Origin of the sequence: Myxococcus sp. SDU36 (assembly GCF_030168875.1) — a bacterium.
GTDB classification, from domain to species: Bacteria; Myxococcota; Myxococcia; order Myxococcales; family Myxococcaceae; genus Myxococcus; species Myxococcus vastator.
In genome coordinates this window covers 343,221-399,331 of sequence record NZ_CP077414.1, presented here as the reverse complement: position 1 = coordinate 399,331, position 56,111 = coordinate 343,221, and the positions used below count along the sequence as shown (strand labels likewise).

The following is a 56,111-nucleotide window of genomic DNA, read 5'->3' as shown; positions in this document are numbered from 1 at the left end:
GGGGCTGCTGGCGTCCTTCGCGGCCACGCTCATCCTGCTGCTCATCGCGTTCGGCGTGGTGCGCAACTCGGTGCTGGCGCGGCGCGAGGCGCAGGTGGACGCGGTGCTGTGTGACACCACCCAGCGAATCCTGGGCCGGTGCGAGAAGGACTACAACCGCGCGCTCAACATGCTCGCGGGCGTGGAGAGCCCGGCGGCGGCGCTTCCCCGGCTGACGGCGGTCAACCTCCTGGCGGAGGTGACGGGGCGCGTGCCGGACGAATTGCCAGTGAAGTTCACCCGCATCCAGATTGATTTGGGCCGCGTCATCCTCGAGGGCGAGACGGACTCCTCGAAGCAGATCGACACGCTGTCCAACGCCATCAAGACGCACGACTGCTTCAAGGACGTCCGGCAGGGAAAGGTGGAGAAGACCCGGGACGGCAGCAAGATGTCCTTCCGCCTGGACGTGCAGGTGCAATGCCCTGGTGAGCAGGGAGGAGAGAGCTGACCATGGCCAAGCTTCAGGAAGCCTTCGCCCCCATCCAGACGTGGTTCGAGCGGCTCAGCGAGCGCGAGCGCCGCATGGTGTCCATCGCCGGCGCGGCGGCGCTGGTGTTCGTCCTGTTCGCCGTGGTGATGACGTTCACCAACAGCGCGTCCGGGTACCGCAAGCGCACCGAGGAGAAGCTGTCCAAGCTGCAGGAGGTGAACACGCTGGCCGCCAGCTTCCGCGAGGCGCAGGCCAACCGTCAGTCGGTGGAGCAGCAGCTCACGTCCAGCAACGTGCAGCTCATCAGCTACATCGAGGACAAGGCGACGCTGGCCGGCCTCCAGGTGCCCAACATGACGCCCAAGGGCGAGGTGGGCATCGGCGACGGAAAAATCGTGGAGAGCGCCGTGGAGCTGACCTTCACGGACGTGGACCTGCGCAAGCTGACCGACTTCCTGCAGACGGTGGAGAGCGGTCCGGGCGTGGTGAAGGTGAAGCTGTTGCGCATCGAGCCGCGGCCCGCGTCGGACACGCTGACGGCGTGGACCACTGTCGCCACCTACCGGATGAAGCCCTGACCCATGTCCTCTGACTCCAAAGCCGCCCGCTGGAAGATTCTCCTCGGCTACGCCGCCTTCGCGGTGGTGGCCTTCGTCGTGGGCCTGCTCATCACCTTCCCGTACGACGCCATCCGCAAGCGGCTGGTCAGCGAAGCGGCCCAGGCGGGGCTCGCGGTGCGCATCGGCTCGCTGCGGCCCGGCCTGGCGGGCATCACCGCCACCAACGTGCGCGTGAGCAAGCCGCCCCAGCCGCTGAGCGCGGACACGGTGGCGTCGCTCGCGCAGGGCGAAGGCATGCTGGGCGCCGCGGAGCTGGGCGAGCCGCTGGTGCTGGAGAGCGTGGCGCTGCGCCCCGCCCTCTTCCCGCCGGGCATCGCGATGCGCGCCAGCGTCATGGGCGGCACGCTGAGCGCCTCCGTGGGCCTGCTGGGCGACACGCGCGTCAAGGTGACGGCGGACGGGCTCCAGGCCTCCGGCGGCAACCTGCCGGGCTTCACCGGCCTGGACCTGGACGGCGAGCTGAACGCGACCCTGTCGCTGACGATGCCCAAGAGCGGCGCGCAGGCGGACCTGTCCCAGGCCGACGGCGAGCTGACGCTGGACACCCGGAACATGGTCATCAAGAGCGGCAAGGTGGCCATCCCCATGGGGGGTGGCACGGCGGTGCCCATGGACCTGCCGCAAATCGACCTGGGCGCGCTCACCGGACGCATCCAGTTCGTCAAGGGCCTGGGCACGGTGGAGTCGCTGCGCCTGAAGAGCAACGAGCTGGAGGCCCTGGCCACCGGCACGCTGAAGCTGGGCAAACGGCTGGAGTACAGCGAGCCCGGCATGGATGTGAATATCAAGCTGGACCCGGAGTTCCAGAAGCGGCTGGGCCTGGTGGGCGCGGGCGTCACCATCCTCCCGCCGGACAAGAAGGACCCCAGCTTCCGCGCCGCCCGGCTCGCCGGCTTCCTCAACCGACCGACGTTCCTCCCGCGGCGCTGACGACCGCCTCCTTGGCGTGCCTGCCGGGGCGCGGGGTTGAAAGCGGAACACCAGGGCGTGTAAAGCGCTCACGGGCTGGACTGCACAGAGGGCTGGGATGCCGGAGCTGGTGTTCTTTCGTCGTGGCGAGGAGGTCCTGCGGGTGGGGGTGGACCGGGCACGGTTGGTGCTCGGGCGCGGCGAGCAGAGCGACGTCGCCATTCCCGACCCCGAGGTGAGCCGCCTCCAGGTGGCCCTGCTGTGGGACGGCGAGCGCTGCCGGGTGGAGGACCTGTCCGGCAAGGGCACCACCGTTGCCGGCCAGTCCGTCACCCACGGCGAGCTGCCGGACGGCGCGGACCTGGCGCTGGGCCAGTGGCGCGCGGTCTTCCGCATCAGCGGCGGCAGCGAGGGCGCGGACGTCACCACCGAGGTGGGGCACACGACGTCCGTCCAGTCCCGCGACGCGCAGGCCCCCCGCTGGCAGCCCGCGCAGGTGCGGGTGAAGCAGGGCCTCAACGAGTCCGTCCACCGCTTCACGGGTGACGGCTTCACGGCGGGCAAGGACGCCGGCTGCGACCTGGTGCTCCAGGACCGCTTCGCCTCCAGTCGGCACCTGAAGGTGACCCGCCGCGACGGCGTCTTCCACGTCGTGGACCTGCGCTCCACCAACGGGACGTGGCTGGGCCCGGCGCGCATCTTCGAGGCGGAGGTCCCCCTGCCCACCGTGCTGCGCGTGGGTGAGACGGAGCTGGTGCTGGAGCCCGCCGCGCCCACCTCGCGCAAGGAGCCCACGGCCTTCCACGGCATCATCGGCGGCGACCCGTCGGTGCGGCAGCTGGCGGAGCTGATTGAGCGGGTGGCCCCGTCCTCCGCGGCGGTGACGATTCTGGGCGAGTCCGGCACCGGCAAGGAGCTGGTGGCGCGCGCCATTCACGCCTGCTCGCAGCGGGCGAACCGGCCGCTGGTGCCCGTCAACTGCGCGGCCATCTCCAAGGAGCTCATCGAGAGCGAGCTCTTCGGCCATGAGAAGGGCGCCTTCACCGGCGCCATGGGCGCGCGCAAGGGCGCCTTCGAAGAGGCCGACGGCGGCACCCTCTTCCTGGACGAGATTGGCGAGCTGCCGCTGGACTTGCAGGCCAAGCTGCTGCGCGCGCTGGAAGGCGGCGAAATCAAGCGCGTGGGCGCCAGCCGCCCGCAGACGGTGGACGTGCGCGTGGTGGCCGCCACCAACCGGGACTTGCTGGCGGCGGCGCGCGAGGGCCGCTTCCGCGAAGACTTGTACTACCGGCTCTGCGTCATCCCCCTGCACCTGCCGCCGCTGCGCAGCCGCAAGGTGGACCTGGGCTCGCTGGCGGAGCACTTCGTGCGCACCTACGCCCCGCGTGGCCAGTCCGTGCGCTTCACGCCCGCGGCCCTGGAGCGGCTCCAGCACCACGCGTGGCCGGGCAACATCCGCGAGCTGCGCAACGTGGTGCACCGCGCGTTGCTGCTGCGCAAGGGGCCCCTCATCGACGCGGGGGACATCTCCTTCGACCAGGAGCTGAACCGCGAGACGGGCATCGCCGTGCCGGAGCTGCCGCCGGGGATGACGCTGGAGCAGATGCTGGAGAAGCTGGAGCGTCAAATCGTCGAGGCGGCGCTGCGGCGGTACAACAACAACCGCGAGCGCGTGGCCCGCGAGCTGGGCGTGGCCCGCTCCACCCTCTTCAAGCGGCTGAAGGACTGGGGCCTCACGAAGCAGGACGAGCAGGAGTAGCCGCTGTCTTCCAGGGAGGTGGGGGTGTCCGCGGATGGACGCCCCCGCCCCGGAAGACTGTGTCCCACGGTGCATGGCCCCGGAGGGCGATAGACCCTTCTGACGGCTCGTTCGTTCCTTGTCCTGTTACGTCCATCCCGGCGTGTCAGGAGAGCACCCGTCATGCACGCATACGCGCTTCCGCCGCTGTCCGAGTTGTATACCGAGCACCGTCCGCGCGCGCTGGCCATTGCCCGACGCATCGTCGGTGACACCGCCGACGCGGAGGACGTGGTGCAGGACGTCTTCGCCCGGCTCGCCCGCCGCGCCCCCGGCTACGGCGGCCGCGCGGCGTGGAGCACCTGGCTGCACCGGGTCATGGTGAACAGCAGCATCAACTGGCTGCGGGCGCGCAAGCGCAGGGACAGGCTGAGCCACGAGGTCCAGGAGCCCCTGTCCCCGGAAGCCCTCGCAGTGGGCGCGGAGATGGAGCGCCACTTCGGTGAGGCGCTGGAGGACATCAACGAGCAGCAACGCCAGGTGCTCTACCTGCGCGAGGTGCGCGGCCTGAGCTACCCGGAAATCGCCCGGCTGCTGCGCATCCCCGAAGGCACGGTGAAGAGCACGCTCCACCGCGCCCGCCAGCGCACGCTCTGCCTGATGGAAGAGCGCGGCCAGCAGCCCTGAGCGGGGACGGCCTCAGTCCTCGCTCTTCGAGCCGACGAACTGGTCCGACTTCTCCTTGAAGAGGACGTTGAAGCTGGTGAGCGAGCCGTAGACGCGGGTGATGTAGCTCTGCAGCTCCACCTTCTCCGCGTCCGACAGCTTCGGGTGCGCGTTGAGCTTCTGCTCCAGCACCCGGAGCCTGTCTCGCACCATGACGACCTTGTGGAACAGGTTGTCGATGGGCAGGTCCTTGGGCTGCAGCTCGGTGTTGGCGGGCACCAGCCGCATCGTGCCGCCCTCCCACTTGTTGGCCAGGGGCGGCGAGTCCAGCAAGCCAGACGCCTCCCGGAAGATGTCCATCAGCTCTTCACGCGTCATGCTCAACCCTTCCAGGTCCACCACGTCGTTGAGGTCCGCGCGGCGCCGCACCATCACCGGCGCCACGCTGCGCGCGGTCCGCTCGCGCGCGGGTGCTGCCGCCAGGGGGGCCGCGCTTCCCCGTGGCGTGTACTTGTCGCAGATGGGCGCGGACGGGGGAAAGTCGCCCCGCCATGAGTGCAGCCGGCATGTGCCCACCCAGCCCCGGCGCTCATCCACCGACTGCGGGCTGAACAGCTTGCAGTTGCCACACACGCGCTCTTCCGGCTTGAAGACCGGAAAAGGAAGCGAGCCGTCCCCGGCGTCCGACATCAGCGCGTCTCCCTCGCCACCGGCGGGCCCTTGCGCACGCCCAGCTCGCGCAGCAGCACGTCCGCGTCCTCCACCTGGTCCAGCATCCAGAGGATGTAGCGCACGTCCACGTTGACGTTGCGAGCCACGTCCGGGTTGTAGCCGAAGTCGTTGGCCACGTTCTCCCAGACGCGGTCGAAGTTGACGCCCACCAGCTGGCCCTTGCCGTTGACGGTGGGGCTGCCGGAGTTGCCGCCGGTGGTGTCCGCGTCCGACAGGAAGTTCACCGGGATGTCCTTGAGCTTCTTGTCCTGCCACGCGCCGAAGCGCTTCGCCTCGGCGACCTTGGAGACCTTCTCCGGGACGTCGAAGGGCTCCTCGCCGGTGTGCTTGGCCAGCATCCCCGACAGCGTCGTCTGCGGCGTGTAGAGGGCGCCATCCCGCGGCGCGTAGCCCCGCACCTTGGCGAAGCTCACGCGCAGCGTGCTGTTGGCGTCGGGGGCCACCGGCTTGCCCGCGTGCGCCAGCACCGCCTTGCGCCACTCCGGCCGCAGCCGCAGCGCGGCGCCCTGGCGCTGGTCCTTCACTTCGTCGAGCGCGGCCTGCTCCTTCGCCAGGTCCAGGCCGAATGCGAGCAGCGCGTCCTTGCGCGCCTCGAGCTGGCCCACCGACTCGGTGGCCATCTTCAGGCGCTCGTCCAGCTTCAGCACCTGGGTGCCCGCGTACATGGCGTCAATCTTCGCCAGGACGGCCGTCTCCGAGAACGTCTTGCCGAAGTGCTTGTCCACGGCGGCGATGCGCTGGTCGGCGCCCAGCGCCTGCGCGCGGCGCACGAAGGCCCGCAGCAGCTGGCGCTCGGCGGGGAGGAACAGGTTCTTCTGCTCGCGCTCCAGCCGGTCCTTGATGCGGACGTGCTCGCGCTCCATGTACTCCGGGCGGCGCTCCAGGTCCGGCCTGGCGCGCTCCGCGGCCAGCCGCGACACCGACACCGCCAGGGCCGGGCCCCGCGCCAGCCGCGACGACGCGGCGAGGAGGAACTCACGCTCGAAGGACTTCGCGATGGCGGTCTGCTCCACGAGCAGCGCGGCCCGCGCGTCCAGCGCTGGCTGCCACTTCGCGCCCGCCTTCTTCGCCCACACCGCGACGGCGGCCTCCGCTTCGCGCTGCTTCTCCACGATGTGGCCGCGCTTCAGGCCCGCGAGCTGTCCGCCCGAGTTCTTGTAGACGTTGTGCAGGCCCTTGAGCTGCGAGGCGACGGCGATCTTGCCCGCGGGGTCCTTCTCCCCTTCCGCCTCCAGGATGCGGATGGCCTCGCCGAACACGTCGCGCATGCGCGGGTAGAGGCGGGACTGGCGCTCGGCCATCTCCTCCGCGAGCAGCGCGCGGTACGTCATGCCCGGGTAGCCCAGCACCATGACGAAGTCGTTGGGCTTCACGCCCTGGGTGGCCAGGGGGAAGAAGAACTCCGCCTTGTAGGGGACGTTCTTGTCGCTGTACGGGGCGGAGGTGCCGTCCGGCGCGGTGTACGCGCGGAGGATGGCGAAGTCACCGGTGTGGCGCGGCCACATCCAGTTGTCCTCCTCGCCGCCGTATTCGCCCACCGCGCGCGGCGGCGCGTAGACGAGCCGCACGTCGGTGAGCTCCACCGCGTCCACCAGCGTGTAGTTGACGCCGCCATCAAACGTCGCCACCTGGCAGCGGGTGGCGGGGCGCTTCTCGCACTCGGCGACCAGCTCCTTCTGCTTCCGCTCGATGGCCTTGTAGCGCGTGATGTCATCCGCGTTCTCGGGCACCGCGGCGAGCACCGTCTTCGTCACGTCGGTGAAGCTGCGGGGCACCTGGACGCGGGAGCCCTTGCCGGGCAGCTCGTCCTCTTGCTTGGAGGCGAGGAAGCCCTGGGTGATGAGGTCGCGCTGCGGCGTGCTGTGCTCCTGGATGACGCCGAAGGCACAGTGGTGGTTGGTGATGACCAGGCCCGAGGCGGCGATGAACGCGCCCGAGCACCCTCCGACGTTGACCGCGCCCGCGAGCAGGCCGGTGCCACGCTTCGGATCCCAGAGCTTCTTGGGGGAGACCTGGAGGCCCTGGGCGCGCAACCACGCCGGGTCCAGCTCCAGGACCTGCTGGGGAGTCCACTTGCCTTCCCCGGCCAGAGCGGGGGCAGCCACGAGCGACAGGAGGAGGAGCGTCTTCTTCATGGTATCCCTCCCTACTCCGTCCGGCGCCCGCAAGCGACTCCCTTTGCCGTGGCGCTTCGCGGCCTGGAGACCGGGCGTCTTCGGGGACGACGCACCCGGGTTGACGCCCTCACTGCGAAGGTGCCGCACGCGACAGCGGAGGCCCCCTGCGCGGCCGTGAGCTGTGCCGCGCATGCACCCAGGCATTGCGCGGCGCAGCACACCCACCGAGCGCCGCGTCAAAGACTCACAACTCAAACCCGCGCCGCAGCGCAACAAATCCACACAAACAAGTTACACAGTTGCTGAAGCAATGCGTACGCCACTGTTTCTCAATTGCCTACATTGACAGTATTTCATGCTTACCCGCAAATACCGGTCCGTGAGCGGGCAAGAGGCGTTCCGCCAGCTCACGGTCCCCCGCTGTTCGACGTCCCTCTCTTCCGAAGGGTGAAGCCTATGAAGCTCTCGTCGATGTCTGCTGCCGCGGCGCTGTTCGCAGGACTGGCTGTGGGTCACGCTGAGGCTGTTGGTTTGGATGAAGGTCCCTCCGTGGAGGTCGTGTCCGCGATGCAGCGCGAGTTCGGGCTCACCGCGGAGCAGGCCAAGGCGCGGATGGCGTTCGAGTCCGCGGTTCCGGCCATCGAGAAGTCCCTGAAGGCGGAGCTGAGTGACCGCTTTGCCGGCGCCTGGCTGAACGCGGAGGGCAACAAGCTCATCGTCGGCGTCACCAACGACGCGGATGCCGCCCTGGTGCGCAGCGCCGGCGCCGTGCCGCAGCGGGTGAAGTACACGTCGGAGCAGCTCGACACGGTGAAGGCCCTGCTGGACGGGCAGGCGCAGTTCGCCGGTTCGGACATCCACGCCTGGTACGTGGACCCGGCCACCAACAGCGTCGTCGTCGAGGTCGCCGAGGCGAGCGCCTCGCTGGCCAGCACCCGCGGCTTCGTCGCCGCGGCCGGTCAGGACACCGACGCGGTGCGCGTGGTCCCCTCGAAGGAGCGCCCCCAGCCGCTGTACAACATCGTCGGAGGCAACGCCTACTACATCGGAAGCGGGCGCTGCTCGGTGGGCTTCGCCGTCACCGTGGGCGGCTTCGTCACCGCGGGCCACTGCGGCCGGGCGGGCAGCGCCACCACCGGCTACAACCGGGTGAGCCAGGGCACCTTCCGGGGCTCGTCCTTCCCCGGCAATGACTACGCCTGGGTGAAGACCAACACCAACTGGACCTCGACCAATCAGGTCGCCGGCACCTCCGCGCGCGTGGCGGGCTCCACGGTGGCGGCGATTGGTTCCTCGGTGTGCCGCTCCGGCTCCACCACCGGCTGGCGCTGCGGCACGGTTGGGGCCTACAACGCGACCGTCAACTACGCCCAGGGTTCGGTCTCCGGCCTGACGCGGACCAGCGCCTGCGCTCAGCCGGGTGACTCGGGTGGCTCGTTCATCTCCGGCACCCAGGCGCAGGGCGTGACGTCTGGCGGCTCCGGCAACTGCTCCGTGGGCGGCACGACGTACTTCCAGCCGGTCAACGAGATCCTCAGCGCCTACGGCCTGTCGCTCCAGCGCTGAGCGCACCTGCTGGACCGGCGGGAGCCGTCACCGCGAGGTGGCTGCTCCCGCTGTGCGTCTTCGTTTCGCGCAACTTCCGGACGCCTCCCGGGTTCACAGGACATTTCCCAGGAGGAATCACCCCATGAAGCACGACAGAAGAATGACGCTCATCTCCGCGCGCGGGCTGCTGGCCCTGGGCCTCATCGGCTGTGGCACCGCCGAGGACGCCGTCGCCCCCCTCACCGATGCGCCCCCGGGCACCTCCCGTGCGGCCCTCACGGTGTACGAGCAGGCCGCGCTGGACACGGCCAACGCTTCCGCGAGCTGCGCGCCCCTTGGGAACTTCTACTGGGAGCTTGGTGATGGCGCGGGGCCGCTCTACGGATTCCCGCGAGGCAGCGGCGTGACGGCCACGACGGTGATGCCCATCGCGTCCGCGAGCAAGTGGCTGTACGCGGGTGCCTACGTGCAGTCGAAGGGGTACGCGAACCTCACCCCGGACGAGAAGAAGCGGCTCAACTTCACCAGCGGCTACATCGACGGGAACACCACCTTGTGTGGGGACGCCGGGACGCGCGTCTCGGATTGCTACGGCCCCGCCTACAAGGACGTCTCCTACCGCCCGCTTCAGGATGGCCGGTATTTCTACAACGGAGGCCACATGCAGAAGCTGGCCCTGGACGATATCGGCGCGAGAAGGGGCACGGGCGTGTTGAGCGTCATGGACTGGGTCAACGCCCGGCTGGGCACCACCCTGCCGGAGTCCGACAGCGACGTCGCCCCGGCCGGAGGCTTCTCGGGCAGCGCGGCACACTACCGCGTCTTCCTGATGAAGCTGCTCAACGGGCAGTACGCGCTGTCCTCCAAGCTGACCGCGGATGCCGTCCCTGCCTGGCAGGGGGGCCCCGGCGTGTCCTTCACGCCGTGGACAGCGGGCCCGGCGTATTACGGGCTGGGGCATTGGATTGAGGGAGAGACTGTCAATGGCGCGTGGACGGTGACGGGCCACTCCTCGGCGGGAGCGTTCGGCTTCTATCCCTGGGTGAACGCCGCCGGAAACCGGTACATGCTCCTGGCCCGCAGTCGCCAGCTCGGCGCGAATGGCGAGGGCGAGAAGTCACGCGCCTGTGCCCAGGCCATCCGCGAGGCCTACCAGTCGGGCGTGCCGCAGCCGTAGCCGCCGCGCGTCCGCGCATGCCCCAGCCTCCCCGTCCCCCTCTCGGGCCCCTGACGCGGTAGTGTCACGTGTTGGAGTGTTCCGGGAGGGAGCGACCGATGCGGACCGCCAGCGGTGCACAGCTCGATTTCGGCCGGTTGGCCCTGCTCGTCCTCATGCTGGGGGTGGGCTGGTACTTCTGGGATTCGCCCGCCCTGTGGCCCATGAAGGTGCTGGTGGTGATGATGCATGAGAGCGGGCACGCGCTGGCGTCCTTGCTCGTGGGGGGCTCTGTGGACCGCATCCACCTGGCGGCCAACGAGTCGGGCTCCTGCCTGTCCCGCCTGCCGCCGGGGCTGTTCGCCAGGGTGGCGGTCTACTCCGGGGGCTACCTGGGCAGCGCGGTGGCCGGCGCGGGGCTGCTGCTGGCCACCTTCCGCTTCCGGCTCCGCCGCTGGGTGCTGGGCGCCGCCAGCGTGTGGCTCACCGTCATGGGCGTGCTGTACGCGGGGGACGGCTTCACCCTGCTCTTCTGCCTGGGCACCGCCGTGGTGCTCGCGCTGGGCGCGAAGTTCCTGCCGGATGGGATGGTGGACGCGCTGAACCTGTTCATCGCGGCCTTCACGGCGCTGTATGCGCTGTTCGATTTGCGCTCGGACTTGTGGAACAGCGCGGTGCGCTCGCAAAGTGACGCGGCGCTCCTGGCGGACCTCACCTACGTGCCCGCGGTGGTGTGGGCGGCGCTGTGGTCGCTGCTCGCCATCGTCCTGCTGGCGGTGGCGGCGTACACGTCCCTGCACGCCAGGCCCAAGGGGCTCCAGATGCCCTCCGTCACGACGCGGGCGCGGTCTTGACGGCGGCGCGAAACTCGGAGCGGACGGTGGCCGCGTACATGGATACCCAACTCACGGCGCGGGCTGACGCCGCGTGCGGCAGGGTGGCGCCGCCGAGCCAGGGCACGGCGGCGGCGCCATCGTTCACGCTGGCGGGAGCCAGAACCAGCGCCCATTCGAGCAGAGCGCGCCAGCGAGGAATTCGGCGAACGAGGATGCAATCTGCTCGCAGTAGTCCGGGTCCGGGAATCCCTCTCGGTAGCCATCGCGCAGGGGATACCGGCCTGCCTCTTGGTGGCTCACATCAAGGAGGATGTAATTGCTGTCCCGCACTTCGCACAGCGCGTACCAGGACGCGGGCCCACCCTTGTCGGTGTCGTCCTGGCTCATGACGACCCGCGCGCGCTGAATCCGCGACAGGGGGAGGAACGAGAATGCCGGGTCTCTGAACGTGGGGGTTCGGGGATCGAAGAGGTCGGCACCGTCGCAATGCAGGTAGAAGGCGCGCAGGTCCGGGTCCAGCGGCCATCCGACCCGCTTCTCGAACGCTTCGATTTGCTCGGGCGTCGCTGGAGGGTTGGGGTGATGGAGGCGCGACACCTCGGCGAGTAGTTCGGTCATCTTCATGTGCTGCGCTCACGCTCCATAGGGGTAGTCAGGTCCAACCTGAGTCCATGGAGGGTTGTTCGCATAGCACTGGTTGTAGAGCCCGTTCAGTGTGTCGTGAATGTCCTTGGGGAATGGAAGGATGTTCTCCCAGGCTGTTGGGTTGCCACCGTGCTTCAGGTCGCGGATGTGGTGGCCCGGATAGGCCAGTCCGTTCCTGTCAGTCGGCCACACTCCAAAGCGGGCCGCCCACTGTTCGCGGAACCGGTCACGGATATTGTCCCACTGGTTGCGCGCCGACTGATTCGCACTGACGCTGATGGTTGAGTAGTTGCAGCAACAGTGGGTCATCCCATAGCGGCTGCCGGTGTCGATGACGGTCCCCTGGTAGTCCATCTTCACATCGGCCAGCCACATGCAGCCCTGCAAGGCATACCCGCTCCCAGCGCACTTCTCGCGGCAGTAGTTCATGAGCTGGCGGCTGCACTGCCACGGACCATAGAAGATGACCGTCCGGAACTGCCCGCCACCGGGCGCGATTACGACGGGCCCCACCCACTTCCGGACCGGCACGTCAGGCCGCGTGATGGGGCCCTCGGCACACGCTGTGAAGAGAAATGCCATCAGGACGGCGAGGCGGCGCATCCGCGAAGTGTTGGCATTCAACCTTGGCATGGTGTGCGGCGAAAGCACGGTAGGGCATGGGCTGTCTATCCCTCTGTAGCGCCCGAGGGCCAGACGGCGTCACACCGGACACAGCGGCCCCACCCACAATCGCACGCATGCGTCCCGTGGGTTGTCGCGCGAAGGCCGCCGCCTCATATCGAAGCCTCCAGCCCGCGAGCGGCCTTGGGCCGCGGCACGAGGAGAGACGATGAGAGTTCCTGGCACGTGGCGCGCGAGGCTTCGCGGCGGACTCCTACTGGCCGGCGTGTGCGCCGTGGGAGGCACGCTCGTCGCCCAGGTCGGCTGCGCGTCCACGCCCGACAGCGCGGTCCGCGCGGCCATCCCCTTGTCGCCCACCCCGCTCTACGGCAAGTTCGTCTGGCACGACCTCGTCACCGACAACCCCGCCGCCGCGAAGCGCTTCTACCGGGAGCTGTTCGGCTGGGAGTTCGTGGACATCCGAGGCGGCCGCCGCCCCTACTCCCTCATCCGCGCCCAGGGGCGCTGGATTGGCGGCATCGTCCATCCGGCGAACGCGGCCGAGCGACGCGAAGGCGCGCTGTGGCTCGGCTACCTCTCCGTGCCCGACGTGGACCGCGCCGTCACCGAGGTGAGCGCCCGCGGCGGCAAGGCGCTCGACGGCCCCATCGACGTGCGGAACATCGGCCGGGCCGCCGTGGTCTCCGACCCACAAGGCGCGGCGGTGGGCTTCGTGCGCTCCCAGCCCGGAGACCCGGCCGACACGGGCGTGCCCGATGAGGGCCAGTTCTTGTGGATGGAGTACCTGGCCCAGGACCCCGTCGCCGCGGCGGGCTTCTACAAGGATCTCCTGGGGTACGAGGTCCGCGAACGCCCACTCGGCGGCGGGCCGCACTACGTCCTCGCCCAGGGACAGCATCCCCGAGGCGGCGTGCTGGCCAACCCGGTGAAAGGCGCGCGGCCCAACTGGCTCACCTATATCCGCGTGAAGGACCCCGCGGCGCTCGCGTCACGGGCCCGGGCGCTGGGCGGACGTGTGTTGCTGGCCCCGTGCCCGGAAGCGCGGGGCGGCTCGCTCGCCCTCATCGCCGACCCGAGCGGCGCGGTGCTCGCGCTCCAGCGCTACCCCTTCGAAACGTCCACGTCCGCAACGGCGCCGTGATGCGCCACCTTCGAGGAGAACCTCACATGCGTCTGCTTCGACACGCGTCCCCCCGCTCGCTGTCCTGGGCCGTCCTGATGGCCGGAGCCCTCCTCACGTCCGGCTGCACGGAGCAGCCCGCGGGCGTCGGACTTGGATTCACCACGCCGTCGCCCTGGAACGCGGCGCCTCAAATGGAAATCACGACCACCTGGAACGGCGGTCCGATGTACTGGACGTCGCCCTGAAGACTGCCTCCCCGGAGGCGGGCGGCGGACCTCAACGCCGCGCCTCCGGGGAGACGACGCATCACGCCTGCGGGGCGTGCACGCCGTTGGACAGCTCGTTGCGGACGACCTCGGAGACGCGCTCGCGGACCATCTCGCCCACGCGCTCGCGGACGTCGGCGCTCACGCTCTCACGCACCGCGCTCGCGATGCGCTCGGGGTCGACGGCGCTACCGCCGCTGTGCTGCATCGGCGGCGTGGACGGACCGGCACGCATCGCCTCACCGAGCGCGGAGCGGACGGCCTCGGGGAGCTGCGAGCGGAGCGCCGAGTCCAGCTCCGAGCGCATGCTGCTGATGAGCCGCTCACGCAGCGGGTCCGCCAGCCGGCTGCGGATGGCGTCCGCCAGGCGCTCCACGTCGTGCCCGCCCTGCCCCATCATCCCGCCCTGGCCCATCGTGCCCCGGTGACGGGCCATGGCGCCGCGCAGCAGCTCGCCCATGCGCTCCCGCAGCACCTCGCGGACGCGCTCGCGGACCGCCGAGTTGATGCGCTCACGGAGCCCCTCGGACAGCCGGTCCTGGAGGGTCATCGCGATGCGCTCGGGGTCGAACGAACCGGCCGCCATGCCGCCCCACTGGCGCGTCATGACGCCGCGGAGCCCGTCGGCCAGGCGCTCGCGCAGGGACTCGCGCACGCGCTCACGCAGGCTGTACACCAGCCCCTCGTGGAGGGCCTCGGCCAGGCGCCCGCGGAGGGCGTCCGCCAGCCGCTCCGCGTCGTGGGGGTTGAAGCCGGGCACGCGCTCCGACATCACCGAGCGCAGCGTGTCCGCCAGCCGCTCGCGCAGGGCCTCGCGCACGCCGTCATGCGCGGCGGTGTTGATGCGCTCGCGCAGGGACTCCAGCAGCCGGGTGCGCACCGTCTCCGCCAGCCGCTCGGCATCCGGGCCGCCGAAGCCGTGGGAGGACATCTGCCACTGCTCGATCATCCCCGCGCGCACGCACTCGGCCAGCCGCTCGCGGATGCCGTCGCGGATGCGCTCGTGCACCACGGAGGCGATGCGCTCGCGCAGCGTCTCCGCCAGGCGGGAACAAAGCGCGTCCGCGATGCGCTCCGGCTCCGGCATCCCGTAGCCCTGCTGCATCATCCCGTACCCCTGCGGCATGCCGCCGCCGCGCTCGGACATCGCGTGGCGGATGGCCTCCCCCACGCGCTCACGCACCTCGCGGCCGAGCCGGTCCTCAATCGTGGAGACAATCTGCTCGCGAACGGCTTCGACGACCCGCTCCTTCAGCGACTCGCCGAACATCTGCTGCGACTGGGGGGAAAGCTGCTCCTGAAACATGAGAACGCTCCTGACTCGACGCCTGGACTGCGAGGAAACACGGCAGGCGAACACCCCTCTCCTGCCGGGCGCGATTCAATAGACAGGCACGCACTCGGGGTAAACGTGTCGTCGGTGTGAGAGCGCGTTGGGCGCCAGACACCGGAGGCGCGGGCGGCTACGTGCGCGGCCGCATGCGGAACGCGACGAAGGCGTCCACGCTGTCGAAGGCGAAGTACGGGTTCTTCCGCCGCACCGTCTCCATGGACGTCACTGGCACGTCCCCATAGTCGTGCCCTGGATACAGCTTCGCGCTGTCAGGCACCTTCGCCAGCACCTGGGACAGGGAGCGGTACATCTCCTCCGGGTCGCCGCCGCTCATGTCACACCGGCCGCATCCATTGATGAACACGGTGTCCCCGGACACGAGCGCGTCACCGGCCAGCAGGCAGTGCGAGCCCGGCGTGTGCCCGGGCGTGTGCAGCGCCTGGAACGTCTCCGTCCCCACGCGCACCTCGTCCCCCGGCCCCAGGGGCCGCAGCGCGCCGCCCAGCTCGCGCAGCTCCGGGGAGAACTGGACCTCTTCACGCTGCGCGAACACCGGCACGTCCCACTTCGACAAGAGGTCCGGCAGGCCGTTGATGTGGTCGAAGTGGCAGTGCGAGACGAACGCGCCCACCACGCGCTTGCCGTCCTGCTTCACCGCCTGCTCGATGGCCTCCACGTCCCACGCGGGGTCCACCACCACCACTTCGTCCGAGTGTCGGGGGCCCACCAGGTAGACGAAATTGTCCATGGGCCCGAGCTTGAGCTGCCGCACGTACGGTTCACGCATCGCGAAATCCTCCTCGTCGAAAGCCCCACTCTAACGTCCGGGACTTGAAGCGGCGGGCCCCTTCCCCCTTGAATAGGTCCTTTTTGCCTCTGGGGAGGTCTCCACGTGAAGCGCCCATTGCTCCTCTGCACCCTGCTCGCCGGCACCGCCTTCGCCGCCAAGGAGCGCGCCACCTTCCGCTACACCGCGCCTCCGGATGGGGAGCGTCCCGTCATCGTCAACGCCGTCATCGGCCCCCAGGGCAGTGACTTCGCCATGCGCCTGCGCTTCGACAAGGTGCCGTTTGGAGACGCGTGCAAGAACCGCTGCGCCAACACCACGCTGCTGCTGGACACCGACAACAGCAAGCAGACGGGCCTGCGCCTGGCCGCGAAGCAAGCGCCCGGCAACGGCGCCGACGTCGCCATCGTCATCCAGGGCGTGCGCGACTACGCGAGCCAGGACGGCGCCCCGGCCGCGAGCTGGCTGAGGGTGAAGGTCCGCCTGCTCGGCAGCGAGGCCTCCTCCGTGGATGACGGCGAGCTGCTGGCCGAGTTCAACCACCGCCAGGACCCCGAGCGGCTCCACGTGGACGGGGAGACCATCTACCTGCTGGTGGACGCCACCAGCGCCGCCCTGCCCTCCGCCCGGAAGGCCCGCGTCGTCTATCAGCCGCCCGGCGCCAAGCCGCTCCAGGCCACCATTCCCGGGATGATTGGCGGCGGGAGCGGCAAGGGCGTGCGCATCTTCAAGGACGGTTCGTGGGGGAAGGCCCGCGACGCGACCCCCTAGGGCGTCCGCCCGCCGCCGGAGGGACGAGCTGCCCTTGCCCCCCCGCACCCACCGTCCCGACCCATCCAGCAGCCAGGAGGCCTTCGACCTCGGAATTCCGCGGGGTTGAAGTGGGGTTCTGCTGGCGAACAGGCCTGGACAGGCGTATAGGTGGGCACTGTTGGAGAGTGCGCAACCCCCCGAATTCGTTCCCAATGTCAGGGTGGCATGGTAGTCCCGGCGCCCTGTTACATACCTCTGCCCCCCAACGCGAGGAGTGCGCGGGTCGCGCGCCGCGTTCGAGGTGCGGGGCGTTCTCACCTGTGGATTGACGACCATGCTCGGAGAAGCCGAAACGAAAACGCGGAAGAAGCAGGGGGCCGGGGGGGGCGGTAACGGAGGGGGTGGCTCCGCGGGCGGCAGTGGTGACGGTTCCGTGCCGGCCTCGCTCGCGGACGAGGCGCGCCGCCGGTACATCAACTACGCCCTGTCGGTCATCACCTCGCGCGCCCTGCCGGACGTACGTGACGGCCTCAAGCCGGTGCAGCGCCGCATCCTGTTCGGCATGTACCACGACCACCGGCTGACGCATGAAGCCAAGTACCAGAAGTCCGCCAAGGTGGTTGGCAGCGTCATGGGTCAGTACCACCCGCACGGTGACTCCTCCATCTACGAGGCGCTGGTGCGCATGGCGCAGGACTTCTCGCTGCGCTACCCGCTGGTGGACGGCCACGGAAACTTCGGCTCGCTCGACGGCGACGGCGCGGCGGCCATGCGCTACACCGAGTGCCGCCTGGCGATGCTGTCCAGCGAGCTGCTGACGGAGCTGGGCAAGAAGACGGTGGCCTACCGGCCGACCTACGACGGCACCTTGCAGGAGCCGGTGGTCATCCCCGCGCGGGTGCCGCAGCTGCTCATGAATGGCACCACGGGCATCGCCGTGGGCATGGCCACCAACATCCCGCCCCATCACCTGGGCGAGCTGGTGGACGCGCTGGTGGCGCTCATCGAGAACCCGCAGCTTGTGACGAAGGACCTGCTCAAGTGGGTGAAGGGTCCCGACTTCCCCACCGGCGGGCAGATCCTCAACGACAAGAAGGAGCTGCGCGACATCTACGAGTCGGGCCAGGGGAGCATCCGGATCCGCGGTGAGTACAAGCTGGAGGACCTCAAGCGAGGCGGCCAGCAGATCATCATCACCTCCATCCCCTACACGGTGAACAAGTCCACGCTGGTGGCCAAGTTCGGCGACCTGGTGCGCGAGCGGAAGCTGCCGCTCATCACCGACGTGCGCGACGAGTCCACCAAGGACGTGCGCATCGTCCTGGAGCTGAAGAAGGACGCCAACCCCGAGCTGGTGATGGCGTACCTGTACAAGCAGACGCCGCTGCAGACGAACTTCGGCGTCAACCTCACCTGCCTGGTCCCCATCAAGGACAAGCCCGAGCTGAGCGCGCCCGAGCGGCTCAACCTCAAGGACATCCTCTGGTACTTCCTCACCTTCCGCTTCGACGTGGTGACGAAGCGCTTCGAGCACGAGCTGGGCGAGCTGCTCCGGCGCGTCCACATCCTGGAGGGCTTCGAGAAGGTCTACGACGCGCTCGACGAGATGATCAAGATCATCCGCGCGTCGGAAGGAAAGCAGGACGCGGCCCGGAAGCTCATCGCCCGCTTCAAGCTGGATGAAGCCCAGGTGGACGCCATCCTGGAGATGAAGCTCTACAAGCTGGCCCGCCTGGAGATCCTGGTCGTGCAGAAGGAGCTCAAGGAGAAGCGCGCCGAAATCAAGCGCATCCAGGGCATCCTCAAGGACAAGAACAAGGTGTGGGGCACGGTCCGGGACGAGCTGGGCGAGATGAAGGCCCGCTACAACGACAAGCGCCGCACGCGCATTGGCGGCGCGGGCTCCGAGGAGATGGAGTTCAGCGCCGAGGCGTTCATCGCGGACGAGGACGCGCACGTGGTCATCACCCGCGACGGCTGGGTCAAGCGCGTGCGCGAGGTGAAGGACCCGTCCACCACCCGCCTGCGTGAAGGCGACGCGGTGATGGCGGTGCTGGCCGGCAGCCTGAAGGCGAACCTGGTGCTGTTCAGCAACTTCGGCACCGCGTACGTCACCCGCTTCAACGACGTGCCCGCCTCCACGGGCTACGGCGAGCCGGTGCAGAAGTTCTTCAAGTTCGACGACGGCGAGCGCGTGGTGTCCGCCCTGTCGCTGGACGCGCGGCTGCCGCGCCCGCAGAAGCTGGTGGGCGTGACGAAGCAGGGCCTGGGCATGCGCTTCCTGCTGGAGCCGCACCTGGAGGTCTCCACGCGCGCCGGCCGCCGCTACGCGAAGACGGGTGAAGGCGACGAAATCATCGGCGTGCAGCCGGTGACGGACCGCGACCTGCTGGCGGTGCTGACGGAGAAGACCAGCGCCCTGGTGTGCAAGGTGGCGGAGGTCAACGAGCTGGCGGGCCCGGGCAAGGGCGTCACCGTCATCAAGGTGGACGGCAATGACCGGGTGGTGGACTTCCTCGCCGCGGCGCCCTCGCAGAAGGACGCGAAGCTGGAGTTCGAGACGCAGAAGGGCCGCAAGCTGCACCTGTCCCCTGCGAAGTACGGGTTGACGGGCCGCGGCGGCAAGGGCCACGAGATGTCGAAGCGCGACGCCGTGAAGGAGGTGACGCGCCCCGTCACCTTCATCCCGTTGCCCGAGAAGAAGGACTAGGCAGAGGACGCCATGGCGACGAAGAAGGAAACCTATACAGGCGCGGACATCCAGGTCCTGGAAGGTCTGGAGCCGGTGCGCAAGCGCCCGGCGATGTACATCGGCGGCACCGACAGCACGGGGTATCACCACCTGCTGTGGGAGATCCTCGACAACTCGGTGGACGAGGTCATCAACGGCTTCGCCACCACGGTGGAGGTGACGCTCCACAAGGACTGCCGCAGCGTCACGGTGGTGGACAACGGGCGAGGCATCCCCGTGGACATCATGCCCAAGCACAAGAAGCCGGCCGTGGAGGTCATCCTCACGACGCTTCACGCGGGCGGCAAGTTCGAGCAGGGCAACTACATCCACTCCGGCGGTCTGCACGGCGTGGGCAGCTCGGTGGTGAACGCGCTGGCGCGCAAGCTCATCGTGGAGATCAAGCGCGATGGCAAGAAGCACGTCCAGACGTACGCGCGGGGCAAGGCCACCAGCACGCTGAAGGCGGAAGGCGCCACGCGGGGCACGGGCACCGCCGTCACCTTTGAACCGGACCCGGAGATCTTCGGCGACAAGCTGAAGTTCGACGCGGAGACGGTGCGCGAGCGGCTGGAGGCCAAGAGCTACCTGCACAAGGGCATGACGGTCGTCTGGAAGGACGAGACGTCCAGCCCGCCCACGTCGGTGACGTACAAGCACGACGGCGGCATCGCGGAGTACCTCACCAAGGTGGTGGCGGAGCGGAACAAGCCGCTGGTGCCCGCGGGCAGCGCGGCCTTCTACCACTCGCGTGACAACGGGGTGCGGCTGGAGGCGGCGCTGGCGTGGACGGAGGCCACCGACGAGCACATCCGCTCGTACGTCAACGGCATCCCCACCCCGCTGGGCGGCACGCACGAGGCGGGCCTGCGCGGCGCGGTGGTGAAGGCGGTGCGCAACTACATCGAGACGCACGGCATCGCGCCCAAGGGCGTGACGCTCACCGCGGAGGACATCCGCGAGGGCATCACCGCCATCCTGTCCACCTACGTGGTGGAGCCGCAGTTCCAGGGCCAGACGAAGGGGCGGCTCAACAACCCCGAGGTGTCCGGCCAGGTGGACGGCGTGCTGCGTCCGGCGCTGGAGAAGTGGCTCAACGACAACAAGTCCATCGCCGAATCGGTGGTGGCCCGCATCGTGCTGGCCGCCCGCGCGCGCGAGGCCAGCCGGGCCGCGTCCCAGGCGGTGAGCCGCAAGACGGCGGTCAGCCACCGGCTCAACCTGCCGGGCAAGCTGGCGGACTGCTCGTCCACGGACCCGGGCCAGAGCGAGCTGTTCATCGTGGAGGGTGACTCCGCAGGCGGCTCCGCCAAGCAGGGCCGCGACAGGCGCACCCAGGCCATCCTCCCGCTGCGCGGCAAGGTGCTCAACGCGGAGCAGGCGTCCACCGACAAGGTGACGACGAACAAGGAGCTCCAGGACATCGTGTCCGCGCTGGGCTGCGGCATCGGCTCCGACTTCGACATCAGCAAGCTACGCTACGGCCGCGTCTTCCTGCTGATGGACGCCGACAGCGACGGGCACCACATCGCCACGCTGCTGCTCACCTTCTTCTACCGGCACCTGCGCCCGCTGATTGAGAGCGGCGCCATCCACATCGCCCAGCCGCCGCTGTACCGCGTGGACATTGGCAAGGAGACGTACTGGGCGCTGGACGAGCCGGACCGCGACCGCATCATCAAGGAGAAGACGAAGGGCAACGCCAAGCCCAACATCATGCGCTTCAAGGGCCTGGGCGAGATGACGCCCGACGAGCTGAAGCAGACGACGCTCGACCCGAAGAACCGCATGAGCCTGCGCGTCACCATCGACAAGCCCCTGGAGACGGACCGGCTCATCAACGACTTGATGGGCAAGGACGTCAGCGCCCGCTTCCGGTTCATCATGGAGCGCGCCAGCGAGGTCCAGGACCTGGACGTCTAGTCAGGGCGGAATCACCCTCGCGGGTCCCTCCCACCCCGGAGGGGCCCGCGCGCAGCAGGGCTTTTGAGACGGAGCCCTGGCTCGGCTAGCATCCGCGCCGTGACTACGTTCCGCCGAACCTCCCTGCTGCTCGCGCTCCTGCTGGCCACCTCTCCCGCCTACGGGCAGTCCACGCGGAAGAAGAAGTCCAGCAAGAAGCCCCCCGCCACCACCCAGCCGGTGAAGACGACCAAGGCCCCCCCGGCGGATGACGCGGACAGCGATGAATCCGTCGAGCCCCGGATTTTCGGCGCTCCGAACGACAACGACGAGACATCCGTCACGCCGCTGGTGTCTCCGGACGCCCCGGCCGTGGCCACGCCCGCGGGTGCGCCGGGCGCCGCGGGTGAGCCGGCGTTGGCCAGCGCGGCGGTGACGGCCACGGGGCCGGTGGCGCTCTTCGCGGTGGCGCGGACGTCCGCGGTGGAAGAGGCCGCGGTGAAGCTGGAGGACGAACTGCTGAGCCGGCTGAAGGCGAGCGGCGTGGCGCTGGTGGACCTGGGCGCGGCCTTCCCGCCGTCCCCGCCGGCCTCGCTGGCGCGCGCGGACACGCTCTTCGAGCAGGGCCGCACCGACTACGACAACCTGGACCCCGAGGCCGCCGAGGCGAAGTTCCTGGCCGCGGCGGAGGCCTATACGAAGCAGCCGGCGGAGCTGAGCCCGGAGCGGCTGGCCAAGACGTACCTGTTCCTGGGCGCCTCGCGGATGCTCAACGGCGACTCCGCCGGCGGCCAGGAAGCGTTCAAGCGCGCGGTGGTGGCGGAGCCGTCGATGACGCCCGACACCTCGCTCTTCGGGCAGGACGTGCTGAAGGCCTTCGACCAGGCCCGCGCCGAGGTGACGGCGCGGCCGGCCGGCACGCTGGTGGTGGAGTCGAAGCCGGCGGGCGCCAGCGTCCTCGTACGTGGCCGGGAGCTGGGCGTCACGCCGCTCAAGGGCGTGGAGCTGCCCGCGGGCCAGCACCCGGTGGTGGTGGCCCTTCCCGGCTACGCGGCCTTCGCCCAGTACACCGACGTCGCGTCCGCCAAGCGCACCGAGGTGAAGGCGGCGCTGGAGCCCACCCCGGGCCTGTCCGCCGTGCGTGACGCGGCGGTCCATGCCAGCACCGAGCAGGCCTTCGAGCGTGACACGCCGCCGCCCGAGGCGCGCGCCATTGGTGAGCGGCTCAACGCCCGCTACGTGGTGCTGGCGGCAGTGGACCGCGGGGACAAGGGCTACCTCCAAGCCGAGCTCCAGGCGTGGGATTTGCGCTCCAACGCGCGGCTGCGCGGGGTGGAGATTTCCCTGGTGCCGGGCGCGAAGAAGAACGGCCCGGACGCGGCGGCGGACCAGGTGCGCGCCTTCGTCACCGGCGTCGCTGCGCCCCGGGTGGCGGACGGCGGCAACTCGTTCTCCACCCTCATCAAGCGCCCGTGGTTCTGGGCGGTGGTCGGCGGCGCGGCGGCGGTGACGGCCGGGGCCGTCTTCGTGGCGACGTCCCAGGACAAGGGTCGCCCGTTCAACCCCGTTTCTGGTGGCGTTGGATTCTGAGGCGGAGCCGCGTGTTGAATGCCCGGACCGCCTCCCGCGTCGCCTGTTTCAGAGGTCACCCCATGAAAGCCGCCCTCGCCCTTGTCCTCCTCCCCGCGCTGGCCCTCGCGGCCCCGCCCCAGGCGCGCCGCGTCAGCACCCTCCTGGTGCCCATGGACCCGGCCTCCGAGGCCTCCAGCGTGCAGATGGAGGGCTACATGAACGACGCCCTCACGCACTTCGCCGGCATGAAGGTCCGCAAGTCGGAGGAGCTGTTCGGCATGCCGGAGGACGCGGCGGCCCGGGCCTCGCTGGAGCGCGGGCGCAAGGGCTACTCGGAGAGCCTCTCCGCCTTCGACAAGAAGGAATACGAGGAGGCGGAGCGCAAGGTGCGCGCCACCCTGAAGGAGCTGCAGGGGGCCGCGGGCGCCATGCGCGGGTGCTCGCCGCTGTGTGACGCGCTGGCGCTGTACGCCGCCGTGCTGCACCTGCGCGGCGAGGTGGAGGAGGCGAAGCTGGCGCTCATCGACCTCATCGCGCTGTCCCCCACCCATGAGCTGTCCCCCAAGCGCTTCACGCGCGAGTTCCTCTCCCTGCGCGTGCAGGTGGCCACCAGCCGCACGTCCCAGCTGCGCGGCACCGCCACGGTGAACTCGCGGCCCGCGGGCGCGCGCGTGTACGTGGACGGCGAAGCCGTGGGCTACACGCCGGTGACGCTGCCCGCGCTGCCCATTGGCAAGCACCTGCTGCGCGTGGAGCGCCCGGGCTTCCAGCAGTACGGGCAGCTCATGGAGGTGGCCACCGACGACACCGAAGTCACCGCCAGGTTGGTGCCTACCTCTTCGTACAAGGCCTACGACGCGAAGCTGGACCGGGTGGCGGGCGAGGTGAACCGCGCCGGAGAGAAGGCGTCTGGCGTGGCGGCCATGGCACAGTCGCTGGGGCTGGACCGGGTGATGGTGGGCACCCTGCGCGCCAATGGCGAGGGCACCGAGCTGACGCTGGGCTACTACGACGCGCGCACCGGCCAGAGGATGGCGGGGCGGCGCATGGCCGTCCAGGGCGACGAGTTCGGCCAGCTGAAGCAGGAGATGGAGCGGGTGGTGAACCACCTGGTGAACAGCGTTGGTGAGCAGGTGACCCGGAGCAAGGACCCCTTGGACAGCCGCGGCGGCATGGAGGACTGGTCGTCGGAGGACCGGGGCGGCCGTGGCAAGGCCCAGGACAAGAGGAGCAAGCCCGGCGACGACCCGCTCGACGGTGTGTCCGGAACCGAGGACTGGTGACGCAGAGCGCTTGTCCCGGGACGGCGGACGCCTAGAGTCCCGGGGCGTATGCGCCTGCTCGCCCTCCTGCTCCTCCCCAGCCTCGCGCTCGCCCAGACGAGCGTCATCAGCCAGCCCGCTCTGCCCTCCCGGGGGCTGACGCTGCCGCCCACGGGCGCCGCGCTGGTGGATGAAGCCACCGCCCTGTCGCTCAACCCCGCGGGCCTGGGCTTCGTCGAAGGCAGCCAGCTCTTCTACCTGCACGAGCGAAACCTCGTGCATGACGGCCTGGGAGACGGCGTCTTCCTGGCCACGCGCCTGCTCGGCATGGGCCTGGGCGGCGCCATGGAGTGGATTCGCGGCCGGGCGGAGCCGGACTACCGCCGCACGTCGCTGGGCCTCTCCCTGGGCACGCGCACGCTGCAGTTGGGCGGCTCGTGGCACTCCTACGGTTCGTCCAACCGGGACATCGACGCGCTGGACACCTTCGACGTGGGCCTCACGGCGCGCCCCCTGCGGGCGCTGTCGCTGGGCGCGGTGGTGCGCGACGTCAACGCCCCCACCGAGGCCACGCTGGCGCTGAAGCGGCAGTACAACCTGGGCCTGGGCGTGCGCCCGCTGGATGAGCGCTACACGCTGGGCGTGGACTGGCTCTTCTCCGAAGGCGCGTTCCGCCAGGGCCAGGCGACGTACACCCTCAACGCGGAGGTGATTCCGGGCCTCCGCCTGGGCGCGGGCGTGTCCCACGGCTTCACCTCCGGGGTGCCCGTCGCGCTCCAGGTGGCGGCCACGGTGGACACCTCGCACCTGGGCCTCACCTACGCGGCGGGCGGGACGAACGCGGGGTTGGACCACCTGGTGGCGGTGCGCCTGTCGTCGGAGACGTACCGCTCCATCGCGCCGCGCGGCGGCGTGGTGACGCTGCTGGACTTGAATGATGCCTTGAGCGGCGGCACCAGCCCCGTCCTCTCCTGGCTGGGCGTCAGCGAGGCGGACCCGTACCTGCGGCTGACGCGGTGGTTGGACCTGGCCACCCAGGACGACCGGCTGGCCGGCGTGGTGGTGAAGCTGGAGAGCCTGCCCGGGGTGAGCTGGGGCAAGGCGGAGGAGCTGCGGCAGGCGCTGCTGCGGCTGCGCGCGTCCGGCAAGCGGGTGATGGCGGTGGTGCTGTCCACGGACGACCTGGGCTACTTCGTCGCGTCGGCGGCGGACCGCATCTACGCGCTGCAGGAGTCGATTCTCTACATCAACGGCCTGGCCGTGCACCTCCAGACGTACGGCGGGACGATGGAGAAGCTGGGCGTGCACTGGGACGTGGCGCGGGTGGGCCGCTTCAAGACGGCCCCGGAGCAGCTCTCCCGCACCGAGCCCAGCGACGCGGCCCTGGAGTCCACGAACGCCTACCTGGACACGGAGGTGGCCGTCTACGAGAAGGCCGTGCAGGAAGGCCGCAAGGTGCCCGTGGAGCGGCTGCGCGCGCTGTGGGCCCTGGGCCTGCCCCACCCGAAGCGCGCGGTGGAGCTGGGGTTGATGGACGGCATTATCTCCTCGACGGAGCTGGACAAGAAGGTGGCGGAGCTGGTGCCGGGCGGACGCTTCAGCACCACGTACGCGCCGCGCGACGAGCGCGATGGCCGCTGGGCCCGCCGGCGCCGCATCGCCGTGGTGCCGGTGCTGGGCGACATCATCGGCGGACGCAGCCGCGAGGACCCGCTGGGCTTCAGCCGCCTCGCGGGCGCGGAGACGGTGATGCGCGCGCTGGAGCAGGCGCAGTCGGACCCGAGCGTGGCGGCCATCGTCGTGCGCGTGGACTCGGGCGGCGGCGAGGTGCTGGCGTCACACCTGATGTACGAAGCCGTGCTGGAGGCGGCCAGACACAAGCCCGTCATCGCCTCCATGGGGGACATGGCCGCGTCCGGCGGCTACTACGCCGCCATTGGCGCGCACGAGGTGTTCGCCCTGCCCACCACCCTGACGGGCAGCATCGGCGTCTTCTACATCAAGCCCGCCTTTGAAGGACTGCTGGGCGGACTGTTGGGCGTGCACCAGGAGAGCCTGACCCGCGCGCCGCTGGCGGACATCCTGGACGTGTGGCGCCCCTGGACGCCGGAGGAGCAGGAGGCGGCCCAGGCGTGGGCGGACGCGTCCTACGACAGCTTCATCACCCAGGTGGCGCTGCGGCGGAAGATGGACAAGGCGAAGGTGGACGAGGTCGCCCGCGGCCGGGTGTGGAGCGGCCAGGACGCGCTCGCTCGCGGCCTCGTGGACAAGCTGGGCGGGCTGCTGGAGGCGGTGGACTCCGCGCGGCTGCGGGCCGGAGTCCCTCCGGACGAGGAGCTGGACCTGGTGGTGATGGGCGAGGCCCGGGGCTTCCTCTCCGCGCTGGGCGGTGAGCCCGGGGTGCGCGCGGCGCTGTCCCTGCTGCCCGCGCAAGAGCCCGCCCTGCCCGAGTCCCTGCGGGCGCTGGCCCGCTCGGCTGGGCTGAACCTGATGTTGCTCCAGCCGGGCGTGAAGGCGATGGTGCCCTTCCAGATAACCGTCCGCTGAGGTCCTGGCGGCGGCCGTGATTCGGCAGGGAGGGGTCGGGAGGACGACACCTCGCGAAAAAAGCGGCGGCGTCGTCCCCGGCCTCTGTTACTGTTACTCCTGCACCCCGGACGGCTTTGGGCCGCCAGGGTGCTCCAGGAACCGGCGGTTCGGCTTGCTTGTCACCAGGGCCCCGCGTCCGCTTCCTGTCCCACGGCCTGAGTCACCTTGCGTCCCCGCCCTCCTCCTGGAGCGGCCGCCCGGGGCGCACACAGTCTGGAACTTTCATGAGCGAAAACCCCGATAACCGCGACCCACGTGATGCCCCCCCTGTTCCCGCCGCCCGCGCCGTGGCGCCGCCCGAGCCGGACGACGACGGTGGCGACGAGGGCGACGACGAGGGGCCCGACGACGGTGATTCCAGCGCGAGTGGCGCACAGGGAGGTGCCCCCGGGCAGGCCACCGGCCGCCGCCGCCGCCGTCGGCGCCGTCGCCGTGGCGCGCAGGTCCTCTTCACCCCGGACGGCCAGGCCTACCGGATGCAGCCAGGAGCGGACGGCCAGCAGGTCCAGGTCTTCCTGACGCCGCAGGAGCTGGAGCAGCACCGCCAGCGGCAGGCGCAGCAGCAACAACAGCAACAGCAACAACCGCAGCCGGCGCACGGCGGCGGGGGCCAGCAGCACGCGCGCCACGCGCAGCACGGGGGCGGCGGCCAGCAGGCCTCGCAGCAGGCGAACCTGTCGCCGGTGGAGGGCGTGCTGGACACGGAGGCCAAGGGCCCCAACGCCTTCCTGCGTCAGCTCAAGCGCAGCCTGCTGGCGGCGCCGGACGACCCGGAGCTGCCCAAGAACCTGGTCCAGAAGCTGCGGCTGCGGCAGGGCCAGTACATCACCGCCTTCGCGCAGATGCGGGGCCACAAGGGCGTCATCCAGAAGGTGGACACGGTGGACGGCCGGCCACTCGAGGGCGCGCCGCGGCTGCCGCACTTCGCGGACCTGACGTCGGTGGACCCCACCGAGCGGCTCAAGCTGGAGAACGGGCACAAGGAGATGGTGACCCGGGTGCTGGACCTCATCTCGCCCATTGGCAAGGGTCAGCGCGCGCTCATCGTCGCCCCGCCCAAGACGGGGAAGACCATCATGCTCCAGCGCATCGCCCAGGCCGTCCTCTCCAACCACCCGGAGTGCCACGTCATGGTGGTGCTCATCGACGAGCGCCCGGAGGAAGTGACGGACATGCGGCGGAGCATCAAGGCGGAGGTGCTGGCCTCCAGCTCCGACCGCCCCACCGCGGACCACCTCAAGGTGGCGGAGCTGGCCCTGGAGCGCGCGCGCCGGCTGGTGGAGTCGGGCAAGGACGTGGTCATCCTCCTGGATTCGATTACGCGGCTGGCCCGCGCCTTCAACAAGGAGGTCGACAACTCCGGCCGCACCATGTCCGGCGGCGTGGACAGCCGCGCCCTGGAGCGCCCCAAGCGCATCTTCGGCGCCGCCCGCGCGACGGAGGAGGCCGGCTCGCTGACCATCATCGGCACGGCGCTCATCGACACCGGCAGCCGCATGGACGAGGTCATCTTCGAGGAGTTCAAGGGCACGGGTAACTCCGAAGTCACTTTGGACCGCCTCCTGGCGGAGAAGCGCGTCTTCCCCGCCGTCAACATCGCCCAGTCCGGCACGCGCAAGGAGGAGAAGCTCTTCACCCTGCGCGAGTACGAGAAGGTGAAGAAGCTGCGGCAGATGCTCTTCTCCGTGAAGCCGGTGGAGGCCATGGAGGCGCTCGTGAAGCGGCTGTCCCGCTACACGTACAACGACGAGTTCCTCGACGAGCTGTAGTCCCCGCTTCGGGAGTGGCACGGCGGGCCCGGGTGTGCGTTAAGGTGGCGGCATGATTCAAGGCTCGGGCCGCTGCCACTACCACCCGGAGCGCGCCGGCCTCGGCGTCTGCGTGGAGTGCCGGCGTGTCATCTGCCGGGAATGCACCACGCAGTTCGAGGGCATCAACCGCTGCGCCCACTGCCTGGCCCAGCGCCTCAAGGCGCTGGAGGGCCCGGGTGAGCGCCGCGAATGGTCGGCGGGCAACGTGGTGCTGGCCCTGTTGAGCCTGGCGCTCGTCTGGGGCGGCATCCTCCTGATGGCCCAAGTGGCGGCGAGCTGACCCATGGCCGTCTCCGCGCTCGAGCTCCGCCCGCGCAACGCGGTGGCCTTGATGGACGCCGCGCTGCGCCTGTGCACCCGCAACGCGGGCGTCTGGGCCCTCACCCTGCCCGGCGGCGCGGCCGTGGTGGCCGCCGTGTTGTACCTGGCGGAGTCGGTGCGCATGGGCTGGCCGCTCATGGTGCCGTCGCTGCTGCTGACGCTGGCGTGGTTCCTCCGGGGCCTGGGCCAGGGCGCGACGTGCCACTACGTGCAGGAGCTGCTGCTGGGCACCCAGGGCGAGCCTTCCGCGTGGGCGTCACTCAAGGCGGCGCTGGGCCGGATGCCCGCGCTCTTCATCGCCGTGGCGTACCTGCTGGGCCTCAACGCCCTGGTGGTGATGGTGACGGGAGGCTTCGGCTACCTCCTGCTGCAGGCCCACGGGGTGGGCTACGCGGCGGTGATGCAGGGACGCGGCAGTCCGCTGAAGCTCTACGGCACGTGCTCACGGCTGCTGGGCCCGGCGCGCGGCACCGCGATGTGGGTCCGCATCCTCATGTCCGTGCAGGTGCTGGCCTTCTTCAACCTGCACATCGCCTTCAACTTCCTGCTGCTGCTGGGCCGCAAGCTGGTGGGCGTGGACCTGACGTTCGCGGAGCGCTACGCCTCGCTGGACAACGGACAGTGGCTGCTCTTCCTCGCGGTGACGACGTTCGCCCTCTTCGAGCCGGTGCGCGCCGCGACGGCCACGTTGCTGCTGGTGGACGGGCGCGTGCGCCAGGAAGGGCTCGACCTGCTGGCCAGCGTCCAGCAGCTCCCGTCCCGGGATTTGGGGCGTCCCCTGCCGCCGCCGGGCGCGACGCGTGGCGCGGCGATGCTGGCGGTGGTGCTGGGCCTGGGCCTGCTGACGGCGGCGCCGGCGCAGGCCCAGGACACCGAGGACGCGAAGCCCCTGGCCCCCACCGAGGCGCTGCGGCGGCTGGGCGAGGTCGCGGAGGCGTGTGAGGCCGCGACGGCGGAGGACGCCGCGGGCCTGTACGCGCCCCTGGAGTCCCTGGGGCCCAGCGAGGCCGTGAAGCTGGACCGCTTCGTGCGCCGCGTGGAGCGGCAGGCCTTCGACGAAGAGGACTGCGACAAGGCCCGCGCCACGCTGACGCAGGGACTCACCACGCTGGGCGCCACCGTGGACGCCCAGGCCCAGGCGGACGCGCGCGCCGCCACCGCGCGGGCGAAGGACATCCTGTCCCGGCCCGAGTTCGCGGAGGCCGCGCCGAAGGCGGAGAAGGACGCCCCCGAGCCCACGGCCCCCAGCGAGCCGCCAGGCTGGTGGCGGCGCTTCATCGACTGGCTGGGGGAGCTGCTGAAGAAGTGGTTCGAGCGGGACCCCGCGGAGCCGCGACAGGAGACGGCCCCGCCTGTCCTCAGCGGCGTCAGCGTGGCCAACGTGCTGGTGGTGGTGCTGGTGACGCTCACCCTCGCGGTGCTGGGCGTGGTGCTGCTGCGGGCGCTCAACCGCGACAAGCGCCGCGCGGGCGCCGACGGCGTGCAGGTGTCCACGGTGGACGCGTCCACGCTGGCGGGGGACGCCCACCACGCGCTGTCCCGGCCTCCCGAGGGCTGGGCCCACCTGGCGGACGAGCTGGCCGCGCAAGGGGCCTACCGCGAGGCGGTGCGCAGCCTCTACCTGGCGCTGCTGTCCCGGCTCCACCGCGACGGCGCCATCCTCTATGACGAGACGCTGAGCAACTGGGACTACCTGTCCCAGTTCCGGGGCCGCGCGGAATGGAAGGCCCCCTTCCGCGAGCTGACGCGGCGCTTCGACTTCGCCTGGTACGGCAACCTGCCGGTGGGCGTGGACGGCTACCGCGAGTTCCGCGCCCTCACCGAGCCCCTGCTGGCCGCGCCGGCGCGCCCGGAGGTGGCTGGTGCGTGACCGTTTCCCATTGCTGGTGGTGGGGGGCCTGCTGCTCACCGCGGTGCTGACCACCTTCCTGGTCCGAGGCGCCCGGCGCAACGCGTTCGCGGACACGCTGTCCACGTACCGCGCGCAGGAGGACGGCGCGCGGGCCCTGTTCCTGTTGGCCCAGGAGAGCGGGCTGCCGGTGACGCGCCGCATGGCGGACCTGCGCATCGTGTCCGGACTGGGGACGCCGGTGCTGCTGGCGGTGGAGGTGTCCGGCGCCTACGAGGACGACCCGGACCAGACGGCGCTGGCCGCCGAGCCCGACGCGGGCCTGGCCGACGAGCACGTCCCCCGCACCGGCTTCAACGCCTTCCGCGCAGCCGCGCTGGACGACGATGAAACCGAGCAGCTGCTGACGCACGTGCGCGAGGGCGGCAGCGCCATCTACGTGCCGTGGGGCTCGCGGGAGAACCCGGTGCTGCGCGCATTGAGCGTGAAGCTCTTCAAGGCGGACACCACCCTGCCCATGCGCACGCTGGTGCCACCCCAGCCCACGCCGTACACGCTGGGCGTGGAGCGCGTGGAGGCGAAGGTCCAGGCCTACCTGGAGCTGCCCGAGACGGCCGTCCCCGTCCTGGAGGATGAGCGGCTGGGCATGTTCGTGGCGGCGGTGGTGCCGTACGGGCAGGGCCGCGTGCTGGTGGTGGGCGCCCCGGAGCTGGCCATGAACCAGGCGCTGGCGCGCGCGGACAACGCGCAGTTCTGGCTCAGCACCCTGGCGTCGATGGGCCCCGGCCCCATCGAGTTCGACGAGTTCCACCACGGCTTCACCAACGAGCGCTCGGTGGTGGACTTCGCGCGTCGCTACGGCCTGCACTTCGCCGTGCTGCAGTTGCTGCTCGGCGTGGCGCTGTGGTCGGTGTCGCTCAAGCGCTTCGGCCGCCCGCGGCCCCCGCCCGAGTCCTCGCGCGTGGGCGCCACCGACGCGCTCTTCGCCATGGGCCGGCTGTACCGCGAGGGCCGGCACCACGGCTTCTCCGCCCAGCTCATCCTCCGGGGCCTCACCCAGGACCTGGCCCTGCACGCGGGCCTTCCCGCGCACGCTTCCGCGGACGCGGTGGCGCACGGGCTGCGCGAGCGTGGCCGCGCGGACCTGGCCCAGGGGCTCGAGGCCCTCACCACCGACAGCCGCGCGGTGACGCGCGACACGGACCTCCAGCAGCTCGCCGAGCGCGCGGCGCGGCTGCGACAACGCCTTCATTCCGCCGGCGGCGCCCGGCCCAGCCCTCCCGAAACGACATGAACGACACCCTGTCCGTCCCCTCCCCCGCCCCGGCGGGTCACGCCGTGCAGGCCGCCCACGCCATCCGCGAGGCCGTGTTGTTTGAGGTGCGCAAGGCCGTGGTCGGCCAGGACGAGGCCCTGGAGCTGATGCTCTGTGGCCTCATCGCCGGAGGCCACATCCTGCTGGAAGGCGTGCCCGGCGTGGCCAAGACGCTGATGGCCAAGGCCCTGTCGCGCAGCATCGGCGCGGAGTTCAAGCGCATCCAGTTCACCCCGGACCTGATGCCCGCGGACATCCTGGGCACCAGCGTGTTTGATTTGAAGACGCAGGGCTTCGCGCTGGTGCGCGGCCCCATCTTCACGGACCTGCTGCTGGCGGACGAAATCAACCGCGCCCCGGCGAAGACGCAGTCCGCGCTGCTGGAGGCGATGCAGGAGCGCTCGGTGTCCATGGAGGGCCGCGTGCTGTCGCTCTCCCCGCTCTTCACCGTGTTCGCCACGCAGAACCCCGTGGAGTCCGAGGGCACCTATCCGCTGCCCGAGGCGCAGCTCGACCGCTTCCTGCTGAAAATCGAGGTGGGCTACCCCTCGCCGGAGGAGGAGGACGCGATTCTGGCCTCCGTGCACCGGGGCTTCGACTCGGGGGACCTGCAGCGCGCGGGCGTCAACGCCGCGGTGACGAAGGACGGGCTGCTGGCCGCGCGCGGCGCGCTGAATGAAGTAACGGTGGAGCCGCCGGTGCTGGCGTACGTCCGCAAGCTGGTGGCGGCCACGCGCGCCTCCAGCCGCATCCGCCTGGGGGCCGGGCCTCGCGCGGGCGTGCACCTGCTGCTGGCGGCCAAGGCCCTGGCGGCGCTGCGCGGGCGCGGCTTCGTCACCCCGGACGACGTGCGCTTCCTGGCGGCGCCCGTGCTGAAGCACCGCCTGCTGCTGTCGCCGGACGCGGAGCTGGACGGGGCCACGCCGACGGACGTGCTGCGCGAGGTGGTGCGCGGCGTCGAGGTCCCCCGGTGATTCCCACCCCGCGCCTCTGGGTGCTGCTGGCGCTGCTCGCGCTGCCGATGATGCTGGCGGGCTTCAGCCCCGGCATCGGCGGCGCCGTGCTCGCGCTGGACGCGCTGGTGCTGGCGCTGGCGGTGTTCGACGTGCTCACCGCGCGGAGGGCCCGGCTGGAGGTCCACCGCGTGCTGCCCGCGCGGCTCAACGTGGGCGTGGCCAACAAGGTGGTGGTGCGGCTGATTCACCGCAGCGGCGGCGCCGTCCAGGTGCGCGTCCGGGACGACGTGCCGGACGGCTTCGCCGCCACGCCGGAGGAGGCCCCGCTGCACCTGCCCGCGCGGAGCGAGTCGCGCTGGGTGTACCGGGTGACGCCCGTGAAGCGCGGCCGCTTCCAGTTCGGAGACGTGCACGTCCGCGTGCGCGGGCCGCTGGGGCTGGTGTCCCACGAGCGCGTGTTCCCCGCGGCGCAGGACATCGCCGTGTACCCGGACCTGCGCGGCGCCAACCGGCTGCTGCTGTCGGGCGCGGCGCTGGACCTGGTCAACCTGGGCCTGCGGCAGCTGCGGCGCGACGGGCGCGGCAGCGAGTTCGCCCGCCTGCGCGACTACGCCCAGGGCGACAGCGTGCGGGACGTGGACTGGAAGGCCACCGCGCGCCGGGGGCGGCCGGTGACGCGCGTGCTGGAGTCGGAGCGCTCGCAGTCCATCCTCATCTGCGTGGACGCGGGCCGCTCCATGGCCGCGCAGGTGGACGGCCTCACCAAGCTGGACCACGCGGTGAACGCGGCCCTCTTCCTGGCCTTCGTGGCCGTGCGCAACGGGGACCGCGTGGGGCTGGCCGTCTTCGCGGACGGCGTGAAGGCCTACCTGCCGCCCGCGGCCGGGCGCACGCAGTACCGGAAGATTGTCGACACGCTCTACGGCACCACGCCCAGCCTCACGTACGTGGACTACCTGGCGCTCTTCAAGGAGCTGAACCTCCGCCTCACGCGCCGCAGCCTGCTGTGTGTCTTCACCGACTTCCTGGACGAGGAGCAGGCCGCCACCATGGTGGCCCCGCTGCACCGACTGGCGCGGCGGCACGTCCCCTTGTGCCTGTCGGTGAAGGACACCGCGCTCCAGAAGCTGCTGCGCACGCCGCCGCCCAGCCCGGAGGAGGCCTTCCAGCACGCGGTGGCCTCCGAGCTGATCACCGACCGCGAGGTGCTCAAGGCGCGGGTGAGCCAGGGCGGCGTGCAGATGCTCGACGTGCAGCCGGATGAGCTGAGCCTGGCCGCCGTCAACCGCTACCTGGACATCAAGGCGCGCGGCGTGCTGTAGCGCCCGGGGCCACGTCAGACACCGGGGCGGGCAGCGGCAACCACCCCGTGAAGCGGGTGTCCGGGACGTTGCCCCGCACGCGGTGCAGCACCTGCTTGAAGAGGGCGTAGACGCGGAAGAAGCGCTCCAGGCCCGCGCGCTCGGCGTCCGTCAGGGGCGCGGCGGCGCACACCACCTTCGGGTCACCCCGCCCCGCGTCCACGAAGCCGATGACGCCCACCACCGGCACGTGCAGCCGCTGGCCTGGCGCCAGCCGGGGCCCCATCACCACGGCGTCCAGCGGGTCCCCGTCATCCGACGTGAGGCCCGGGATGCTGCCGTAGTTATACGGGCACGGCAGCGGCGACACGAAGTCCACCGCCCCGTCCGCGCGGCGCTTCACGAAGGAGAAGCGCGGGCACTCGATGAGGACCTCCGGCGCGCCAGGCAGCGGAGGCAACCACAGGCGCTCATCCATGCGCGGACTCAGCGCCCCCTTCGGGCGCCCCGCGGCCGCCCCGCAGCCAGTCCGACAGCAGGTATGCGTACACGCCCGCGCCCACCGTCAACGCGAAGGACACCTTGAACACCACCGACAGCTTGGGCGGATGAATCTGGGACACCGTGCCCTCGATGAAGCCCGCGAGCACGAACAGGACGAGCGTGCCGAACAGCAGCCGCACCGCCGTCACCGCCTCCTGTCGCACCGCCTGTCCTCGGGGCAGTCCTCGCGGGGCCACCATGCCTCGCGCAATCACCAGCCCCGCGGCGCCCGCGATGCAGATGGCGGTGATTTCCGGGATGCCGTGCGGAAGAATCCACGCCCAGAACCAGCCCGCCATGCCCTTGGCCGCATAGACTTGCGCGAGCGCGCCCAGGAACAGGCCGTTGACGAAGAGCATGATGGCCGTGCCCAGGCCCACGGTGATGCCCAGCGCGAAGGCCAGGAAGGCCACCTGGATGTTGTGGGTGAAGAGGTAGGTGGTGAACTGGGCCTGGTCTCCCACCGACATGCCGTCCCCCGCGGCCTCGTTGGCCGCGCGTTCGACGGGGTCCAGGTTCAGGTGCTCGGCGGGCACCAGGTAGTGCGCCGCGTCGGGGTCCACCATCATCCCCGCGTAGCCGAAGCCGACTCCCGCCAGCAGCATCAGCAGCGACGCCACGTACATCCGCCACTCGCGCCGCATCAGCGCGGGGAAGCCCCGCGCCACGAAGCCCCACACGTCCGCCAGGCGCGGGCGCCGGCCCGGGTACGTCAACGCGTACGCCCGGCCCACCAAATCGTTGAGGTAGGCATTCACGTCCGCCGAGCCACTGCGCGCGCGCACCCACAGCAAGTCACTGGAGACGGCGCGGTACAGCCGGCCCAGCGTCCTGGCGTCCTCCAGGCTCAGCGCGCGCAGGCCGTGGGATTCGGACCTGTCCAGCAGCGACTCCAACTGCTCCCAGCGCGGCTTGCGGGACTCAATGAACTCCGCCATCTCCATAGGCCGGCACTCTACCCCAGTGACGCGGCGGGCCACCCTGCCCTCCGATGACGCTTTGTGGGAAAACGCGGGACCATGACGTGTCGGATGGCGTTCCTGGGATGGTTGTTCGCCCTGCTGTCGGGATGCACGAGCATGCGCGCCCTGTGTCCCCTGGAGGGAGGCCGCGCCTGGGTGGAGGTGCGCAGCCCCCACTTCACCGTCCGCACCAACCTGGACACGGAGACGGCCGAGGAAGCGGCCCAGGAGCTGGAGCTGCTCCGCGAAGGACTGCTGCAGGCCTGGGGCGGCAGCTTCGACCCGCCGGGCACCGTGGACATCATCGTCCTCCACAACCGCAGCGCCCTGGAGGAGTTCACCAACATCCGCATCGAGGGCTTCTCCACCCACACCGAGGACGGCCCGCTGCTGGTGCTGGCCGGGCACGCCTACGCGCTCAGCGAGGCCACCGCGGACATCACCACCCAGGCCCATGAGCTGACGCACTACCTCTCCGAGCTCGCGCTCGTCCGCCAGCCGCGCTGGCTGTCGGAGGGACTGGCCAGCTACCTGGAGACCATCGCCCTCAGTCCGGAGCGGCGCGAGGTCATCCTCGGGCGCATCCACGGGGCCTTCTACAACCAGGTGCAGCGGCACGGCTGGCGCACGCTCGACGAGCTCTGGGAGTGGGACAGCAAGGGGCTGCTCGGCACCGCCGAGTCGCGGCAGTACTACGCCTCCTCGTGGCTGTGGGTGCACTTCTTCATCAGCCGGCACGGCGCGCGCTTCGAGGACTTCCAGAAGCGCCTCATGCAGGGCGAGGCGCCCCAGCAAGCCTTCGACGCCGCCTTCCGCGGCGCGGAGGACCTGGCCGGCGAGCTGAACGGCTACGTGCGCCGCTCGGGCCACATGAACTACCGCACCATCACCGCGCCGCTGGCGCCCGTGACGAGCCCGCTCAAGACGCGCCCCATGCGCGCAGCCGAGGTCCACGCCATCCGCGCGCAGCTCTTCCTAATGACGCCGGGCGCGTCCCCCATGGAGGAGCGGCTGCCCCACATCGAACGGGAGATGGCGGAGGCCACGCGCGAGGAGCCCGGCAACGTGGACGCCATGCTGCTGCGCATCCGCTCCACGGAGGACCCCTTCCGCAGGCTCGCCCTGGCGCGCGAGCTGGTGGAGCGCCACCCCGGCAGCGGGCACGCGTGGAACGCCCTGGCGCAGGCGCTGGACGCCGCGGGCAACACGTCCGACGAACAGGAGGCCGCGAGGCTCCGCGCGGTGGAACTGCTGCCCGGCAGCGTGAGCGCCCAGAATGGGCTCGCCGGCTACTACGCGCGCACGGCCCAGCCGGAGAAAGGCCTGACGGCGGCCCAGCGGGCCCTGTCGCTGGCGCCGGGAAACGCGTCGGTGCTGGACACGTGGTCCACCCTCCTCTTCCAGCTCGGCCGCTGCCCGGAGGCGCTGGACGCCCAGCAGCTCGCGGTGGACATGCTCCACGAAGGCACGCCGCAGCGGCTGCGGCGGACCGTGCACGACACGCTGGCCCGCTACCAGGCCGTGTGCGGGTCCGAGGCCCGCCCGGCCGCGGCGCCCACCCTGGACACGCCCTGAGCCCTCGGCCCCGCTGAAACGACGAAGCGCCGGAAGGGCCCAGGCGGGCTCCGCCGGCGCTTCGGGGTCCTACGGAAGCAGAGACGGCGAGGACTACTTCAGCAGCTTCTCCAGGGGCTTCTTCTCGCTGCTCGACTGGTCCTTGGTCCAGTCCACCACCGGCGTCTGCCACGCCATGCCCGTCTCGGTGGGCTCGGGGGCCAGCTTCTCGAACTCGAAGCCGTCACCGCCGAAGTAGAGGTACTCCACCGTGGCGACCGAGTACTCCTTCTTCGGGTCCAGGGCCTTGCCCTTGGCGTCCTTGAACTTGCCCTTGCCCGCGGCCGTGAAGCCGGAGACGAGCGCGTTCGGGTTGGCCAGCTGCCGGGCCAGGTCCTCGCCCTTCAGCTTCACCACGAGGAGCGTGTTCTCGAAGGGCATCACCGAATAGATGCTGCCGCGAGTCACCGGACCGGCGGGCAGGTCGCCGCGGATGCCGCCGCTGTTGAGGACGGCCGCGTCCGTGCCGAGCACGTTTCGCACCGCGCCCGCCACCCACTTCGCCATCTGCGGCGACGACTGGGGGATGCCGGCCTTGGAGAAGCCAATCTGCTGGCCCAGCGCCTCATCCAGCTGCGACTTCCACTTGCCCACCAGCTGCGCCGTCTCCGCGTCCGGCGAGCCGCCCGACACCTCGACGACCTTCGTCTCCAGGCCGGTCAGCTTCTCACCCGCGGGCTTCGCCGGGTCGAAGGTGACGTGCGCGCGCAGGTACTTGCCGAAGCCACGCTCCAGCGACACGAAGCGGGTCGCGCCGTCCTTCAGGTCGACGGGCTGCGCGCAGCGGCCACCGGCCACCAGCGCCACGTTCCACTCGGGATGCTTCGCCACCGCGGGCTGCAGGTCGGTGACGCACTCGTCGGCGAGCACCACGACCACGTCCGCGCCGGCCTTGCGGGCCTCCGGAATGGCGGTGGTGAGCGCCTCCTCGTAGCCCGTCACCTCCAGGCCATCCGCGCGGCCGGGCATGGCGGTGCGGACCGTCTTCTCGGACGCCAGGCCCACCACGCCAATCTTGAGGCCGCGGCGCTCGAAGAGCTGGAACGCCGGCATGGACAGGTCGCCCGCCAGCGCCGGGTCCTTCACCTTGAGGTTCGCGGCCAGGAACGGAAAGCCGCCCGCGCTGCGGTTCTTGAGGAAGGCCTCCTTGCCGAAGGCCAGCTCATGGTTGCCCAGGGCGGAGGCGGCGTAGCCCATGCGGCCCATGACCTCGGCCGTGGGCGTGCCCAGGAAGAAGGAGGAGATGGCCGGGCCGTTCCAGTGGTCCCCCGTGGCGAGCGCCAGCGTGCTGGCGTCCGCGCACGTGGGCTGGCCATCCTTCACGGGACCGGGACAGTGCTTCTCATCGGCCACCCAGCGGCCGAGCAGCTCCGCCGCGCCGCCCTTGCCCTCCGAGGGCTGGAGCTGGCCGAACGCGCCACCCGTCACGAGCAGCGTGACTTCAGTCGGAGCAGCGGGCGCCTTGGCTACCGGCGCGGCGGCCGGGGGAGGAGTGGGATTGCTCTTCTCGCAGCCGGCAATGGCACCGAGGGCGAGGACCAGCACGCCGGACAGCGGCTGGCGGAAGGGACGAGGACGGAGAGGGTTCGCGCTCACAAGTGCGCCTTTAGCACAACTCGGCTCGTGCTACGCTGAGACACGTGGCTGACAGCGACACGCCGCACGGCGGTTCCTCACCCGAAGGCAACGTTCACAAGCACACAGAGCAGGGGCTTGCTGGCCAGGGCGAAGCCCGGGCACGTGAGCTCTGGGGAGAGGTGAGCGCGGGTGCGCGTCACTTTTCCTTGAAAGACCGGAAGCCGCCCGAAGGCCGCCTGCGCCAGTTCTTCTACGGAATGGGCCTGCCGTTCCACATCGGTGGAGCGCTGCTGGGCGATCCGGTCGCGCGCAAACAATACATTCGTGTCGGGTTTCTCCAATCCATTGCAGCGCTGGCATTGGCCTTGAGTTGCATGACTTCCGGAACTGAAGCGGCGGAAAGCGCCAGCAAGCGGGAGTCCCGAGCCGAAGCGCGCGCCAGGGCGGCGCGGGTTCAAAAAGTCGCCGAGGTCCTCGTCGCCCAGCACGCCAAGAAGGAGGCGGCGGCCGCCCCCCAGCGCGCGAAGGAGGTCGAAGCCCAGGCCATCCAGCGCCTCCAGGAAATCGACGCGCGGATTGCCCGGCGCAAACAGGCCGAAGCCCAGCGCGCTGGCAAGGAGGCGCCCCCAGGTCCTGAAGCGCGGCCTGGGAGTGCGGCCGCGGCCCCCACTGCGCCGGCGGACGCGGCCGAAGAGCGGCTGGAGCAGCGCATCCGGGACGTGGAGGCCGCGGCCCAGGGGGCCGACGCGGGCACGTCCCTGGCGAAGGCCATCACCGCGCTGGTGATGGAGGCCACGAAGGAAATGGAGCCGGAGGCCCCGGCGGAGGACACACGCAGCGGCGAGGACGCCCAGGCCCCTGCTCACGCAGAGAGCATCTGGAGGGTGAAGGGCTTCTCCGTGTGGGGCCTGGCCTTCTGGGCGGCGTTGTTCGCCGCGCTGCAGTTGGCGCAGTGGGTGGTCATCGCCCTGTCGCGGGACTACCACGACGCCATCTCCCGCAAGGCCAGCCTGCTCACGGGGTTGGAGCCGGAGGACGAGGAGTTCCCGCCGCGCGTGCGCCTCAATGTCCCGTGGCTGCGCAAGAAGCTGAAGCGCCGCTGGCGGGCCTTCCTGCTGCTCATGGTGGGCGTGCCGGCGCTGGTGCTGCTCACCGTCCCGCTCATGTTCGCTTCCCGTTTCGCATTCACGGCCCTGTTCACCGCCTGGAGCGCGTGGTGGTGGGTGGTCTTCACCGCCGCCAAGAGCGCGCGGGCCTGGGAGCCGTCCGCGGGGCCCACGCGGCCACCCTGGTTCCTGCGGGCATGGACGGTGCTCACCACGCGCGTGCCGGGTCTGCGGTGGGGCGCGCTCCAACGGTATGGCGCGTCCTGGGGACGGCGCACGGAGGAAGTCTTCGCGCCCATCTCCAGCACGGAGCGATACCCATGGGTGTTCGCCGGACTGGGAGTGGTCCGCTTCATGGGCTCATTCCCGCCGATGAAGTTCTTTGTCCGGCCGCTCATCCCCGTCGCCTCCGCGCACCTGCTGGAGGAGGACGTGGCCGCGGCCAGGAAGGCGCTCGCCGCCGGGGCGAGCGCCTCGCCGCCCGAAGCCGAGGTGCCGCGCCCCGCCGACGTGTGGTGACGACAGGGACGTCCCCGCGCCGCCCGGCTCAGGAGTCGTCGCGCGAGCGGTCGTCGTTCCCGTCCGGCGCCGGCCCATCCGGCAGCGGCGGCGCCAGGGGGCCCAGCGGCGCCGTCATCTCCAGCCGCTCGCCCGTCTCGCGCGAGTCCGGCAGGTCGATGAGCGCCTGGAGCTGCAGGCTCACCGCGCGGAAGAAGCCCGTCAGCAGCTCCGGCCGGTCCGCGAGCAAGTCCAGGAAGTCACGCCGGTCGATGATGAGCACCCGCGTATCCACCCCGGCCACCATGTCCGTGGGACGCGGCGCGCCGTCGAGCAGGCTCACCTCGCCGAAGGCCTGCTTGCCCTGGAAGCGCAGCACGTGCTCGCCGTCGTGGAAGGCATCCACGGCGCCGTCGACGATGACGTAGAGCGCGTCGCCCGGGTCACCCTGGGCGTAGATGCGCTCACCCGCGCGGAACGACGCCTCGCGGGCCACGGCGGCGATGGCGGCGATGTCGTCCACGTCGCACTGGGAGAAGACACTCACCCCTTCCAGCGCGAACATCCGCTGGACTGTCCTGTCGCTCATGTCACCTTCCTGCGGGAGCACGTGCAGCCCGTTCACCCACGCCACATGGTTGGCACACGCGCGCAGCACGCCGTCTTCGCTCTGGACCAGCGCCGCCAGCCGCCGCCACAGCCGGCCGGGCGCGCCGGGCGGAAGCTCACGGTGGTGCGCCTCCACCTGCTCCATCACCAGCTCCCGGTCCTCTTCGTCGACCAGGTTCTCCAACAGCTCCAGCGCCAACGCGCGACGGCGCGGGTCCGGCCCCACCAGGTTGTAGTGGATGCCGCGCATCACGTGCGACGGATGGAGCAGCCCCAGGAGGAAGAAGCACAGCTCCAACGCCTGGTCCATCCGGTCGCCCACCGCGCGCGTGAGCAGCGAGCCATCCCCCAGCGCCGCGCGCAGGTCGCGGAAGGCGCCCACCAGGCTGCGGTAGACCTCCCGCCGCCGGCCCAGGGCTTCACGCACGCGCTCCGCGTCCACGGGGTGCTCGGGGTGCTCGTCGCGCAGGCGCGACATCTGCGCGCCAATCCGGAAGTGCAGGGACGCGTCGTCGCGCACGTTGGAGAACAGCAGCGCGTCCAGCGCCGCCGGTGTTCCGATGCCGCGCAGCACGCGGGGCAGTTGCAGCCGCATCGCCAGCGGCGCCACGCGGTTGTTGAGCTGGTCCTCCACCAGCGGCGTCACCTCGTCCCCCAGCGCCACCAGCGCCTCGCGCGCCGCCTTGCGCTCCTCGCGCCAGGTGAGGAACGGCAGCAGCCGGGGCGCCAGCTCCGCGTAGCCGCCCTTGCCCACCGCGACCAGCGCCACGTGCCGCACGGAGCCGTCCGCGTCCTCCAGGTAGCGCGCCAGCGGCTCCGCGAAGCGTGAGTCCTGGATGCGCCCCAACAGCCGCGCCACCTCGCGGCGCTCGGACACCGGCGCGCCCTCGCCGCGCGACAACATCGCCCGCAGCGCGTCCAGCGCCACGGCGCTCCCCGTCGACTTCACCAGCGCGCCAATGGCCGCGCAGCGCAGCCCCACGTCCGGGTGATTCAGCAGCGCGGGCAGCAGGCGCTCCGCCCGCTCCGGTGACAGCCGCGCCAGGGCCCACACCGCCTGGTCCCGAGGCCGGCGCGGCCCTTCCTCCACCAGCCGCTCCAGCACCGGCGCCAGCTCGTGCGCCTCCAGCTCCAGGGCCAGGGAGACGCCGCGCTCCAGCACCCGCTCGTGCGGGTGGCGCAGCAGCGCGGACAGGTGCGGCCGCAGCGGCACCTCCGCCTGCTCCATCATCGCCACCGCGCGCAGCACCCGCTCCGGAGAAGGCGCCGCCAGGGCCTCGGCCAGCAGCCGCTGCTCCTCCTCGCCCTCCAGCGCCACGTCCTCTTCCTCGGGCGCTCCCACCTGTTCGCCCAGCGCGGCCACGTACGCGGACTTCAGCCGCACCAGCAGCAGCCCCAGCGCCGCGCACATGCCCACCACCGCCACCGCCATGGTGACGCCGTTGGCCGCGCGGCCCGCGCCGATGAGCAGCAGGCCGGCCAGCACCACGCCGCCCTTGCGCAGCAGCCCATCCACCGTGGCGCGCAGGCCCTCGCGCTGGTCGTCCGGCACCGCGGTGTAGAGCAGCTGGATGCCCACCGGGAGGATGGAGTAGCTCACCGCCGTCTCCACCAGCCGCAGCAGGTGCACCGGCCACAGGCTGGGCGTGACGAGCGCCGCGCCCGCCAGCGGCGCGAGCACGAGCGGCACCATCGCCACGTAGCGCAGGAGCCCCAGCCGCTTCAGCAGGCGCTGCGCCACCAACAACTGGAAGGCCACGCAGAACAGGCCAATCCACAGCTGGAGCGAACCGAAGAGCGCCGTCAGCGCGTCCTCGCTCAGCGTGCCCTCCAGGCGCAGCCGGAAGAGGTAGTCCACGAACGACGACAGCACCGCGAACGCGATGCCCAGCGCCGCCAGCACCTGGGCGTAGGGGCTCTCCGCCAGATAGCGCAGCCCCAGGAAGGACGCGGGGCGTCCGCGCGGCGGCGTGGGCGGCAGGCCCTTGTACAGGTGGTGGAAGATGGCGCCCGCGGCCAAGAGGCCCACGGCGCCGCTCACCACGATGGCCGGCGTGCCCAGCTTCACCGCCAGGCCCTGCACCAAAAGCCCTCCGGCGATGCCTCCGCCCATGCCGAAGCCGTTGAGCGCGGTGAAGGCCCGGCGCGCCTCCCGCGCGTCGAACGCGGCCGCCATGCGGCCCCAGAAGCGGAAGGACACGAACGTGGAGAAGGTGTCCGCGAAGAGATACAGCGCCAGCGCGGGCATGCGCTGCCCCGCGGACAGGGCCCCCGCCAGCACCAGCGCCACCACGCCGCCCATGCCCGTCAGCAGGCCCGGGGACTCGAAGGGCGAGCCCGGCTTGGAGCGCGGCAACACCGTCATGGCCGCCGTCATCAACGCGCCCAGCAGGTACAGGTACGGCAGCGCCTGGGACTCGAAGCGCGACAACACCAGGGCGTTGGAGGCCGTCTTCAGCTGCGTCACCCCTGCGATGAGCGCGAACTGAAAGGCTGCCGCCGGCAACAGGCGGCGGTTCCATGATGAGGAGTCGGAGGGGGGCACGGTGCGAGTGCGCGGCAGCCTACTCCACGCCCTCTCGCCCCTTGAATAGCGCTGTCGTGCGAGGCGCCGCCCGCCTGCCTCCCGGACGGCGGGCATGTCACTTCGGACACCTTCACCCGACTTCCGCCGCCCTCACTGAAATCGTTGGAGCCACTACGAAGGTGCCGCGAGCCCGCACGCGCGCCGCCGCCGCCGCGGCTAGACTGTGTCGGTGACGACCGCCACCGACACCCTGCTGGACGGCACCCACACGGTGCTCACCCCCGAGTACGTGGAGTTCCGCTTCACGCTCGCGGGCCTGTACTCGCGCTTCCTGGCGTGGCTGCTGGACGCCGTCATCGTCACGCTGCTCACCGGCACCATCCTGACGACGCTCAGCCTGGTGATGTTCGCCTTCCCGGGCTTCGCCAGCGCGCTGTCCATCGTCATCTACTTCCTGGTGGACTGGGGCTACGCGATGACGCTGGAGACGGTGTGGAGCGGACGCACCGTGGGCAAGCGGGTGATGTCGCTGCGGGTCATCCAGGAGAGCGGCGTGCGCATCGGCTTCTACCACGCGGCGCTGCGCAACCTGGCGCGTCCGGTGGACCGGCTGCCCCTCTTCTACCTGGTGGGTGGGCTCACCGCGCTCGTGTCCGGCTCCCAGCAGCGGCTGGGGGACATGCTGGCGGGGACGCTGGTGGTGCGCGAGCGGCGCCTGAAGGTGCCCTCCGCCCTGGGCACGCCGGGCGAGGAAGGGCTGCTGGCGGATCCGCTCTTCGTGTCGCGCGTGAAGCGCCTGTCCAGCGAGGAGCGGGAGGTGGTGCTGACCGCGGCCCTGCGCCGCGAGGAGCTGCGCATGGAGGCGCGGCTCCGGCTGTTCGCCGCGCTGGGAGCACGGCTGCAGGACGCGCTGGCCATGGAGAAGCCGGCCCACCTCTCCGACGAGAAGTGGGCGCTGCTGGTGGCCGCGGCCCTGCTCCCGCGAAAGGGGCAGCCTAGAAGTACGCCGCCGCGCCGGCAGACAGCGTGAGCGTGCGCTGCGTCTTCTCATTGAGCGCGATGTAGAAGTTGTACTGCGCGCGCGCGCCCACGCTCACCGAGTCCGACACGAAGAAGTCAACGCCGACGTTGGGGCCAATGCCCACGAAGTTGCTGACGCTGTCCTTGAAGACGATGAGGTAGCTCAGGTCCGAGCCCACATAGGGGCGGATGGACTCCTCCATCAGCAGGTACCGGATGCCGATGGACGGCGCCAGGCCCACCACGCGCCGCTCGTTGCGGTCCGTGGTGTCGCGCGGGAACGCGAGCTTCGACAACGAGACGACCTCGAAGCCGTTTTCAATGTAGAGGCTGGCGTCAATCCCCACGAAGAACGCGTCGTCCAGGCCGTTCGTCCGGTTGAAGTCCATGTAGCCCAGCGACAGGCCCAGGCTGCGGTTGGCGAACTGGGCATGCGCGGGGCTGGCCGACAGGAGGGCCAGGGTAAAGCCGAGGGTGCAGAGCAGGGTACGCATGGGCCGCCACTCTACCGGCGTAACCCCCGGAAAACAGCCTGGATTCAAGCCACGCCGGGCGTTGCCTGGGCGCGGGCGCTCTCCTACACTCGCCCCGCCATGCGTGTCCGCCGACTTGTTGCTGCGCTGTCCCTGGTCTCCGCCCTGCCCTTCGTCGCCTGCGTCCGGACCCCGCCGCCGCACGAGCGGGCGCTCATCAACAATGAGCTGTGCTCGCAAGAGATGGCCAAGGGAGACCTGACCCGCGCGGACACGTTCTGTGATTTGGGCCTGGAGTTCTCCCCCCAGTACGCGGACCTCTGGTCCAACAAGGGCCTCATCGCCATGTACTCGGGCCGCCAGGAGGACGCGAAGAAGCACTTCATCAAGGCCCTGCGCTACAACCAGGAGCACCTCCAGGCGTACCAGAACCTCGGCGCCATCTACATGCAGGAAGGCGCGTACGGGAAGGCGCACGACAACTTCCGCCGGGCCCTGAAGGTCAACCCGGACAACCTGGAGTCGCGCTACAACCTGGCCCTCTCCCTGATGAAGATGGGGAAGATGGACGAGTCCAAAAAGGAGCTGCGCACGCTCCTGGCCGTCAACCCCGGCATCGCCGACGCGCACCACACCCTGGGCGTCATCGCCTATTCGGAAGGTGAATACGACGCGGCCGGCGAGCACCTCTCCCGGGCCACGCAGCTGGTGCAGGACTCGCCCCTGCTGTGGCACGACCTGGGCACCGCGTTCATGGAGCTGGGCCGCTTCCCGGAAGCGCGTGAGGCCTTCGCCAACTGCGCCCAGCTGGACGCCAGCAACACCAGCTGCATCAACAACCTGTCCCTGGCCCAGCGCAAGGCGGCCCTCACCGACGCGGCCTTCAAGGAGATCAAGGACACGCAGCAGGCGGAGAACTCCGCGCCCGCGCTGTTCATGCTCGCGCGTCAATACCGGGAGAAGGGCCTGCTGGCGGAGGAGGAGACCACCTACCGCAAGTGCGTCAAGCTGGATGCGAAGTTCGCCGCCTGCCACTACGGCCTCTACGAGCTCTTCTTCGAAGCCCACAAGCGCGAGCACGCGCAGATCGCCTGCAAGAACTTCCTGAAGTACGGGACGTCTGAGGAATTCCCCACGGAGTACCAGACGTGTGAGAGATTCCTGAGCGACGCGACGTTCTGATGTCCCGCCTCCCCGACTCCCCTCCTTCTCGATGAGCGTTCGTCTCACCGTCACGCAGCGCAGCGAGGCCGGCGCGGCCCAGAGCACCGAGTTCGTCCTCGACGACGCGGTCATCACCCTGGGCCGCGACAAGGCCTGTCAGGTCGTGCTCGCCCAGCAGGCGGTGTCGCGCAACCATGCGCGCATCTGCCAGGACGGGACGCTCTTCTTCGTGGAGGACCTGGGCAGCTCGTACGGCACGCAAATCAACGGCAAGCCCGTGCCCAAGGGCGAAAAGCGGCTGCTGCGCAACGGCGACGTCATCGCCATCGCCACGTTCGACGTCCGCTTCGAGCGGGTGATGGACCTGAGCGTCGAGTCTGGCGGGGAGAAGACGTCCTTCATCGCCCGGGGCATGGTGAAGGACGCCATGCGCGGCCTGGCCGGCGGCGGCGAGGAGCGCTACCTGCGCTTCATGAACGGGCCTCGCGAAGGCGAGCGCATCGAGCTGGGGGACGCGAAGGAAGTCATCATGGGCCGCGACGAGAAGGACGCGGACATCATCCTCAAGGATGACCTGGTCTCCCGGAAGCACGCCAAGGTGCGCCGCGACTGGTCCGGCACGCACGTGGAGGACCTGGGCAGCCGCAATGGCATCAAGGTGAACAAGAAGCGGGTCAACCGCCGGCAGCTCAAGGACGGGGACGAGCTGGAGGTGGGCGCCACCCGCTTCCTGTACGTGGACCCCACCGAGCCGGCCGAGGAGCCCGTTCAGCTCGCCGCCGAGGTCAAGGCGCCGCCTCCGCCCTCGCCCCGTCGCCCGCGCCCGGAGCCCAAGCCCGTGGAGCCCCCGCCGGAGGAGCCCGCGCCACCGCCCGAGGAGCCCGCGCCCGCGCCGGAAGAGCCGCCCGCCGAGGACCCCGCGCCCCCGCCCGAGGAGCAGGCCGCCGAGGAGCCGCCCCCGCCGGTGTCGGCGGAGTACCCCCTGCCGGATGAGCCCGCCCAGCCGGGCGCGATGGCGGCGCTCAAGGACAAGGGCAAGCTCGTGCCGCTCGTGGTGATGGGCGTGGTGGGCCTGGTCTTCCTGGTGCTGATGATTGCCGTGCTCGCGGGCGCCTAGCGTCGCGGGCGGGGGCCCTGCCCCCATGAGGAAGGCACCCTTCCCGCCCGCGCGTGAGTTGGACGCGCGGGCGGAAGCTCACTTTGGCGGCTAGCGCGTGGAGATGCGCGCCACCGGCTGGATGTTCAGCTCGGGCGACAGCTCCTGGTAGCTGAGCACGGAGAACGACGGGTTGAACTCGTACTCCAGCAGCTTGCGGACGTAGCGGCGGATGTCCATGGCCGTGAGGATGACGGGCCGCTGCGCGCTGGGCGGCAGGTGGCCACACTCCGAACGCACGGCCTGGACGATTTCCTGCGCCAGCTCCGGCTCCAGCGCCAGGTGCGCGCCCGCGGAGGTCCGCTTCACCGAGCCGCGGATGGCGTCCTCGATGTTCGGGTCCAGCAGGTACACCACCAGGGTGCCGGTGCCACGCGCGTACTTGTGGGAGATGTAGCGGCGCTGGGCGGCGCGGACGTGCTCGGTGAGCATGACGTTGTCCGCCTCCACCTGCCCGTACTCGGCCAGGGCCTGGAGGATGCCGCGCAAGTCACGGATGGAGATCTCCTCCTCCACCAGGCGCTGGAGGATGTCCGTCAGCTTCAGCACGTTGACGACCTTGGGGACGACCTCCTTCACGATGGCGGGGAAGGCCTTCTCCAACTGCTCCAGCATCGTCTGCGTCTCCTGCACGCCGACGAACTCGCGGGCGTTGCGCCGCAGCACGGCGGCGGTGTGCAGGATGATGTAGCCGGGCACGTCCCACGTCGTCAGGCCGGCGGCCTCCAGCGTGTCGCGATACTGCTCGGGGACCCAGGCGGCGGACTGCCGGGTGGCGGGGTTCACCGCCTCGAAGCCCTGGATGTTCATCAGCCGCAGCCGGTCCACCGTGTCGTTCACCAGGACGTGGCCCAGCGTGGCCTGGCCGGTGACGACGGGCACCTCGTTGATTTGAATCTGGTACGCGCCCGGCGGCAGCGAGCCGTTGCCACGCGCACGCACGCCCGGGAAGCGGACACCCAGCTCCACGAAGAGGCCATCCCGCATGAACGGGATGAGCTCGAAGAGGAACTTCCCGTTGTCCTGGCGCGAGTCCACGAAGGGCACCAGCGCGTCGGAGACCTCCAGGACGATGGGCGTGACGACGGGGATGAACAGCTCGGAGTCCGGGTTGAGGGCTTCCTTGGGCGCGGGCTCGGAGGCCATCGGCGTGCCCAGGTCCGTCTCCATGGCGGGGCCGGCGTCCTCCGCCTCCACGGCCTGCTTCTGCTTCTTCAGCATCGTCCAGGCGCCCAGGCCCGCGCCGAAGCCCAGCAGGAAGAAGGGAACCTTGGGCAGACCGGGCACCAGGCCCAGGACGATGAGCATGCCGGCGGCAATGGCGATGGCCTTCGGGTAGGCCGTCAGCTGGGAGCCCATGTCCATGCCCAGGTGATTGCCCTCTTCCTCACCCGCCACGCGCGTCACGATGATACCGGCGCAGGTGGAGACGAGGATGGCGGGAATCATGCCGACCAGACCGTCACCGATGGTGAGCAGCGTGTACTTCTGCGCCGCGTCACCAGCGGACATGCCCTTCTGCGTCACGCCGATGATGAGGCCACCGATGATGTTGACGACGGTGATGATGATGCTCGCGATGGCGTCGCCCTTCACGAACTTCATCGCGCCGTCCATGGCGCCGAAGAGCTGGCTCTCACGCTCCAGGTCGCGGCGCTTCTTCTTGCCCTGGTCCTGGTCGATGGAGCCGGCCCGCAGGTCGGCGTCGATGGACATCTGCTTGCCGGGCATCGCGTCCAGGGTGAAGCGGGCGGCCACTTCGGCCACGCGCTCCGAGCCCTTGGAAATCACGATGAAGTTCACGATGACCAGGATGATGAAGAGGATGGCGCCGACGACGAAGTTGCCCTGCACCACGAAGTTTCCGAACGCCACCACCACCTCGCCCGGGTCACCGGTGAGGAGGATGAGACGCGTGGTGGAGATGGTGAGCGACAACCGGAACATCGTGGTGATGAGCAGCAGCGTCGGGAACACCGACAGGTGCAGCGCCGCTGGCACGTAGAGGGACACGAGGAGCAGCACCACCGAGATGCTGATGTTCAGCGTCAGCAGCACGTCCAGCAGCATCGTGGGCAGCGGGACGATCATCATCCCGACGATGGCCACGACCACTACGGCGAGGACGATGTCGGAGTACTTGGAGAGGAAGCTGTTCGGATTGGTGGCAGCCATCAGCGGTCAGGCATCCTAGGACAACCCGGGGGCCTTCTGTCAGGGGGGGCGTCGCGAAGAGGGCCCCCTCCCCCGCGGCGAAGCCCGCCGTCCTCCCTCGTGCGGAAGCAGCCGGGCAGTCAACCGAAGTGGACATTGGTTCTTGCACCGCGCCCCGCCACGCGGGTTCATCCCCCTGACAGGCCACACGAAACCTGGGAGAAGACGATGCGACTGAAGAATGCCTTGGGCAGGGGTCTTCCGCTGATGTTGCTGGGTGCGTCCCTGGCCTGTTCGGCCTGCACGGACGGCGGCTCCAGCGGCCCTGGCCCCTCCGGCAACGGGGAGAAGAACGTCGTCAAGGGCAAGGCCACGGACACCACGGGCAAGCCCCTGGCGGGGGTGGAGGTGGTGGCCGACAACCAGGTCCTCTACGACTCCAATGTGGTGGGCGTGACGGGCGCGGACGGCACCTACCGGCTGGAGCTGGGCCAGGCGGCGACCACCTGGAACGCCAGCGCGCGGCTCAAGCGCGACTTCAACGGCCGCAGCTACACCTTCGAACTGCACCCCAGCAACGCCACCCCCTTCGCGGGCAACGAGGGCGCCGTCCGGGACTTCAGCTGGAAGCTGACCGGCGCGAAGCCCGAGGGCGGCGCCTACGGCAGCGGCGTCTACTTCAACCTGACGGACTACGTGGACCCAGCCGACCCGGATCAAGCCCTGCAGCGCGAGCACGTGGAGCTGACGCTCACCCCGGTGGGCACCCTGGTGGACGGCAGCGCCGGGACGCCGGTGACGGCCCGGGGCACCAACACGCCGGACGGCTTCGGCTTCCCGGACCTCCCGCTGGGGCGCTACTCGGTGACGGGGCGCTATGCGCCGCCGGGACAGGCCGTCCGCCCCCTGGTCGTGCGCGTGCAGGGCCAGGACACCTACGCCGAATCCGTGACGGCGGACTTCAAGCCCATCATCGACGGTGGGGACGGTCCGTACCGCGTGGACGTGGAGCTGAAGTTCCCCTGAACTCCAGGGCCAGGGAAGGCGGGCCGGGGCCTTCGAGCGGCCCCGCCCGCGCCTACGCCGCGCCGTCGGATTCGGAGGGCGGCGACTCCTCGGCGCTCTCCAGCGCCGCGGCGGCCAGCATCCGGGCCCGGGCGCTGAGCGGATCCTGCCCTTCGGGGTCCAGGCTCACCGCGTGATTGAAGTCCCGAGCGGCCTCATGAACCTTGCCGAGCCGCAGGTGGACTTCCCCGCGGTTGACGTAGGGCGTGAGGTCCGTGGGGTCCAGTTCAATGGCGCGGTTGAAGTAGGACTCCGCCAGGTCCAGGTCTTCCAGTGCCAGGTGGCAGGCGCCCAGCGCCGTCTGGAAGTAGGCCTCGGTGGGGTCCATGGACGCCAGGGACTGGAACAAGGTCAGCGACTCACGGAAGCGGCCGTCCTGGAAGAGGTTGAAGCCTTCCGTGGCCCGTTCGAGCATCTCCGGGCCGGACAGGGGCTTCACGTCGTCGTTGGTCACCGTTGCCTTGGATTCAGTCGTCATCTGCACACATCCCTCACGAGGGCGGGAGGACGGCCCCGGAGCCGGTAGGGCAAGCGGCGCCGGGCGCCGGGAGCTTAGACTGTTATCGGCGCTTCCACCAAAACGGTGCGCCGCTTCGGTAGCGATATTCCCGCAGCCGCCGAGAAAAAATGGATCAGAAAATGGGGAGGAAACTTCTGCCCCCCTTTCCCCCATAATCCTTTTGTAAGCAGCGCCGCCGCAAACCACCCGCTTCCCAAGCTTCTTTACTGGAGAACGCCATGACCACCGCCACCACCGCCGCCGCCGCCGCCACGAAGGCCCTCGGAGCCAGCCAGGGTCTCTCCGCCCTCGAGCAGAAGTCCCTCTCCGGCCTGACGGGTCCGGACCGTGATCGCGCCGAGGCGCAGCTGATGCTCCAGAAGCAGCAGGAGGCCACCGCCTTCGTGGCCAACCTGATGAAGAAGCTCAACGAGATCGCGATGTCCGTCATCGGCAAGATCTAATCCTGCCGCTGTAACGCGACTCTCGGAGCCGGCTTCCCTCACGGGATGCCGGCTCCTTGCTTTTGCGGGCTCGTGCGACGCACCCGAAACGACGAAGCCCGGACTGCGCGACGACTCGCGCGGCCCGGGCCTGGTGTGTGTCGTGACGGGAGGGGGCATGCCCCCGGGGCCTACCGGGTCTTCTTCACCTGGTCGGCCTGCTGCTTCAGGGTGAGCAGCGTCGCGTGGGCGCGCTGCGTGGCACGGCGCTTGAGGCCCGCGTCCAGCTGGATGGCCTTGCTGAGGTCCGCGAGCGCCTCGGGGACATTGCCCCGGCGCAGGTGGATTTCGCCCCGGCCGACCAGCGCGTCCACGTGGCCGTCGTTGAACTGGAGCGCCAGCCGGAAGGCGTCGAACGCCTCGTCGAAGCGCTCCAGCGTCATGAAGGTCGCCCCGAGCTGCGCGTGAAAGACGGCGTCGGTGGGCGAGGCGGCCACGAGGCCCTGGAAGATTTGAAGGGCCTGCTGCGAGCTACCCACCTGGAGGAGCTGATAGGCCTTGTCCGCCCAGGCGTAGAGCTGCGTGTGGGAGAGGTTGAGGAACTGCCCCAGAGTGATTTCGCCGCGGATCACCGCCTCGGCGAGGACTTCCGGGACGACGACCTTCTCTTCTTCACCCCTGGGGGCGGAGTCGCTCACGACTACCTCGAGGAGGGCCAGGCAGTCCCCCACCTGGCCCGATGAAGTACGTCCAGCGGCTAGAACGACTGGGGACCGCGGAAGCGGACCATATCATTCAGCTTGGACAGCTTCTCCAGCGTCCCGAACATGTCACCCAGCGCCTTGAAGGACTGGGTCAGTCCGGACTTGTGCTGGTTCTTGTCGTAGGCGCCGAAGAGGTCGTCCGCCTTGCGGAACGGGTTGAAGCCGTTCGCCTGGGTGTTCTTGAGCTGGTCGAACACCTTGCTGAGGGAGTCGAACGTCTCGTTCAGCTTGTTCAGCTCGGGCTTGCCACTGCTCATGTCCCAGGGCAGCGGCTTCACCTGGGGCAGGCTGGTGTTCATGTCCCAGTTCTGGGCCACCTCACCCGCCGCGGGGGCGTCCGCCGCCGCCGAGTAGTTGAAGGCCATGGTGCGCGGCGCGGTGATGACGGCCTCGCCCACCTTGTGCACGTCACCGCCGTTCTCGTGGCCGACAATCTCCTTGCCGTGGAACGTCCAGTCGGCCGCGTTCTGCCCCATGTGGAAGACGTCCGCGGACTGGTTCGAGTGGAAGCGGACGACCTCGTCCATGCCGGTGTTGGTGACCTTGCCGACCTTGCCCTTGCCCTTGTCGATGTCCGTCACGCGCACGTGGCTGTCGCCATAGACGACGTCCAGCTGGCCCGTCACCGTCATGCCGTTGCCCCAGGGCTTGCAGGAGCAGTTGATGCGGGTGCCGTCGCCCAGGACGAAGGACGTGTCGCGCTTGAAGTCGAACTTGCCGCCGTCGCTCTCGTCGACGTGCGGATCACCCCAGACGCGGGTGTTGTTGCCGTCCGGCCCCGTCACGCGCCACTCGAACTGGCCCAGCTGCTCAATGGTGTAGCCGCCCGGGGTGGTGATCTTCCCGCCGTCGTCCACCTTCAGGGAGTTCGCCTCGCGCACCGCGTCCAGGGGGTTGGGACGCTCGGCGGGGAAGGCGGCGTTGGTGCCCGTCGCACCCGCCTGCTTCGTGGAGGCCGCGGCCTGGGACATCTGATCCACCGCCTTGCCGGCGACGCCCACCGCCTTGCCCGCCAGGTCAACGGCCTTCTCCACCAGGTTCAGCGTGGACTCGATGAGCTGCGCGTTGCGCGCAATCGTCGAGGTGTTGACGTTGCCCACGCCCTGCGTCGTGGTGAGCTGCCGGTTACCGCCAACTCCGCCGATGCCGTTCGACATATTCGGTGCTCCCTGAGGAGGGGGGAAATGTTCGATGCTGCTTCACCGTGATTTTCGGTGTTTCGCGCTGGGAGTTTCGCCTCGGTGCGTCGCTTTTCTCAATAAGAGGCATGGGCGGGCCACGCGGGGCGGGGACCCCTCTTGCCAGGGTGGGAAAAAGAATCAGAAAATCCCGAGGAAACTTCCGCCCCCCTTTCCCCCATAATCCTTTTGTAAGCAGCGCCGCCGCAAACCACCCGCTTCCCAAACTTCTTTACTGGAGAACGCCATGACCACCGCCACCACCGCCGCCGCCGCCGCCACGAAGGCCCTCGGAGCCAGCCAGGGTCTCTCCGCCCTCGAGCAGAAGTCCCTCTCCGGCCTGACGGGTCCGGACCGTGATCGCGCCGAGGCGCAGCTGATGCTCCAGAAGCAGCAGGAGGCCACCGCCTTCGTGGCCAACCTGATGAAGAAGCTCAACGAGATCGCGATGTCCGTCATCGGCAAGATCTAATCCTGCCGCTGTAACGCGACTCTCGGAGCCGGCTTCCCTCACGGGATGCCGGCTCCTTGCTTTTGCGGGCTCGAACGGGCCTCACCCCCCGCGTCCCTGCCCCAAGCACCCCGCAAAGCAAAACCGCCGCCCCGGTCAGAGACCCGGGCGGCGGCTTCAAGGACAGGCGTGCGGCGGGGCTACTCGCCCCACATGTCCTTGATGAGCTCCTTGCGGCGGCTCATCAGCTTCCCGAAGAAGTTGTCGTCCCGCATCTTCTGGAACATGGCGTTCGTCTCGTGCTTCTTCGTCGTCGACTCGGCGTGCGACTTGACCTCGTCGGCGGAGGCGTTCGGGTTGCTCTGGAGGAAGGACTCCATCTCACCCTGGACCTTCTGCTTCACCGTGTCGATCCGGCCCTCGCCCAGGTACTGGAGGCTGCCCTTGATCTCCGGCTCGTTCATCCGGTCCACGGCGGAGTTCAGCACGCCCTCCCACGCCTGCTTCTGGGCCTCGGGGGTCGTCGTCGTCGACTTGCGCGCCGCGGCGGACGCGTTGTTCGAAATCTTGGTGGTCACGGGGAAAGCTCCTCGGAAGAAAAGAACGTCTCGAGGGAGTTATCGTCGGCGCCAGGCCCCAAGTTGCGTCCCTGTGGGCCAGGCGCCGACGCGGTGAGCCTAGCCCTTGAGCTTGCCCAGGCTGGGGTTCTTCATCCAGGCCTTGAAGGACTCCAGGTCCTTCTGCTCGGCCTTGACGTCCGGCGGCGCGGCCGGCGGAGGCGGCACGTCACCCGTCAGCGACGCGTGCTTCTTGCTGCTCGTCTCAAAGGCGTCCTTCGCGCCCCCCGGGCCGGCGGGGGCCTTGGGCGCGGCGGCCGGAGCCGCCGTGGCGGCGGGCGCGGCGGCGGCGGCCGCCTCTTCGGTGGCGAAGCCGCGGGCGTTCAGGTACGCCTGCATCCACTCCACGGACTCCACCAGCACGGGCGGCATGTTGGCCAGGGCCGGCGTCTTCGTCGCCTCGTTCAGGTGGCGGGTAAAGGCGTCCTTCACGTCCTGGTAGAGCTGGAAGCTCAGCGAAGCACCGGGCTTGGTGTTGCCCAGCAGCGCGGACATCTTCCGCATCACCTGCTGCAGCGTGCCCGTCGCCGACTTCGCCTGGTTCTCCAGTTCGGTGACGAGCCGCTCGCGCTTGGCGACCAGTTCGGGCGGGGCCTCTGGAGGCATCTGGGCGGGCACGCGCGGATCAGGATTCGGGTTCGACATGTCAACGACCTCCCTGACGACGAAGAATTGAGCGGCGGGCAGCCTACCAGACTCCCCGGAAGAACAGTCGATTCCGGATGTGAAATGCGCCCCTCAGCGGCGGCTCAGGGCGGAGATCATGGCCGCCGCCTTGCGCACCACGGGGTCATCCCCCGGCTGCATCGCCGCCGCCCGGCGCAGATCCTCCAGCGCCTGGGGCTTCTGGCCCATGGCCAGCTTCACTTCCGCGCGCCCCACGTACACGGACGGGTCATGCGGCGTCAGCTTGGCGGCCACGTCGAAGGCCGCCAGCGCCCCCTGCCCGTTTCCAGCCGCCATCTCCACCACGCCCAGGGCCTTGGCGAAGTAGGCGTCCGTCGGGTTGACGGCGTACAGGCCCTGGAAGAGCGTGCGCGCCTCGCTCACCCGGCCTTGATAGAAGAAGTAATAGGCCGTCTTGGCGATGGCGTAGAGCTCTTCGTCCGAGTAGCCACGCACGTCCCGCAGCGTGGCCCTGCCATCCGCCCAGCGCTGCAGCAGCGTGTCCAGCTTCGCCTCGTCCTTCGGATCATCCGGGTCCAGGACCGCCATGACGCTAGTAGCCCTCGTCCTTCTGCGCGTCCCACATGCGGCGGATGATCTCCTTCGTCTCCTCGTTCACCTGGTCCACCAGGGAGAGCATGGCGGACTCGCGGTGCAGCAGCGCCTTGAGCCGCTCCAGCCGGTCCGGGGCCGCCTTCACCTTGCCCAGGCCCCGCTCCAGCATCCGGCGCTGGTCCTCGTGCCCCCGGCCCGCCACGCTGGACAGGTGGGGCCGGTCACTGAAGCCCTCCAGGTCCGCCTCATGACCGCCGGGGTGCGGCGGCAGCGGCAGGCGGAGCTCCTCCGAGGAGTGCGCCGGCCCGATGAAGTCCAGCAGCGCCGAGGACGCGAGCGCCGGGTTCTTCGGGTTGCCCGTCTTGCGGAGCTTCTTCCGGTCGACCTGCGCCGGGTCGACGAGCCGCTCACGGACGCTGCGGGGACCACCCCAGGGCCACAGGGCGGTATTCGGAGGCGGATTGTTGATTCTGGCCATCGTGATACCGAACCTCACTCCAGATGGGTGGGGGACGTCCAGCCCCCCTAGCGCCTG

Annotated in this window: 51 protein-coding genes (2 of these 51 cut by a window edge); 30 read left to right on the top strand and 21 right to left on the bottom strand. The window is 70.1% G+C overall.

The genetic code is table 11. From position 1 onward, the window contains the following. The 5 genes from pilM to KGD87_RS01620 all read left to right on the top strand — a co-directional run. Positions 1–490, top strand: partial view of a pilus assembly protein PilM gene (pilM, locus tag KGD87_RS01640; RefSeq protein ID WP_284665826.1) — the 3' portion only. It extends 1,112 nt beyond the left edge of the window; only the last 490 of its 1,602 coding nucleotides appear in the window; its start codon lies off the left edge, out of view; the stop codon is at positions 488–490. A gap of 2 nt (positions 491–492) precedes the next feature. Then, positions 493–1,050 (top strand): type II secretion system protein M, encoded by a 558-nt coding sequence (locus tag KGD87_RS01635; protein WP_284665825.1) that lies wholly within the window; start codon positions 493–495, stop codon positions 1,048–1,050. Positions 1,051–1,053: 3 nt separating this feature from the next. Then, entirely contained in the window at positions 1,054–2,022 is a 969-nt protein-coding gene (gene gspN, locus KGD87_RS01630) for a type II secretion system protein GspN (protein WP_284665824.1), read from the top strand. Between the two features lie 97 nt (positions 2,023–2,119). After that, on the top strand, positions 2,120–3,760 hold the full coding sequence (locus KGD87_RS01625) for a sigma 54-interacting transcriptional regulator (protein ID WP_284665823.1): 1,641 nt from the start codon (positions 2,120–2,122) through the stop codon (positions 3,758–3,760). 162 nt (positions 3,761–3,922) lie between these two features. Beyond that, complete coding sequence (locus KGD87_RS01620) at positions 3,923–4,426, top strand: RNA polymerase sigma factor (RefSeq protein WP_163780725.1); 504 nt, start codon at positions 3,923–3,925, stop codon at positions 4,424–4,426. 12 nt (positions 4,427–4,438) lie between these two features. Here KGD87_RS01620 and KGD87_RS01615 read toward each other — a convergent pair whose 3' ends face one another. Together KGD87_RS01615 and KGD87_RS01610 are read right to left on the bottom strand one after the other, a co-directional pair. Next, positions 4,439–5,095: a DUF8685 domain-containing protein gene (locus tag KGD87_RS01615; protein WP_284665822.1), complete on the bottom strand. Its 657-nt coding sequence runs from the start codon at positions 5,093–5,095 to the stop codon at positions 4,439–4,441. Next, positions 5,095–7,272: a S46 family peptidase gene (locus KGD87_RS01610; protein WP_284665821.1), complete on the bottom strand. Its 2,178-nt coding sequence runs from the start codon at positions 7,270–7,272 to the stop codon at positions 5,095–5,097. The genes KGD87_RS01615 and KGD87_RS01610 overlap by 1 nt, the downstream gene beginning before the upstream one ends. A gap of 513 nt (positions 7,273–7,785) precedes the next feature. Here KGD87_RS01610 and KGD87_RS01605 point away from each other — a divergent pair. The 3 genes from KGD87_RS01605 to KGD87_RS01595 all read left to right on the top strand — a co-directional run bounded on the left by KGD87_RS01605 (position 7,786) and on the right by KGD87_RS01595 (position 10,812). Continuing rightward, positions 7,786–8,820: a S1 family peptidase gene (locus KGD87_RS01605; RefSeq protein ID WP_284665820.1), complete on the top strand. Its 1,035-nt coding sequence runs from the start codon at positions 7,786–7,788 to the stop codon at positions 8,818–8,820. Positions 8,821–8,944: 124 nt separating this feature from the next. Further along, a complete protein-coding gene (locus KGD87_RS01600; RefSeq protein ID WP_284665819.1) occupies positions 8,945–9,979 on the top strand; it encodes a hypothetical protein in 1,035 nt (344 codons plus the stop codon). Positions 9,980–10,077: 98 nt separating this feature from the next. After that, positions 10,078–10,812, top strand: coding sequence for a M50 family metallopeptidase (locus KGD87_RS01595; RefSeq protein ID WP_284665818.1), 735 nt, complete (start codon positions 10,078–10,080; stop codon positions 10,810–10,812). A gap of 123 nt (positions 10,813–10,935) precedes the next feature. Here KGD87_RS01595 and KGD87_RS01590 read toward each other — a convergent pair whose 3' ends face one another. Further along, entirely contained in the window at positions 10,936–11,418 is a 483-nt protein-coding gene (locus KGD87_RS01590) for an SMI1/KNR4 family protein (protein WP_284665817.1), read from the bottom strand. Positions 11,419–11,427: 9 nt separating this feature from the next. Beyond that, entirely contained in the window at positions 11,428–12,042 is a 615-nt protein-coding gene (locus tag KGD87_RS01585) for a hypothetical protein (protein WP_284665816.1), read from the bottom strand. A 229-nt stretch (positions 12,043–12,271) separates the two neighbouring features. On the opposite strand from KGD87_RS01585, the gene KGD87_RS01580 reads away from it, so the two are divergent. Then, complete coding sequence (locus tag KGD87_RS01580) at positions 12,272–13,204, top strand: VOC family protein (RefSeq protein WP_284665815.1); 933 nt, start codon at positions 12,272–12,274, stop codon at positions 13,202–13,204. Positions 13,205–13,230: 26 nt separating this feature from the next. Continuing rightward, positions 13,231–13,431, top strand: coding sequence for a hypothetical protein (locus KGD87_RS01575; protein WP_284665814.1), 201 nt, complete (start codon positions 13,231–13,233; stop codon positions 13,429–13,431). A gap of 61 nt (positions 13,432–13,492) precedes the next feature. Here KGD87_RS01575 and KGD87_RS01570 read toward each other — a convergent pair whose 3' ends face one another. Together KGD87_RS01570 and KGD87_RS01565 are read right to left on the bottom strand one after the other, a co-directional pair. Next, positions 13,493–14,758: a DUF445 domain-containing protein gene (locus KGD87_RS01570; protein ID WP_284665813.1), complete on the bottom strand. Its 1,266-nt coding sequence runs from the start codon at positions 14,756–14,758 to the stop codon at positions 13,493–13,495. A gap of 157 nt (positions 14,759–14,915) precedes the next feature. Further along, positions 14,916–15,572 carry an MBL fold metallo-hydrolase gene (locus KGD87_RS01565; RefSeq protein ID WP_284665812.1) on the bottom strand — a complete coding sequence of 219 codons (657 nt, stop codon included), beginning with the start codon at positions 15,570–15,572 and terminating at the stop codon, positions 14,916–14,918. Positions 15,573–15,677: 105 nt separating this feature from the next. Here KGD87_RS01565 and KGD87_RS01560 point away from each other — a divergent pair, with 105 nt between their 5' ends. From KGD87_RS01560 to KGD87_RS01505, 12 genes are all read left to right on the top strand, one after another. Further along, positions 15,678–16,343: a hypothetical protein gene (locus tag KGD87_RS01560; protein WP_284665811.1), complete on the top strand. Its 666-nt coding sequence runs from the start codon at positions 15,678–15,680 to the stop codon at positions 16,341–16,343. Between the two features lie 316 nt (positions 16,344–16,659). Beyond that, positions 16,660–19,035: a DNA gyrase/topoisomerase IV subunit A gene (locus tag KGD87_RS01555; RefSeq protein ID WP_284665810.1), complete on the top strand. Its 2,376-nt coding sequence runs from the start codon at positions 16,660–16,662 to the stop codon at positions 19,033–19,035. 12 nt (positions 19,036–19,047) lie between these two features. Next, entirely contained in the window at positions 19,048–20,979 is a 1,932-nt protein-coding gene (locus KGD87_RS01550) for a DNA gyrase/topoisomerase IV subunit B (RefSeq protein ID WP_284665809.1), read from the top strand. Between the two features lie 99 nt (positions 20,980–21,078). Beyond that, positions 21,079–22,548, top strand: a complete 1,470-nt coding sequence (locus KGD87_RS01545; protein ID WP_284665808.1) for a PEGA domain-containing protein — start codon at positions 21,079–21,081, stop codon at positions 22,546–22,548. Between the two features lie 62 nt (positions 22,549–22,610). Further along, positions 22,611–23,813 carry a PEGA domain-containing protein gene (locus KGD87_RS01540; protein WP_284665807.1) on the top strand — a complete coding sequence of 401 codons (1,203 nt, stop codon included), beginning with the start codon at positions 22,611–22,613 and terminating at the stop codon, positions 23,811–23,813. Between the two features lie 48 nt (positions 23,814–23,861). Beyond that, the gene (gene sppA / locus KGD87_RS01535; protein ID WP_284665806.1) at positions 23,862–26,339 is read left to right on the top strand and encodes a signal peptide peptidase SppA; all 2,478 of its coding nucleotides are present in this window, start codon (positions 23,862–23,864) and stop codon (positions 26,337–26,339) included. Positions 26,340–26,605: 266 nt separating this feature from the next. Then, positions 26,606–28,150: a transcription termination factor Rho gene (rho, locus tag KGD87_RS01530; RefSeq protein WP_284665805.1), complete on the top strand. Its 1,545-nt coding sequence runs from the start codon at positions 26,606–26,608 to the stop codon at positions 28,148–28,150. A 52-nt stretch (positions 28,151–28,202) separates the two neighbouring features. Further along, positions 28,203–28,472, top strand: a complete 270-nt coding sequence (locus KGD87_RS01525) for a hypothetical protein (protein ID WP_163786669.1) — start codon at positions 28,203–28,205, stop codon at positions 28,470–28,472. Between the two features lie 3 nt (positions 28,473–28,475). Further along, complete coding sequence (locus tag KGD87_RS01520) at positions 28,476–30,383, top strand: DUF4129 domain-containing protein (RefSeq protein ID WP_284665804.1); 1,908 nt, start codon at positions 28,476–28,478, stop codon at positions 30,381–30,383. After that, positions 30,376–31,656 carry a DUF4350 domain-containing protein gene (locus tag KGD87_RS01515; RefSeq protein ID WP_284665803.1) on the top strand — a complete coding sequence of 427 codons (1,281 nt, stop codon included), beginning with the start codon at positions 30,376–30,378 and terminating at the stop codon, positions 31,654–31,656. The genes KGD87_RS01520 and KGD87_RS01515 overlap by 8 nt, the downstream gene beginning before the upstream one ends. Next, complete coding sequence (locus KGD87_RS01510; RefSeq protein WP_284665802.1) at positions 31,653–32,651, top strand: AAA family ATPase; 999 nt, start codon at positions 31,653–31,655, stop codon at positions 32,649–32,651. The genes KGD87_RS01515 and KGD87_RS01510 overlap by 4 nt, the downstream gene beginning before the upstream one ends. Then, positions 32,648–33,955, top strand: coding sequence for a DUF58 domain-containing protein (locus KGD87_RS01505; RefSeq protein WP_284665801.1), 1,308 nt, complete (start codon positions 32,648–32,650; stop codon positions 33,953–33,955). Before KGD87_RS01510 ends, KGD87_RS01505 begins: the two co-directional genes overlap by 4 nt. Here KGD87_RS01505 and KGD87_RS01500 read toward each other — a convergent pair. Both KGD87_RS01500 and KGD87_RS01495 read right to left on the bottom strand, forming a co-directional pair. Beyond that, positions 33,933–34,412 carry an inorganic diphosphatase gene (locus KGD87_RS01500; protein ID WP_284665800.1) on the bottom strand — a complete coding sequence of 160 codons (480 nt, stop codon included), beginning with the start codon at positions 34,410–34,412 and terminating at the stop codon, positions 33,933–33,935. The two genes, KGD87_RS01505 and KGD87_RS01500, sit on opposite strands and share 23 nt — an antisense overlap. Next, on the bottom strand, positions 34,405–35,421 hold the full coding sequence (locus KGD87_RS01495; protein ID WP_284665799.1) for a stage II sporulation protein M: 1,017 nt from the start codon (positions 35,419–35,421) through the stop codon (positions 34,405–34,407). The genes KGD87_RS01500 and KGD87_RS01495 overlap by 8 nt, the downstream gene beginning before the upstream one ends. An 87-nt stretch (positions 35,422–35,508) precedes the next feature. On the opposite strand from KGD87_RS01495, the gene KGD87_RS01490 reads away from it, so the two are divergent. Next, entirely contained in the window at positions 35,509–37,014 is a 1,506-nt protein-coding gene (locus KGD87_RS01490) for a DUF1570 domain-containing protein (RefSeq protein WP_502888054.1), read from the top strand. Between the two features lie 93 nt (positions 37,015–37,107). Here the strand turns inward: KGD87_RS01490 and KGD87_RS01485 are convergent, their stop codons facing one another. Together KGD87_RS01485 and KGD87_RS01480 are read right to left on the bottom strand one after the other, a co-directional pair. Beyond that, positions 37,108–38,649 (bottom strand): bifunctional metallophosphatase/5'-nucleotidase, encoded by a 1,542-nt coding sequence (locus tag KGD87_RS01485; RefSeq protein ID WP_284665797.1) that lies wholly within the window; start codon positions 38,647–38,649, stop codon positions 37,108–37,110. 77 nt (positions 38,650–38,726) lie between these two features. Further along, on the bottom strand, positions 38,727–38,972 hold the full coding sequence (locus tag KGD87_RS01480) for a hypothetical protein (RefSeq protein WP_284665796.1): 246 nt from the start codon (positions 38,970–38,972) through the stop codon (positions 38,727–38,729). 33 nt (positions 38,973–39,005) lie between these two features. On the opposite strand from KGD87_RS01480, the gene KGD87_RS01475 reads away from it, so the two are divergent. Beyond that, positions 39,006–40,256 carry a hypothetical protein gene (locus KGD87_RS01475; protein ID WP_284665795.1) on the top strand — a complete coding sequence of 417 codons (1,251 nt, stop codon included), beginning with the start codon at positions 39,006–39,008 and terminating at the stop codon, positions 40,254–40,256. A gap of 28 nt (positions 40,257–40,284) precedes the next feature. Here KGD87_RS01475 and KGD87_RS01470 read toward each other — a convergent pair whose 3' ends face one another. After that, positions 40,285–43,389: a cyclic nucleotide-binding domain-containing protein gene (locus KGD87_RS01470; RefSeq protein WP_284665794.1), complete on the bottom strand. Its 3,105-nt coding sequence runs from the start codon at positions 43,387–43,389 to the stop codon at positions 40,285–40,287. Positions 43,390–43,594: 205 nt separating this feature from the next. Between KGD87_RS01470 and KGD87_RS01465 the strand changes: the two genes are divergently transcribed. Further along, positions 43,595–44,401, top strand: a complete 807-nt coding sequence (locus KGD87_RS01465) for an RDD family protein (protein WP_284665793.1) — start codon at positions 43,595–43,597, stop codon at positions 44,399–44,401. On the opposite strand, the gene KGD87_RS01460 is transcribed toward KGD87_RS01465, so the two are convergent. Then, complete coding sequence (locus KGD87_RS01460) at positions 44,367–44,885, bottom strand: outer membrane beta-barrel protein (RefSeq protein WP_284665792.1); 519 nt, start codon at positions 44,883–44,885, stop codon at positions 44,367–44,369. The genes KGD87_RS01465 and KGD87_RS01460 overlap by 35 nt on opposite strands. 99 nt (positions 44,886–44,984) lie before the next feature. Between KGD87_RS01460 and KGD87_RS01455 the strand changes: the two genes are divergently transcribed. Beyond that, positions 44,985–46,046, top strand: coding sequence for a tetratricopeptide repeat protein (locus KGD87_RS01455; protein WP_284665791.1), 1,062 nt, complete (start codon positions 44,985–44,987; stop codon positions 46,044–46,046). 31 nt (positions 46,047–46,077) lie between these two features. Continuing rightward, positions 46,078–47,145 (top strand): FHA domain-containing protein, encoded by a 1,068-nt coding sequence (locus tag KGD87_RS01450; protein WP_284665790.1) that lies wholly within the window; start codon positions 46,078–46,080, stop codon positions 47,143–47,145. A gap of 90 nt (positions 47,146–47,235) precedes the next feature. On the opposite strand, the gene sctV is transcribed toward KGD87_RS01450, so the two are convergent. After that, positions 47,236–49,359, bottom strand: a complete 2,124-nt coding sequence (gene sctV / locus KGD87_RS01445) for a type III secretion system export apparatus subunit SctV (RefSeq protein ID WP_284665789.1) — start codon at positions 49,357–49,359, stop codon at positions 47,236–47,238. A gap of 207 nt (positions 49,360–49,566) precedes the next feature. Between sctV and KGD87_RS01440 the strand changes: the two genes are divergently transcribed. Further along, on the top strand, positions 49,567–50,364 hold the full coding sequence (locus KGD87_RS01440; protein WP_284665788.1) for a carboxypeptidase-like regulatory domain-containing protein: 798 nt from the start codon (positions 49,567–49,569) through the stop codon (positions 50,362–50,364). Positions 50,365–50,416: 52 nt separating this feature from the next. On the opposite strand, the gene KGD87_RS01435 is transcribed toward KGD87_RS01440, so the two are convergent. Beyond that, a complete protein-coding gene (locus KGD87_RS01435) occupies positions 50,417–50,881 on the bottom strand; it encodes a tetratricopeptide repeat protein (protein WP_284665787.1) in 465 nt (154 codons plus the stop codon). Between the two features lie 260 nt (positions 50,882–51,141). Between KGD87_RS01435 and KGD87_RS01430 the strand changes: the two genes are divergently transcribed. Then, entirely contained in the window at positions 51,142–51,366 is a 225-nt protein-coding gene (locus tag KGD87_RS01430; RefSeq protein WP_013939036.1) for a hypothetical protein, read from the top strand. A gap of 170 nt (positions 51,367–51,536) precedes the next feature. Here the strand turns inward: KGD87_RS01430 and KGD87_RS01425 are convergent, their stop codons facing one another. Next, positions 51,537–52,043 (bottom strand): tetratricopeptide repeat protein, encoded by a 507-nt coding sequence (locus KGD87_RS01425; protein WP_284665786.1) that lies wholly within the window; start codon positions 52,041–52,043, stop codon positions 51,537–51,539. A gap of 59 nt (positions 52,044–52,102) precedes the next feature. Next, positions 52,103–53,266, bottom strand: a complete 1,164-nt coding sequence (locus KGD87_RS01420) for a DUF1521 domain-containing protein (protein WP_284665785.1) — start codon at positions 53,264–53,266, stop codon at positions 52,103–52,105. A gap of 268 nt (positions 53,267–53,534) precedes the next feature. Here KGD87_RS01420 and KGD87_RS01415 point away from each other — a divergent pair, with 268 nt between their 5' ends. Further along, positions 53,535–53,759 carry a hypothetical protein gene (locus KGD87_RS01415; RefSeq protein ID WP_013939036.1) on the top strand — a complete coding sequence of 75 codons (225 nt, stop codon included), beginning with the start codon at positions 53,535–53,537 and terminating at the stop codon, positions 53,757–53,759. Between the two features lie 179 nt (positions 53,760–53,938). On the opposite strand, the gene KGD87_RS01410 is transcribed toward KGD87_RS01415, so the two are convergent. The 5 genes from KGD87_RS01410 to KGD87_RS01390 all read right to left on the bottom strand — a co-directional run. Continuing rightward, positions 53,939–54,316: a hypothetical protein gene (locus tag KGD87_RS01410; RefSeq protein ID WP_284665784.1), complete on the bottom strand. Its 378-nt coding sequence runs from the start codon at positions 54,314–54,316 to the stop codon at positions 53,939–53,941. Between the two features lie 99 nt (positions 54,317–54,415). Then, positions 54,416–55,000 (bottom strand): hypothetical protein, encoded by a 585-nt coding sequence (locus KGD87_RS01405; protein WP_284665783.1) that lies wholly within the window; start codon positions 54,998–55,000, stop codon positions 54,416–54,418. Positions 55,001–55,093: 93 nt separating this feature from the next. Next, entirely contained in the window at positions 55,094–55,570 is a 477-nt protein-coding gene (locus KGD87_RS01400) for a SycD/LcrH family type III secretion system chaperone (RefSeq protein ID WP_163786263.1), read from the bottom strand. Positions 55,571–55,574: 4 nt separating this feature from the next. After that, positions 55,575–56,054 (bottom strand): hypothetical protein, encoded by a 480-nt coding sequence (locus KGD87_RS01395; protein WP_284665782.1) that lies wholly within the window; start codon positions 56,052–56,054, stop codon positions 55,575–55,577. A gap of 47 nt (positions 56,055–56,101) precedes the next feature. After that, positions 56,102–56,111 carry the final stretch of an EscU/YscU/HrcU family type III secretion system export apparatus switch protein gene (locus KGD87_RS01390; RefSeq protein WP_011552525.1) on the bottom strand. 275 nt of this gene lie beyond the right edge of the window, so the window shows 10 of its 285 coding nt (coding positions 276–285); its start codon lies beyond the right edge, outside the window; its stop codon occupies positions 56,102–56,104.

What these genes read in the sequence shown, in the direction of transcription:
- KGD87_RS01635 (WP_284665825.1), top strand. Translation starts at nt 493, where the DNA reads ATGGCCAAGCTTCAGGAAGCCTTCGCCCCCATCCAGACGTGGTTCGAG.
- gspN (WP_284665824.1), top strand. Translation starts at nt 1,054, where the DNA reads ATGTCCTCTGACTCCAAAGCCGCCCGCTGGAAGATTCTCCTCGGCTAC.
- KGD87_RS01625 (WP_284665823.1), top strand. Translation starts at nt 2,120, where the DNA reads ATGCCGGAGCTGGTGTTCTTTCGTCGTGGCGAGGAGGTCCTGCGGGTG.
- KGD87_RS01620 (WP_163780725.1), top strand. Translation starts at nt 3,923, where the DNA reads ATGCACGCATACGCGCTTCCGCCGCTGTCCGAGTTGTATACCGAGCAC.
- KGD87_RS01615 (WP_284665822.1), bottom strand. Translation starts at nt 5,095, where the DNA reads ATGTCGGACGCCGGGGACGGCTCGCTTCCTTTTCCGGTCTTCAAGCCG.
- KGD87_RS01610 (WP_284665821.1), bottom strand. Translation starts at nt 7,272, where the DNA reads ATGAAGAAGACGCTCCTCCTCCTGTCGCTCGTGGCTGCCCCCGCTCTG.
- KGD87_RS01600 (WP_284665819.1), top strand. Translation starts at nt 8,945, where the DNA reads ATGAAGCACGACAGAAGAATGACGCTCATCTCCGCGCGCGGGCTGCTG.
- KGD87_RS01595 (WP_284665818.1), top strand. Translation starts at nt 10,078, where the DNA reads ATGCGGACCGCCAGCGGTGCACAGCTCGATTTCGGCCGGTTGGCCCTG.
- KGD87_RS01590 (WP_284665817.1), bottom strand. Translation starts at nt 11,418, where the DNA reads ATGAAGATGACCGAACTACTCGCCGAGGTGTCGCGCCTCCATCACCCC.
- KGD87_RS01585 (WP_284665816.1), bottom strand. Translation starts at nt 12,042, where the DNA reads ATGCGCCGCCTCGCCGTCCTGATGGCATTTCTCTTCACAGCGTGTGCC.
- KGD87_RS01580 (WP_284665815.1), top strand. Translation starts at nt 12,272, where the DNA reads ATGAGAGTTCCTGGCACGTGGCGCGCGAGGCTTCGCGGCGGACTCCTA.
- KGD87_RS01575 (WP_284665814.1), top strand. Translation starts at nt 13,231, where the DNA reads ATGCGTCTGCTTCGACACGCGTCCCCCCGCTCGCTGTCCTGGGCCGTC.
- KGD87_RS01570 (WP_284665813.1), bottom strand. Translation starts at nt 14,758, where the DNA reads ATGTTTCAGGAGCAGCTTTCCCCCCAGTCGCAGCAGATGTTCGGCGAG.
- KGD87_RS01565 (WP_284665812.1), bottom strand. Translation starts at nt 15,572, where the DNA reads ATGCGTGAACCGTACGTGCGGCAGCTCAAGCTCGGGCCCATGGACAAT.
- KGD87_RS01555 (WP_284665810.1), top strand. Translation starts at nt 16,660, where the DNA reads ATGCTCGGAGAAGCCGAAACGAAAACGCGGAAGAAGCAGGGGGCCGGG.
- KGD87_RS01550 (WP_284665809.1), top strand. Translation starts at nt 19,048, where the DNA reads ATGGCGACGAAGAAGGAAACCTATACAGGCGCGGACATCCAGGTCCTG.
- KGD87_RS01540 (WP_284665807.1), top strand. Translation starts at nt 22,611, where the DNA reads ATGAAAGCCGCCCTCGCCCTTGTCCTCCTCCCCGCGCTGGCCCTCGCG.
- sppA (WP_284665806.1), top strand. Translation starts at nt 23,862, where the DNA reads ATGCGCCTGCTCGCCCTCCTGCTCCTCCCCAGCCTCGCGCTCGCCCAG.
- rho (WP_284665805.1), top strand. Translation starts at nt 26,606, where the DNA reads ATGAGCGAAAACCCCGATAACCGCGACCCACGTGATGCCCCCCCTGTT.
- KGD87_RS01525 (WP_163786669.1), top strand. Translation starts at nt 28,203, where the DNA reads ATGATTCAAGGCTCGGGCCGCTGCCACTACCACCCGGAGCGCGCCGGC.
- KGD87_RS01520 (WP_284665804.1), top strand. Translation starts at nt 28,476, where the DNA reads ATGGCCGTCTCCGCGCTCGAGCTCCGCCCGCGCAACGCGGTGGCCTTG.
- KGD87_RS01510 (WP_284665802.1), top strand. Translation starts at nt 31,653, where the DNA reads ATGAACGACACCCTGTCCGTCCCCTCCCCCGCCCCGGCGGGTCACGCC.
- KGD87_RS01500 (WP_284665800.1), bottom strand. Translation starts at nt 34,412, where the DNA reads ATGGATGAGCGCCTGTGGTTGCCTCCGCTGCCTGGCGCGCCGGAGGTC.
- KGD87_RS01495 (WP_284665799.1), bottom strand. Translation starts at nt 35,421, where the DNA reads ATGGAGATGGCGGAGTTCATTGAGTCCCGCAAGCCGCGCTGGGAGCAG.
- KGD87_RS01490 (WP_502888054.1), top strand. Translation starts at nt 35,509, where the DNA reads ATGGCGTTCCTGGGATGGTTGTTCGCCCTGCTGTCGGGATGCACGAGC.
- KGD87_RS01475 (WP_284665795.1), top strand. Translation starts at nt 39,006, where the DNA reads ATGACTTCCGGAACTGAAGCGGCGGAAAGCGCCAGCAAGCGGGAGTCC.
- KGD87_RS01460 (WP_284665792.1), bottom strand. Translation starts at nt 44,885, where the DNA reads ATGCGTACCCTGCTCTGCACCCTCGGCTTTACCCTGGCCCTCCTGTCG.
- KGD87_RS01455 (WP_284665791.1), top strand. Translation starts at nt 44,985, where the DNA reads ATGCGTGTCCGCCGACTTGTTGCTGCGCTGTCCCTGGTCTCCGCCCTG.
- KGD87_RS01450 (WP_284665790.1), top strand. Translation starts at nt 46,078, where the DNA reads ATGAGCGTTCGTCTCACCGTCACGCAGCGCAGCGAGGCCGGCGCGGCC.
- sctV (WP_284665789.1), bottom strand. Translation starts at nt 49,359, where the DNA reads ATGGCTGCCACCAATCCGAACAGCTTCCTCTCCAAGTACTCCGACATC.
- KGD87_RS01440 (WP_284665788.1), top strand. Translation starts at nt 49,567, where the DNA reads ATGCGACTGAAGAATGCCTTGGGCAGGGGTCTTCCGCTGATGTTGCTG.
- KGD87_RS01435 (WP_284665787.1), bottom strand. Translation starts at nt 50,881, where the DNA reads ATGACGACTGAATCCAAGGCAACGGTGACCAACGACGACGTGAAGCCC.
- KGD87_RS01430 (WP_013939036.1), top strand. Translation starts at nt 51,142, where the DNA reads ATGACCACCGCCACCACCGCCGCCGCCGCCGCCACGAAGGCCCTCGGA.
- KGD87_RS01420 (WP_284665785.1), bottom strand. Translation starts at nt 53,266, where the DNA reads ATGTCGAACGGCATCGGCGGAGTTGGCGGTAACCGGCAGCTCACCACG.
- KGD87_RS01415 (WP_013939036.1), top strand. Translation starts at nt 53,535, where the DNA reads ATGACCACCGCCACCACCGCCGCCGCCGCCGCCACGAAGGCCCTCGGA.
- KGD87_RS01405 (WP_284665783.1), bottom strand. Translation starts at nt 55,000, where the DNA reads ATGTCGAACCCGAATCCTGATCCGCGCGTGCCCGCCCAGATGCCTCCA.
- KGD87_RS01400 (WP_163786263.1), bottom strand. Translation starts at nt 55,570, where the DNA reads ATGGCGGTCCTGGACCCGGATGATCCGAAGGACGAGGCGAAGCTGGAC.
- KGD87_RS01395 (WP_284665782.1), bottom strand. Translation starts at nt 56,054, where the DNA reads ATGGCCAGAATCAACAATCCGCCTCCGAATACCGCCCTGTGGCCCTGG.